The sequence below is a fragment of the Sphingopyxis fribergensis genome, assembly GCF_000803645.1.
In the GTDB taxonomy this organism is placed as follows: domain Bacteria; phylum Pseudomonadota; class Alphaproteobacteria; order Sphingomonadales; family Sphingomonadaceae; genus Sphingopyxis; species Sphingopyxis fribergensis.
The window spans coordinates 2935979-2990702 of record NZ_CP009122.1; the positions used below are offsets into that span (position 1 = coordinate 2935979).

The 54724-nt window shown below is 62.5% G+C and carries 58 protein-coding genes (1 of these 58 only partly in view); 41 read left to right on the forward strand and 17 right to left on the reverse strand.

Annotated features, from left to right (window positions below):
• The 17 genes from SKP52_RS13530 to SKP52_RS13605 all read left to right on the forward strand — a co-directional run.
• A protein-coding gene (locus SKP52_RS13530) for a DsbC family protein (RefSeq protein ID WP_081997359.1) crosses the window boundary here: on the forward strand, window positions 1-167 show its 3' end. Its footprint begins 670 nt before the window's first position; only the last 167 of its 837 coding nucleotides appear in the window; its start codon lies beyond the left edge, outside the window; the stop codon is at window positions 165-167.
• A 184-nt stretch (window positions 168-351) separates the two neighbouring features.
• Window positions 352-666 (forward strand): hypothetical protein, encoded by a 315-nt coding sequence (locus SKP52_RS13535; RefSeq protein WP_039575476.1) that lies wholly within the window; start codon window positions 352-354, stop codon window positions 664-666.
• A 137-nt stretch (window positions 667-803) separates the two neighbouring features.
• Entirely contained in the window at window positions 804-1070 is a 267-nt protein-coding gene (locus SKP52_RS13540) for a type IV conjugative transfer system protein TraL (RefSeq protein ID WP_039575478.1), read from the forward strand.
• A gap of 8 nt (window positions 1071-1078) precedes the next feature.
• Window positions 1079-1720, forward strand: a complete 642-nt coding sequence (locus SKP52_RS13545) for a TraE/TraK family type IV conjugative transfer system protein (RefSeq protein WP_039575480.1) — start codon at window positions 1079-1081, stop codon at window positions 1718-1720.
• The gene (locus SKP52_RS13550; protein ID WP_039575481.1) at window positions 1704-2468 is read left to right on the forward strand and encodes a type-F conjugative transfer system secretin TraK; all 765 of its coding nucleotides are present in this window, start codon (window positions 1704-1706) and stop codon (window positions 2466-2468) included. The genes SKP52_RS13545 and SKP52_RS13550 overlap by 17 nt, the downstream gene beginning before the upstream one ends.
• A complete protein-coding gene (locus tag SKP52_RS13555) occupies window positions 2465-3757 on the forward strand; it encodes a TraB/VirB10 family protein (protein WP_039575483.1) in 1293 nt (430 codons plus the stop codon). Before SKP52_RS13550 ends, SKP52_RS13555 begins: the two co-directional genes overlap by 4 nt.
• Window positions 3758-3786: 29 nt before the next feature.
• A complete protein-coding gene (locus tag SKP52_RS13560; RefSeq protein WP_039575484.1) occupies window positions 3787-4395 on the forward strand; it encodes a TraV family lipoprotein in 609 nt (202 codons plus the stop codon).
• The gene (locus SKP52_RS13565; protein ID WP_039575485.1) at window positions 4392-6920 is read left to right on the forward strand and encodes a TraC family protein; all 2529 of its coding nucleotides are present in this window, start codon (window positions 4392-4394) and stop codon (window positions 6918-6920) included. The genes SKP52_RS13560 and SKP52_RS13565 overlap by 4 nt, the downstream gene beginning before the upstream one ends.
• The gene (locus SKP52_RS13570) at window positions 6917-7249 is read left to right on the forward strand and encodes a hypothetical protein (RefSeq protein ID WP_039575486.1); all 333 of its coding nucleotides are present in this window, start codon (window positions 6917-6919) and stop codon (window positions 7247-7249) included. The genes SKP52_RS13565 and SKP52_RS13570 overlap by 4 nt, the downstream gene beginning before the upstream one ends.
• Entirely contained in the window at window positions 7246-7488 is a 243-nt protein-coding gene (locus SKP52_RS26135) for a hypothetical protein (protein ID WP_054724994.1), read from the forward strand. The genes SKP52_RS13570 and SKP52_RS26135 overlap by 4 nt, the downstream gene beginning before the upstream one ends.
• Before the next feature lie 46 nt (window positions 7489-7534).
• The gene (locus tag SKP52_RS13575) at window positions 7535-8161 is read left to right on the forward strand and encodes a conjugal transfer protein TraW (RefSeq protein ID WP_039581035.1); all 627 of its coding nucleotides are present in this window, start codon (window positions 7535-7537) and stop codon (window positions 8159-8161) included.
• Window positions 8162-8821: 660 nt separating this feature from the next.
• On the forward strand, window positions 8822-9775 hold the full coding sequence (locus SKP52_RS13580) for a TraU family protein (RefSeq protein WP_039581037.1): 954 nt from the start codon (window positions 8822-8824) through the stop codon (window positions 9773-9775).
• Window positions 9776-10102: 327 nt separating this feature from the next.
• Window positions 10103-12049 carry a hypothetical protein gene (locus SKP52_RS13585; RefSeq protein WP_321164053.1) on the forward strand — a complete coding sequence of 649 codons (1947 nt, stop codon included), beginning with the start codon at window positions 10103-10105 and terminating at the stop codon, window positions 12047-12049.
• On the forward strand, window positions 12046-13155 hold the full coding sequence (gene traN, locus SKP52_RS13590; protein WP_039575491.1) for a conjugal transfer protein TraN: 1110 nt from the start codon (window positions 12046-12048) through the stop codon (window positions 13153-13155). The genes SKP52_RS13585 and traN overlap by 4 nt, the downstream gene beginning before the upstream one ends.
• Window positions 13127-14020, forward strand: a complete 894-nt coding sequence (locus SKP52_RS13595; protein WP_039575495.1) for a type-F conjugative transfer system pilin assembly protein TrbC — start codon at window positions 13127-13129, stop codon at window positions 14018-14020. The genes traN and SKP52_RS13595 overlap by 29 nt, the downstream gene beginning before the upstream one ends.
• Entirely contained in the window at window positions 13992-14591 is a 600-nt protein-coding gene (locus tag SKP52_RS13600; protein WP_039575497.1) for a S26 family signal peptidase, read from the forward strand. The genes SKP52_RS13595 and SKP52_RS13600 overlap by 29 nt, the downstream gene beginning before the upstream one ends.
• On the forward strand, window positions 14588-15466 hold the full coding sequence (locus tag SKP52_RS13605) for a conjugal transfer protein TraF (protein WP_039575499.1): 879 nt from the start codon (window positions 14588-14590) through the stop codon (window positions 15464-15466). Before SKP52_RS13600 ends, SKP52_RS13605 begins: the two co-directional genes overlap by 4 nt.
• A gap of 35 nt (window positions 15467-15501) precedes the next feature.
• Here SKP52_RS13605 and SKP52_RS13610 read toward each other — a convergent pair whose 3' ends face one another.
• Window positions 15502-15912 (reverse strand): type II toxin-antitoxin system VapC family toxin, encoded by a 411-nt coding sequence (locus tag SKP52_RS13610; protein ID WP_039575502.1) that lies wholly within the window; start codon window positions 15910-15912, stop codon window positions 15502-15504.
• The gene (locus SKP52_RS13615; RefSeq protein WP_039575504.1) at window positions 15909-16160 is read right to left on the reverse strand and encodes an AbrB/MazE/SpoVT family DNA-binding domain-containing protein; all 252 of its coding nucleotides are present in this window, start codon (window positions 16158-16160) and stop codon (window positions 15909-15911) included. Before SKP52_RS13615 ends, SKP52_RS13610 begins: the two co-directional genes overlap by 4 nt.
• Before the next feature lie 94 nt (window positions 16161-16254).
• Between SKP52_RS13615 and SKP52_RS13620 the strand changes: the two genes are divergently transcribed.
• The 3 genes from SKP52_RS13620 (at window position 16255) to SKP52_RS13630 (ending at window position 17974) form a co-directional block, all read left to right on the forward strand.
• A complete protein-coding gene (locus SKP52_RS13620; RefSeq protein WP_052208289.1) occupies window positions 16255-16785 on the forward strand; it encodes a thioredoxin domain-containing protein in 531 nt (176 codons plus the stop codon).
• A gap of 192 nt (window positions 16786-16977) precedes the next feature.
• The gene (locus SKP52_RS13625; RefSeq protein ID WP_223181289.1) at window positions 16978-17253 is read left to right on the forward strand and encodes a hypothetical protein; all 276 of its coding nucleotides are present in this window, start codon (window positions 16978-16980) and stop codon (window positions 17251-17253) included.
• A gap of 4 nt (window positions 17254-17257) precedes the next feature.
• Window positions 17258-17974: a nucleotidyl transferase AbiEii/AbiGii toxin family protein gene (locus tag SKP52_RS13630; protein ID WP_052208291.1), complete on the forward strand. Its 717-nt coding sequence runs from the start codon at window positions 17258-17260 to the stop codon at window positions 17972-17974.
• Window positions 17975-18284: 310 nt separating this feature from the next.
• Here SKP52_RS13630 and vapC read toward each other — a convergent pair whose 3' ends face one another.
• Entirely contained in the window at window positions 18285-18689 is a 405-nt protein-coding gene (gene vapC, locus SKP52_RS13635) for a type II toxin-antitoxin system VapC family toxin (protein WP_039575509.1), read from the reverse strand.
• Complete coding sequence (locus tag SKP52_RS13640) at window positions 18686-18880, reverse strand: type II toxin-antitoxin system VapB family antitoxin (protein ID WP_039575512.1); 195 nt, start codon at window positions 18878-18880, stop codon at window positions 18686-18688. Before SKP52_RS13640 ends, vapC begins: the two co-directional genes overlap by 4 nt.
• Window positions 18881-19184: 304 nt before the next feature.
• Between SKP52_RS13640 and SKP52_RS13645 the strand changes: the two genes are divergently transcribed.
• Both SKP52_RS13645 and SKP52_RS13650 read left to right on the forward strand, forming a co-directional pair.
• Window positions 19185-20567 carry a conjugal transfer protein TraH gene (locus SKP52_RS13645; RefSeq protein WP_228383646.1) on the forward strand — a complete coding sequence of 461 codons (1383 nt, stop codon included), beginning with the start codon at window positions 19185-19187 and terminating at the stop codon, window positions 20565-20567.
• 5 nt (window positions 20568-20572) lie between these two features.
• A complete protein-coding gene (locus tag SKP52_RS13650) occupies window positions 20573-24313 on the forward strand; it encodes a conjugal transfer protein TraG N-terminal domain-containing protein (protein WP_039575519.1) in 3741 nt (1246 codons plus the stop codon).
• On the opposite strand, the gene SKP52_RS13655 is transcribed toward SKP52_RS13650, so the two are convergent.
• Window positions 24310-24831 carry a hypothetical protein gene (locus tag SKP52_RS13655; RefSeq protein ID WP_228383647.1) on the reverse strand — a complete coding sequence of 174 codons (522 nt, stop codon included), beginning with the start codon at window positions 24829-24831 and terminating at the stop codon, window positions 24310-24312. The genes SKP52_RS13650 and SKP52_RS13655 overlap by 4 nt on opposite strands.
• Before the next feature lie 154 nt (window positions 24832-24985).
• Complete coding sequence (locus SKP52_RS24665; protein ID WP_052208293.1) at window positions 24986-25375, reverse strand: MarR family winged helix-turn-helix transcriptional regulator; 390 nt, start codon at window positions 25373-25375, stop codon at window positions 24986-24988.
• Between the two features lie 223 nt (window positions 25376-25598).
• Between SKP52_RS24665 and SKP52_RS13665 the strand changes: the two genes are divergently transcribed.
• From SKP52_RS13665 to SKP52_RS13680, 3 genes are all read left to right on the forward strand, one after another.
• Complete coding sequence (locus SKP52_RS13665) at window positions 25599-25838, forward strand: ribbon-helix-helix domain-containing protein (protein WP_039575525.1); 240 nt, start codon at window positions 25599-25601, stop codon at window positions 25836-25838.
• A 3-nt stretch (window positions 25839-25841) separates the two neighbouring features.
• Window positions 25842-26270, forward strand: a complete 429-nt coding sequence (locus tag SKP52_RS13670) for a putative toxin-antitoxin system toxin component, PIN family (protein ID WP_039575528.1) — start codon at window positions 25842-25844, stop codon at window positions 26268-26270.
• A gap of 461 nt (window positions 26271-26731) precedes the next feature.
• Window positions 26732-27103 carry a PRC-barrel domain-containing protein gene (locus SKP52_RS13680; protein ID WP_052208294.1) on the forward strand — a complete coding sequence of 124 codons (372 nt, stop codon included), beginning with the start codon at window positions 26732-26734 and terminating at the stop codon, window positions 27101-27103.
• On the opposite strand, the gene SKP52_RS13685 is transcribed toward SKP52_RS13680, so the two are convergent.
• Together SKP52_RS13685 and SKP52_RS13690 are read right to left on the reverse strand one after the other, a co-directional pair.
• On the reverse strand, window positions 27087-27419 hold the full coding sequence (locus SKP52_RS13685; RefSeq protein ID WP_054724989.1) for a DUF6961 family protein: 333 nt from the start codon (window positions 27417-27419) through the stop codon (window positions 27087-27089). The two genes, SKP52_RS13680 and SKP52_RS13685, sit on opposite strands and share 17 nt — an antisense overlap.
• Before the next feature lie 84 nt (window positions 27420-27503).
• Window positions 27504-27767, reverse strand: a complete 264-nt coding sequence (locus tag SKP52_RS13690) for a DksA/TraR family C4-type zinc finger protein (protein WP_039581049.1) — start codon at window positions 27765-27767, stop codon at window positions 27504-27506.
• Window positions 27768-28072: 305 nt separating this feature from the next.
• On the opposite strand from SKP52_RS13690, the gene SKP52_RS13695 reads away from it, so the two are divergent.
• From SKP52_RS13695 to SKP52_RS13760, 13 genes are all read left to right on the forward strand, one after another.
• Window positions 28073-28591, forward strand: a complete 519-nt coding sequence (locus SKP52_RS13695; protein ID WP_039575534.1) for a sigma factor-like helix-turn-helix DNA-binding protein — start codon at window positions 28073-28075, stop codon at window positions 28589-28591.
• A gap of 58 nt (window positions 28592-28649) precedes the next feature.
• A complete protein-coding gene (locus tag SKP52_RS13700; RefSeq protein WP_039575537.1) occupies window positions 28650-28982 on the forward strand; it encodes a hypothetical protein in 333 nt (110 codons plus the stop codon).
• Between the two features lie 41 nt (window positions 28983-29023).
• Window positions 29024-29497: a hypothetical protein gene (locus SKP52_RS26520; RefSeq protein ID WP_039575541.1), complete on the forward strand. Its 474-nt coding sequence runs from the start codon at window positions 29024-29026 to the stop codon at window positions 29495-29497.
• Window positions 29404-30447, forward strand: coding sequence for a JAB domain-containing protein (locus SKP52_RS25460; RefSeq protein WP_158514392.1), 1044 nt, complete (start codon window positions 29404-29406; stop codon window positions 30445-30447). Before SKP52_RS26520 ends, SKP52_RS25460 begins: the two co-directional genes overlap by 94 nt.
• Window positions 30444-31469, forward strand: coding sequence for a LuxR family transcriptional regulator (locus SKP52_RS13720; RefSeq protein WP_228383648.1), 1026 nt, complete (start codon window positions 30444-30446; stop codon window positions 31467-31469). The genes SKP52_RS25460 and SKP52_RS13720 overlap by 4 nt, the downstream gene beginning before the upstream one ends.
• 108 nt (window positions 31470-31577) lie before the next feature.
• Window positions 31578-32201, forward strand: a complete 624-nt coding sequence (locus SKP52_RS13725; RefSeq protein WP_052208297.1) for an acyl-homoserine-lactone synthase — start codon at window positions 31578-31580, stop codon at window positions 32199-32201.
• On the forward strand, window positions 32198-33058 hold the full coding sequence (locus SKP52_RS13730) for a phytanoyl-CoA dioxygenase family protein (protein WP_039575544.1): 861 nt from the start codon (window positions 32198-32200) through the stop codon (window positions 33056-33058). Before SKP52_RS13725 ends, SKP52_RS13730 begins: the two co-directional genes overlap by 4 nt.
• A gap of 3 nt (window positions 33059-33061) precedes the next feature.
• Window positions 33062-33664, forward strand: coding sequence for a GntR family transcriptional regulator (locus SKP52_RS13735; RefSeq protein WP_039575548.1), 603 nt, complete (start codon window positions 33062-33064; stop codon window positions 33662-33664).
• Window positions 33665-33862: 198 nt separating this feature from the next.
• Window positions 33863-34795 (forward strand): HEPN domain-containing protein, encoded by a 933-nt coding sequence (locus SKP52_RS13740; RefSeq protein ID WP_039575551.1) that lies wholly within the window; start codon window positions 33863-33865, stop codon window positions 34793-34795.
• 390 nt (window positions 34796-35185) lie between these two features.
• Window positions 35186-35674 carry an RNA polymerase sigma factor gene (locus tag SKP52_RS13745; RefSeq protein WP_228383649.1) on the forward strand — a complete coding sequence of 163 codons (489 nt, stop codon included), beginning with the start codon at window positions 35186-35188 and terminating at the stop codon, window positions 35672-35674.
• Window positions 35671-36684, forward strand: coding sequence for a FecR family protein (locus SKP52_RS24670; RefSeq protein WP_052208299.1), 1014 nt, complete (start codon window positions 35671-35673; stop codon window positions 36682-36684). Before SKP52_RS13745 ends, SKP52_RS24670 begins: the two co-directional genes overlap by 4 nt.
• Before the next feature lie 101 nt (window positions 36685-36785).
• Window positions 36786-39323 (forward strand): TonB-dependent receptor domain-containing protein, encoded by a 2538-nt coding sequence (locus tag SKP52_RS13755; RefSeq protein ID WP_039575554.1) that lies wholly within the window; start codon window positions 36786-36788, stop codon window positions 39321-39323.
• Window positions 39323-41485 (forward strand): prolyl oligopeptidase family serine peptidase, encoded by a 2163-nt coding sequence (locus SKP52_RS13760; protein WP_081997362.1) that lies wholly within the window; start codon window positions 39323-39325, stop codon window positions 41483-41485. The genes SKP52_RS13755 and SKP52_RS13760 overlap by 1 nt, the downstream gene beginning before the upstream one ends.
• Here SKP52_RS13760 and SKP52_RS13765 read toward each other — a convergent pair.
• From SKP52_RS13765 to SKP52_RS13775, 4 genes are all read right to left on the reverse strand, one after another.
• The gene (locus tag SKP52_RS13765) at window positions 41482-43218 is read right to left on the reverse strand and encodes an asparagine synthase-related protein (protein WP_039575556.1); all 1737 of its coding nucleotides are present in this window, start codon (window positions 43216-43218) and stop codon (window positions 41482-41484) included. The genes SKP52_RS13760 and SKP52_RS13765 overlap by 4 nt on opposite strands.
• Window positions 43215-43838, reverse strand: a complete 624-nt coding sequence (locus SKP52_RS25465; RefSeq protein ID WP_160292415.1) for a lasso peptide biosynthesis B2 protein — start codon at window positions 43836-43838, stop codon at window positions 43215-43217. The genes SKP52_RS13765 and SKP52_RS25465 overlap by 4 nt, the downstream gene beginning before the upstream one ends.
• A gap of 53 nt (window positions 43839-43891) precedes the next feature.
• The gene (locus SKP52_RS27240) at window positions 43892-44026 is read right to left on the reverse strand and encodes a hypothetical protein (RefSeq protein WP_267127959.1); all 135 of its coding nucleotides are present in this window, start codon (window positions 44024-44026) and stop codon (window positions 43892-43894) included.
• A gap of 266 nt (window positions 44027-44292) precedes the next feature.
• Window positions 44293-45012, reverse strand: a complete 720-nt coding sequence (locus SKP52_RS13775; RefSeq protein ID WP_160292416.1) for an acyl-homoserine-lactone synthase — start codon at window positions 45010-45012, stop codon at window positions 44293-44295.
• Between the two features lie 226 nt (window positions 45013-45238).
• Between SKP52_RS13775 and SKP52_RS13780 the strand changes: the two genes are divergently transcribed.
• The gene (locus tag SKP52_RS13780) at window positions 45239-46021 is read left to right on the forward strand and encodes a DNA -binding domain-containing protein (RefSeq protein WP_148309127.1); all 783 of its coding nucleotides are present in this window, start codon (window positions 45239-45241) and stop codon (window positions 46019-46021) included.
• A 36-nt stretch (window positions 46022-46057) separates the two neighbouring features.
• Here the strand turns inward: SKP52_RS13780 and SKP52_RS13785 are convergent, their stop codons facing one another.
• From SKP52_RS13785 to SKP52_RS13800, 4 genes are read right to left on the reverse strand one after another with little or no spacing between them, the layout of a single operon-like run.
• The gene (locus SKP52_RS13785; protein WP_405053483.1) at window positions 46058-46621 is read right to left on the reverse strand and encodes a lytic transglycosylase domain-containing protein; all 564 of its coding nucleotides are present in this window, start codon (window positions 46619-46621) and stop codon (window positions 46058-46060) included.
• The gene (gene mobF, locus SKP52_RS13790) at window positions 46618-49563 is read right to left on the reverse strand and encodes a MobF family relaxase (RefSeq protein ID WP_039575562.1); all 2946 of its coding nucleotides are present in this window, start codon (window positions 49561-49563) and stop codon (window positions 46618-46620) included. Before mobF ends, SKP52_RS13785 begins: the two co-directional genes overlap by 4 nt.
• Entirely contained in the window at window positions 49560-51623 is a 2064-nt protein-coding gene (locus SKP52_RS13795; RefSeq protein ID WP_081997364.1) for a type IV secretion system DNA-binding domain-containing protein, read from the reverse strand. Before SKP52_RS13795 ends, mobF begins: the two co-directional genes overlap by 4 nt.
• A complete protein-coding gene (locus SKP52_RS13800) occupies window positions 51620-51943 on the reverse strand; it encodes a ribbon-helix-helix protein, CopG family (RefSeq protein WP_039575565.1) in 324 nt (107 codons plus the stop codon). Before SKP52_RS13800 ends, SKP52_RS13795 begins: the two co-directional genes overlap by 4 nt.
• Before the next feature lie 481 nt (window positions 51944-52424).
• Here SKP52_RS13800 and SKP52_RS13805 point away from each other — a divergent pair, with 481 nt between their 5' ends.
• On the forward strand, window positions 52425-52667 hold the full coding sequence (locus SKP52_RS13805) for a hypothetical protein (RefSeq protein ID WP_039575569.1): 243 nt from the start codon (window positions 52425-52427) through the stop codon (window positions 52665-52667).
• A gap of 186 nt (window positions 52668-52853) precedes the next feature.
• Here SKP52_RS13805 and SKP52_RS13810 read toward each other — a convergent pair whose 3' ends face one another.
• Window positions 52854-53822: a DUF2493 domain-containing protein gene (locus tag SKP52_RS13810; RefSeq protein ID WP_039581070.1), complete on the reverse strand. Its 969-nt coding sequence runs from the start codon at window positions 53820-53822 to the stop codon at window positions 52854-52856.
• 423 nt (window positions 53823-54245) lie between these two features.
• Here SKP52_RS13810 and SKP52_RS13815 point away from each other — a divergent pair, with 423 nt between their 5' ends.
• Window positions 54246-54692, forward strand: coding sequence for an SRPBCC domain-containing protein (locus tag SKP52_RS13815; RefSeq protein ID WP_160292417.1), 447 nt, complete (start codon window positions 54246-54248; stop codon window positions 54690-54692).
• The last annotated feature ends 32 nt before the right edge of the window (window positions 54693-54724 follow it).

The window sequence follows — 54724 nt, forward strand, 5'->3', positions numbered from 1 at the left end:
GCGCTGAAGGCCGCGGAAAGGTCGAAGCTCACGCCAAAGTGGTCAGCGCCGCTGGCGTCAGCGGGACGCCGACCTTGATCGTGGGGGGCAAGCTCATCTCAGGATTTCAGCAGGCCGAGATCGAGGCATTCCTATCCTCGGCGAAGACCAACCGTGTTTCTCGCTGAATTCCATCTCTTCATGGCGGCTGCTCGGACGCAGAGAGCATCATCGCTCTCGGTCCCAACGCACCGGAATGCCGGCGGCGACGCCCCTTCGGGCCGTCCAGCACCGCCGTCGGCCGACAACGATCACCATCGATGCCGGCAGGCAGAGTTCAGGGCGGCCCAATGCCCAAGAAAGCAATCATCCATGGTCAAAAAACTTACCAGAACCGTACTTTCGGCCGCCGATGTCGGCGTACCGGTCCTGCTTCTGTCGCTCCTCGCGGCAAGCGTCCACGCCTTTACCGCGCCCGTGGCGGGGGATCTCGGCTACGACATCTACGACATTGTCGTGAACCAGGGTGTCAAAGGCCCGCTCGGCTTCGTCGGGGGTGTCGCCGCCTTCCTGTTCGGCGTGTCGCGACTGTTCAGCAATATCATGATCGGCATCCCGACGATCGTCGCTGCCGTCTGCCTCATCAAGGCGGACAGCATCCTTCAGACCTTCGGCATGGTGATCTGACGGCATCGGAACGTGGGCAAGCATTCGGGTTCCACGCTCGCCCACGTTCCGGTCACCGGGAGGAAGTGCTCCCGGACCCTCGTCCTCGCTTTCGATTTGCTTCGCTGGTGAGGACCGTAGCAGGAGGAGAAGGGTCGATGGACGAACGCTTGCCCCAATATCTGCACAAGCCGGTTCAGATCCTGTGGTTCGGATCGGACGAGTTCGTGTTGGTGGTCACCACCATCTTCGTCGCCGTCATCGTCGGCGGACTGGTCGGTTGGGCGTTCATCGCGGCCCTTCTCCTTTTCCTGCCATGGAAGCGCGCGCAGCCGCGCGGTTTCCTCGCCCATCTCGCATGGCGCTGGGGGATGCTTCACTTTCGCCATTATCCGGGTCCGACCCAAACCCGATTTTACGAGTGAGGCCGCAGATGTTCTCGCGTCATCGCAAACCCCGAAGCGCGCCGGTCGACCCGCTGCTCGGTAAACCCGCCAGCTTCGGGATCCATCGTTACATTCAGGGCTCATCGAACCTCTTCGAAGAGAACCGGCTGCTCAAGTTCGCGATCGTCGGGCTGTTCGGCATTACCGCGGTGCTTGGCGCGGTGATTTACAGCTCGGACCAGAAAGAGCGCACGGTGGTCGTGCCGTTCGGTTCGGGCGGCGATCTCTATGTGACCGGCTCGAAGCCATCGGCCGCCTATATCCGCACGATGACGCGCAATATCGTCGCGCTCGCCGGGACCTATTCGGCCTACTCGGCCGACCGGCAGTTCCAGGAACTGCTCTCGATCGTCCACCCATCGGCGTACAACAGCATGCGCGACAGCCTGAACAGCATATTGGACGATCTCGCGAACAATCCGACGCTGTCAATCGCGACCTACATCCGCCCCGACCAGCCCGTGCAGTGGACCGACCGCGACATCCTGGTGCCAATCGAGAAGGTTCGCGTGATCGGCGGCGTCATCCGCAAGTTCCGCGGCGATCTTCGCATTCGCTACGCCGTCGAAAATGGCCGCTTCTGGCTCGTCGCGCTCACCGAGGAGAAATTCGATGTCCAGCCTCGCTAGGCTCGCGGCGGCGCTGCCCGTTGCCGCGCTGCTGTTGCCCGCGCCCGCATCGGCGCAAGCCATCACCGTCCTTCCCGACCAGATGAGCACGATCCGCCTCTCAAACCGCGACGTCAATCATATCGTCTGCGTCGGCGGCGAGATCGAGGATGTGAAATTCTCGGCCGAAAAGGCGATCGCGGTCGAGCGGGCGGGCTCCGACGCATGGGTCAAGTTCCTCGTCAAGGAGGTCGACGACATGGGAATGGTAACGCGCAGCTATGTGACGACGCCCTCGGAGTTCTTCATCAACTGCAACGGCGCCATCTATCCGCTCTATGCCGAACCCGCGGAGATTCCCGCGCAAACGGTCACGCTTACGCCCGGACGGCCGCAGCTCGCGCGGGCGAACGAGGAACTGCTTGGTCCGCTCGTCGAAGAAGAGCGGGCGGTGTCGGTCACGCTGGCAATGCTTCAGGACCGCGTGCCGGCGAGCTTCACCGAGATAGCGCCGCGGTCGGGGACGATCACGATTGCCGCCATCCCTTCGGCGCAGCTGGTCGAGCGGCGCCGTCTCGCGATTGAAGGCTCCGGCCTTTCCGTCTCCGAGTATCGTCTCGCCAGCGATAGCGACGCCGTTCTCGAGGAACGGCAGTTCTTAGACCGCGCCCTCGGCACCGACATCTTCGCGGTCACGCTCGACCGACTGAGCCTCAAGGCGGGCGAAGACGCGCGGCTGATCGTGATCCGCCGGGAAGACGGCGAATGAACGACACGCCCGAACAAGAGCCGCTCGATCTCGGCGAGGTCGGCAAACCGCTTCCGCCCGAGGCCACTCGCGGCCCCGCTCTTCTCGCATTCAAGGACCGCTGGGCGACGCTGAGTTCGAAACAGAAGCTGCGCGCCAAGCAGTTGGGTGTCGCGGGCGTCGTCGCGATGCTCGGAACCGGTCTCTACACGGCGAGTACAGGCGGAGATGAGAAGGCGCCCGAGGCGCCAGCGGCGACCAAGCTCGACATGGGCGCCGGTCTGCGCGGCGACAGCCTCGAGACCAAGCTGCGAGGCGACCTGAAGAAGATCCTCGATGGCCAGACCTTGCTCGGCGACCGCGTCACCGCGATCGAGGAGGGCAAGGTCGTGCCCGGCAGCAAGCCAGGCGCACCTCCCGACGGCGACCCCGGGCTTCCCCCGGCTCTGCCGGGCGCGATACCAGATTATCCACCCGCGCCCGGCGATGCCGAAATCGCGACAGGCGAGATCCCGCCACCTCCTTCACCACCGGCGGCGCCCCCTGCTCCTCCTGCGCCCCCGGTTGAAAAGGCCGTCGGCGGGATCGGCACCGCGGTGACCGCTCTCGGGACAAGCGCCGCAGCCGACGGCAAGAATGCACAGTCTGGCGCTAAAAAAAAGACCCGGACGATCTATTTGCCGCCTGGTTTCATGAAAGCGCGGCTGCTGACCGGGATCGACGCGCTCGCGAGCCGCGATGCTACCTCGAACCCCGAACCGCTGATTGCGCGCGTCCAGGCGCCCGCCGTGCTGCCGAATGACGTCAAGGCCAATCTCTCGGGCTGCTTCGTCATCGGCAATGCAACGGGCAGCCTCGCCAAGGAGCGGGTCGAGGTCCAGCTCGTGTCGCTGTCCTGCGTCGATTTCGACGAACGCTCGGTGGTCGACCAGCCGATCAAGGGTTTCTTCGTCGACACCGACGGCAAGAAGGGGCTGTCGGGCAAGGTGGTAACGCGCGCCGGCGCGAGTCTCGCGCGCGCCTTCATCGCCGGCACGATCAGCGGGATCAGCCAGACGGTCGAGAACACGGTCGGTGACGTGTCGACATCGGCCTTGGGTTCGGTGCGGACGCTCGATGTCGGCGACGCCGCCAAGGTGGGGATCGCCGGCGGCCTCTCGAAGTCGTCCGACAAGCTCACCGACTTCTATCTCGATCTCGCGCGGCAGGCGGGACCTATCGTCGAAGTGGGCGCCGCCAAGGACGTCGTCGTCGTCATCCAGGAAGGCGTCACGCTCGAGATCAAGCCGACCGCCGGGAGCAAGTTCTGATGCCCCCGCCCATCCTCGGAGGAATATCGATGACCGATATGTCAAACCGGCGCCGCGCGCGCCTCTGCTCAGCCGCACTCTTGCTTGCCGGCGTCTTGCCACTCTCAGGGTGCGCAACGCTCGGCTCAGCGATGTCGCCGTACAGCGAAAAGTTCAGCTGCAAGAACGACGATCACGGCCAGTGCATCCATCCCGAGAAAGCCTATGAGGATGCGGCGGAGGGCCGGGCTTCGCGTTCGGACCCGGCGGTGACACGCGACAAGATATTGCTCAAGGCGAACCAGCGCGGCACCGCGCGCCGAGGACGCAGCGATGCTGATGCCTATGGTGATTACCGCGACAGCGTCTACCGGGAGCTTCAGGGGCTGATCGAGGCGCCCGAGACGCCGATGCTGCGGCCGGCGCAGGCGGTGCGAACACTGATCCTGCCCTATGCCGATCGGAACCGGCCCGACCGGCTCTACATGTCGCGCTTCGTCTATTCGGTGCTCGAGACCCCCTCCTGGGTCGTCGGCGGCTATCTCGTGCCGCTGGTCTCAGCCGCGGCGCGCGTGCCGGTGCTCGAGCAGATCCGCGAGGTGCCCGGAAGCGAACTGACGCCGCCGGTTGTGCCCGCGCGCGCGGAGCCGCGGCCATGAAGGCGCCCGGAACCGGCGGTGGTCTTACCTTCTCCGACCTGCACCGCGCCGTTGCGCGCGACCGCTATTCGGATTTCCTCCCGCTCGTCGCCTGGGTCGAGGAAGAGGAAGCCTTTCTCTGCATCGATGATGGCTGGGGCTATGCTTGGGAGTTGACCCCTGCCGCCTATATGTTCGCGCATGTTCACCAGGCGCTGCTCGGCCTGTTCAACGTCCAGTTTCCCGAGAACAGCGTCGTCCAGCTTATCAGCTTCGCCGACCCGCTGATTGCGCCAGCGCTCGACGCCTATCTCGACCTCAAGACCCGGCCAGATCCGCTGATCCAGGCATCGGCGCGCCGGACGCACGCTTATCTGAACGAAGGCCGGGACGGGCTTGGCGCGCTCCACGGCATTCCGGTGCGTGATTTCCGGACCTTCCTCGCTGTCAAAACGCGCGCCCCCATGCACAGCGACCTGCGCCGCCAGATCGAAGAGCAGCTTGCCAAGCTCGGCATTCGCCGCGTCGAGCCGCACGAAATGATCTCCTTCTATCGCCGTATCTTCAACGGCGTCTTCGAGGACGCTCCTGGCGTATTCGCCAGCGGTGCAGCCGGGCACCCCGCCCCGCCGATCCGCAAGCAGATCGTCGATGCCGGACCCGATCTCGCTTTCGACGGACCCGAAGTGTTCCTCGGGGGCCAGGTCGCACGCTGCCTGACGCCGAAAGCGCCGGCGAGGCGGGTTACCGCGGAACGCATGAACCGGCTGATGGGCGGGATGCGCGGGAGCGCCGAGGACAGCGACCAGATTGGCGGCCCCTTCCTCTATTGCCTCAACATCCTCTTCGACCATTCGCAGTTCGAAATTCACAAGCGCGCCCAGATATTGTCGGCGCAGAAAGCGGCGGGCAGCTTTGCGGTCGAGGTCGGCAAACAGATCGAGGAAATCGGCTGGGTGCTCGACGAGGCCGGCAACAGCCGTTTCGTCTCGGTCATGCCGACCGTCTGGGTGTTCGGCCGCGATTCCCATCACGCCCGCGAGATGGCCGCGCGCGCCAAGCGCCTCTGGGAAAGTGAACCGCTGCCCTGGATGGTGCAGGAAGAATCCTACCTCAATCCGATCTTGCTGACCGCGAGCCTGCCGTTCGGCCTTTATCCCGAGCGCCGAACGATCAAGATGCTCGAGCGCGATTTCCGGATGCCGGTGAAGGCGGCAGCGCTGATGGTGCCGATCCAGACCGACTTTCGCGGAGGCGGCCGCCCTGCCCTGCTCTATGTGGGCCGCAAGGGTCAGCTCGTCACACTCGACCTCTTCGATCCGCGCATCAACAATTATAATTTTGTGGTCGCGGCCGAAAGCGGCGCGGGCAAGAGTTTCCTCCTCAACGATCTCTGCCGGCAATATTATGCCCAGAACGCCCTCATCCGCATCATCGACATTGGCGGTTCCTACCGCAAGCTCTGCACCCTCTGCTCGGGTCGTTATATCGACGTCGGCGAGGAACGGCTGGTTCTGAACCCGTTCGACCTCGGGCTCGCGCTCGACGGCGAGGACAAGCATTCGGCGATCGCGATGGCGGTCGCGATCGTTGCCGAGATGGCGAACGCGGCGACGCGCAAAGGCGTTTCGACCTCAGAATGGAATCTCATCAAGTCGGCCGTCCAGTGGACGATCGATGGGGGCTATGCCGATGAAGGCATCGACTGGGTCCGCGCCTGGCTCGGTGCCTATCCGCAATTTGCCGCAGCCGATCTCGACCGTGTCGAGCATCTGAAGCCGGTCGCGCGCGAGCTCGCGTTCAATCTCAGGGATTTCGGCTCGGATGGCGCTTACGGGCACTTCTTCAACGGGCCGTCGACCTTCGACATCTCCGCCGACGAGTTCGTCGTCCTCGAGCTCGAGCGGCTGAAAGCCATGCCTGACCTGTTCAACGTCATCGTCATGGTGGTGGTAAATGCGGTGACGCAGGAGCTCTACCTCTCGGCGCGCGACCGGCCCCGCTTCGTGCTTTGTGACGAAGCAGCGCAGTTCATGACGAAAAGCGATGGTCAGGATCTGTCGCGGCTGGCTGAAGCCTTCGCACAAGGCTACCGCCGTGCCCGCAAATATCAGGGCAGCTTCGGCATCGTCCTCCAGTCTATGAACGACCTCACGCTGTTCGGCGGCACAGGCCAAGTCATCCTCGAGAATGCGGCGACGCGGTTCCTCCTGCAAGGCTCCACCTATGATCGTGCTGTCGAGAGCAAAATTCTTGACTATTCCGGGTTCGTCCTCGACCTCCTGAAATCGGTCCGCAACAACAAGCCGAACTATAGCGAGGTCTTCATCGACTCTCCGCTCGGGCTCGGGGTCGCGCGGCTTGTCGTCGATCCCTTCAGCTACTGGATCAACACCAGCGCGCCCGGCGAAGTCGCGGCGTTCGAAGCACTGATCCGGGCCGGGCGATCGCCGCTCGAGGCTGTGTGCGAGCTCGCCGACGTCGATCCCCGCGAGATATTGGGCGATCGCCGCGACTTGCCGCGAGCATCGGAGCCAGCGGCATGAAGCGGCCTTCGCTCCATCCCGACGAGCTAGCGATGCAGCTCGACGCCATGTTGCCCGCCGATCGGGCGCTGTTCGACGCGGCCGTTGCGGCAGTGGCCGAGCGGCAGGCACTGGGTTGGCGGTTCCGGCTCGTCATGATCGAATCCGTCATGATGGCTGGCCTCGTTCTCATCGCCGGACTGCTGGTTGACCAGCCGACGTCGCTGTTTACGCAGGCGTCGGTGACGGTCGGAATCGCTTGCTTCGCAAGCGGGCTGCTCCTGATCTGGCTCTCGTCCGTGACGAGCGGTCTGATGCTCCGGTGGCGCGGTCATCGGCGGACACGATGAACGGCCTCCTCTCCCACGCTCCTTCGCCCATCGCGGTCAGGTTGGCCGTCGGTGGCCTGATGCTCGGCCAGGCGCAAGCCCTCATCCTCTTCGCCGCGCCCGGCCCAATCGCGAACTCGCCGCGATCGCTCATCGTCGTGCTGAGCCTTCTCTCGTTGGTTTCACTTGTCGGTGCGATCATCGGTGTTGGCAGCTCCGATCCGCGAGAAAGATGGAGGAGATATCGTCGTGGAACATGATCGCGGTAGCATTCGAGTGGCCGCCTGGCAGTTTGGCACCTCGTTGATGCTCGTGTTTGGGGCATTCGTCATCGCCGCCACGGCGCGTGGACAGACCGCGGCGGTCGGGCGCACCTGGGCGATCGCTGAACCCGATGCCCTTTCTGAAATCGAGGCGCGCGTTGCGCAGCAGCCGAAAAGCATCGCGGGTCGTTTCGGTCCGCGTGAGAAGTGGAGCGCAATGCAGTCAGCCGCACTCGGCGTTGCGCGCGCGAACAGGAAACGAAGCGTCGTGCCGTTCCACACGCTCGATTTTGAGGTCCGGTTGGACGACGGCAAACTGCTCTATCCCAAAGGCTACACCTTCAACCCCCTCACCTATGTGTCGATGCCGCAGCGCCTGATCGTGGTTCATTCGCGCGACCTGAACTGGGCGCTTGGCCACGCGCGGGCGAGCGACTGGATATTGCTCGCCGGGGGCGGCCCGGAGGTGACCGACCCGATCGCACTCGGAGAGAAGGTTGCGCGCCCGCTGTTCATTCTCGAAGAGCGCGTGAAGGAGCGGCTCGATCTTCGCGTTGCGCCGGTCATAGTCGCGCAGGTCGGACAAAAGCTCGAGGTCAGCGAGTTCGCGCTTGAACGAAAAGGCCCGGCTCCCGCGAGCCAAATCCTACGCTCGGCGAGCACGCCGTAATTTCGCCAGCTCTTTTTTGGCGCCTTCATCCAATCGCAAATCCGGTCATCCGCCTATTCGGACGCCGCGACCCAGGGGAGCTCTACTCGGAAACGAAGACAGAGTTCTTCATCTTGACGCCCGCCTGGCTTCGGCTGGACGGGCGTCTTTTTTTACTTCGATGAAGTTCGCAAGATTCCGCAGGGTCCCATTTGGCCCGATCGTCGACTTCGTTGATGCCTGGAGGAACTCGCTTCGCAAGAAGCGAGCTTTGGTGCCTTCCCTTCGCCATGGTCTGGTCCGCAAGGACGCGACGGGACCGCGAGCAGACATCTGATCGGCAAATCCAACCTCAGCGTCACGGAAGCCGGCCCCGCACCGCTGATAGCGGCAACGATGTGCCCATCCGCGGCATATCCTTTCCCATCTGGTTGCGACGAGCATGTCGGCGGGTCCATCTCCGCTTCGGGCAGGCCAATCGCCCATACAGAGCGCCGAAGCCTCATCCAACCTTTTCAGCGCCCTACCTGGCGGAACGGAGAAGTCATGCCAGCTTGCCGACACTTGCGCGCGACTTCCGCATCGGGGAGCAGCGGCGCCAGGCGCCAAGTCGAGCCGAAGAAGACGCGCCGGTCCTTTCGCTGGGCGGTACCCGTCGGGCTCGGCGCAGTTCTCGCTTTCATCCCCGCTCCAGCGCAAGCATCCAAATGTCCGAGCGACACGATCTTCAACCCGATCACCAAGGTGCGTTGGAACTGCATCTTCCCCATCACCATCGGCGGCGTGCGCGCCGGCAGCTACGACAAGCTCGACAAGGCGCTCGACGCACAATCGGCGTCGAAACCGCTGTGTGCGTGCCGCAAAGGTGCAACCTTCTGGTTCGGTGTCAAGGTCAGTTTCTGGACTCCGAACCGGATGATCGACGTGGTGACCGAACCCGGCTGCATGATGGCGCTCGGCACGGACATCATGGCGACCGGCGGCAAGCTCCAGGGCAGCCAGTCGTCGATTTCGGACGGCACGAACACGACGAAGTTGTTCGCGCAGATGCACTATTATGTCGCGCCGGTCTGGAAGATGCTCGACATGTTCAGCGATCTTCCGTGCCTCGAGGATGACGGTTTCGACGTCGCGCTGATGACCGAGGTGATGCCGACCTGGCAGTCGGGGACGCTGGGAGCGATCATCCAGCCCGAAGGCATCCTGTTCGGCAATCCCGCGGCCGGCCTTGCCTGCATGTCCGACAGCGCCGCGGCGGCAGCGGGCAAGGTCATCGACCCGCTCTTCTGGTGCATGGGCAGTTGGGGAAGCACCTATCCTGTCGCCGGCGACATTCACATGGGCGACCGCGTCGAAGCCTGGGCGGGGCTGGCAGCGCGCGGCACGTTCATGATGGGCCGGCTCGGCGCGCTGACCATCCATTCGGCGGACGGCTGCTCGTTCAAGCCGCAGCCGATCTGGACCAAGAGCCGATACAAACTCCAGCTCATGGAGCCGGTGAAGGGCGGCAAGTGCGTCAACATCGGCCGTCCCGGCGCGCTCTGGACCTCCGGCAAACACGCGCCGGGCAAGGACAACGCCCAGTTCATGCTCTTCGAGAAAGCGATCTGCTGTGCCGGCATTTCGACGCCCTGACCCGGCACTCCCCGATCGTCTCGTGCGCAGCCCGGAATCGGCCCGGTCTGCCCGCCACAGCCCCGGTGGCTGCCGGCAGGCGCGCGAGGCGGGAGCGGCGCCCTGCCCCCTCTCGGGCGCCGCTCCACCTGCAGACGATACGGGTAAATTGCCATCGCCACAAGCGAGACCGGCCCTGATCCCGCCGTGTCCTCGGGTAAAAGCGGTGCTCACGGTGTTCGACGGCCAGGCCGTCTATCGGCACCTCTCGCCCGGATCCGATGACTTCCGGGCGGGAGACCTGTTTCGGCTCGCGCATGGATCGCGCACTGTGGACGGTGATCGTTCGTGAAGCGCTCGGTTTCTCTCCTGTTGCTGCCGATGGCGGCAATGGCTTCCGCCAGCACACTGGCGCAGTCAGTCGAGGACCGCGCGCGCGCAGCCGCGGAAGCTTCTCGCGCGAAGTCCTCGACCAGCAAGGCGATCCAGGAGAATTACCTCACCCCCGGCCTCAGCGGACAGCCGATCGCGACGGTCGATCGCAGCCAGAGCTTTACGCCGAGTCTCGCCTGCCAGAAAACATCGAGCCTCCTCGAAATCCTGATCCAGCCTGACGGCACGGGCGACATCAACACCGTCCGCATCGCCCGCGACACCGATCTCGACGGCAGCTTCGACCGCGTGTCCACCTTGCCCGTGCCCGTCTCGGGCATCTGCGCCAACGGCGTCATCGCTTGCCAGCCCGGAAGCTGGAACGCGTGCAACTATCATCGTTGGAACGTCGATGTCTCGGGCGACCTGGGGCTCGCCGCCGCCGAAATGGCCGAACTCGCGGGCTGCTATTGCATCAACAATAGCTGCGGCGCGAATCTCGTGATGGACAATCTGCCGTCGGTGCTCAAGGATCTCGGCGGCGGCGCGATCGGCGCACTCACGAGCCACGATCCCCGCGTCGGCGTGGCCGAGGCGCGCATCAACGGCCCGCTGATCCAGTATGTCGGAGCGCAATCAACCGCCTGCACGGCTTTGCCGGACCTTCCGCAAACAGCCTATCGCGGCCGTCCGACTTCGATCCTCGGCGACGCCGCGGCGACCGCAGCCGGAAGCTCGCTGTTCCAGAGCCTCAAGGGATCGCCCGCCGGCATCGGCAAGGCCGAACAGGTCCGCGCCTGCACGATCGAACGCGACGTCACACTGCGGCCGCTCGCGTATGAGGATATCGTCTCCGCGACGGGCGTCATCTATTCGGTTCAGGGCTGCGGCGAAGGCTGCCGACGCTTTCGCATCATCGGAGATGGCAATTGCAGTAGCGCGCCGCCGATCTTCACCGCGCGCTTCGAAGTCAGCGACCCCGCGAAGCTCCTGTCGGCGCGGATCGTCGAGATGGGCGCCGACGACTGGGTCCAGGGCCGCATCAACGGCCGCGTCGTCGGCTCCGCGGGGCCGCGTCCGTGGCTGACGACAGGATTGCCTTCAGGCGACTGCCGCACCGATGGCGGCGCGGCGCGCAATTACACCTCCTATGATTTTACCACCGACCTGCGGGCGGGGCCGACGACGGTGTCGGCACGCGTGCGCGGCGGCGGCGGCGGTGCGCCTCTCACGACCGAATGGGGACTGGTCGACGTCGAGATTCGCGTTTCGGACGCATGCGAACCGAGCGACCGGCTCGTCGACCAGTGCGCAGATATTGGCGCCAATCAAAAGTGCCGCCTCGACAGCGAGAGCGTCGATGGCGTCCAGACGTTTCTGAACGGCGTCGGCACCGGCCTTCGCCCCCTCCCGCGGTCGCGCCAGTTCGGCACGGGCAGTTGCACCGCTACCCTTACCCGCGACTTTTTCCTGCGCCAGCGGACCTATAAATGCGCGATCGACACCGGCGCGATGCCCGAACCCGACCTGTCGCGCGGCGCCTATATCATCGATCGTTCGACCGAGACGCTGCTCGCCGACCGCGTTCGGACGGCCGACGGCGGCAGCGCCGCGTCTACGCGCGCCTTCGCGCTTCCCGATCGCGGCTCGGTTCCAGCTTGCGAGGCGGTCTGCAAGACGCGCTCTGCGAAAGCCAATACCGACGCGGCGCCTGCGGGCGTCGTCGGCGCGCAGCAGACCAGCCCGACCGGCTTCGACACCTTCTATCACGCCTGCTCACCGGGCAATGTCTGTCCCGCCGGTCCCGGCGAGACCATCGTCACGCCCTGCGGCTGCCTTGATACCTTTCCCGAGGCGGTGGTCATGATGCAAACGGTTAGGCTCGCTGGCGCCGATCTCGCCTGCACGGCGACAGCGCGATGATGGGCCGCTTTCTCTTCTGGCCGTCGCGCCTCGCGCTGATCCTGTTCGGCATCGTCGCCTTCGCGCTCGCCGTTTACGCGTCGGCAGCGCAGGCGCAGCAGATTTGCGCGGTCGACCTCAATGGCAATGGTGACGCCGACGACGCGGGCGAGACCGCTAGCTGCGTCGGGATGCAAGGTGGTAGCTGGCAGTGCCCGATCGAACGGGCATCGTGCGCGCCCGAGCCCGGCGGCGCGTCGTCCTGCCCGCTTGGTTCGCAATATGCGTGCGAGACGCTGGCGAGCGGCGGCGTGCCGAGTTGCTCGCCGAACGCCTGCATCGATACCGCGGCAAACCCGATCGAGGATGAACCCGTCGTCGACGATCCGGGCGCGCCCGCCGACGGCGAAGTCGACACCGACGGCAATTGTCTCGGGAACATCGAGATATTCGGCGGCCGCGCGCTGCGCTGCCGCCCAGCGGGCCTCAAGACAACCTTTTCCAACTGCTGCAAGGACAAGGGTAAGATCGTCAAGGACGGAATGGGCTCGTCGATCGCGTCGACGCAGACGAAGATCGCGATCGCCAAGGGCGTGTTCACCGGAGCCCAAGCCGCCTATGCCGCCTTCCAGGCGGGCGCGACGGCAAGCCAGGCGGCGAGCGCGGGCGCCAATGCGATCATTGTCGGCATCGATCCGACCTCGATCGCGATCAGCCTCGCGGTCAACGTCATGATCGAGTTCCTCCTCTCCTCCTGCGACCAGCAGGACATGGAGACGGGCATGCTACGCGGCTCGGGCATGTGCGTCGAGGTCGGCTCCTATTGCTCGTCGAAGATCCTCGGCATCTGCGTCCAGAAGTCGCGCAGCCATTGCTGCTTCAATACCAAGCTCGGCCGCATCATCCAGGAACAGGGCCGCCCGCAGCTGAAGTCGTTCGCGGATGGCTGGGGACCGGTGAAGACGCCGAACTGCCGCGGGTTCACGCCCGAAGAGTTCCAAGCGCTCGACTTCAGCCGAATGGACCTCTCCGAATATTATTCGGAAGTTCAGGCCCGCGCGCAGGCCGACATCCAGTCAGACATGAAGGATCGTATCGATGCCTATATGCAGGCCATCGGCCGCTAGGCGCCGCGCCGTACTCGCGGTGGCGCTCGCCGACGTAGCCGGCATCGCCGGCCTTGCCGCAGCGCAAATATCGCCGGGCATCGACGACAACCCGTCGGCGCGCGAGAAGGTAGAACGCGAGGGCGAAGCGGCGATGGACCGGCTGAAGGGCGCGGTGTCGCGCCGCAAAGCCCAACAGCAAAACGGCCCATCTGACCTGCCGAAGCCGAGCGAGGTCGAACGCCGGCGCGCCTTCGAGGCGATGCGCGACCGTGCCAAGTCGCCAGCGATGGAAGCCCGCGCCCGCGATGCGCTTGAGACCGGCAAAGACCGCTTCGCCGCAGAGCGCGAGGCGATGGCGAAGCGGCTCGGCCAGGCACTCGGGCTCGAAGCGCCCGAGATCAAGGCCGTCGCCGATGCCGGTCCGGCGCCGGCGGCGAAAGGCTGGGTGCCTGTGCTGTTCGTCTCCTCGTCGATGCCGACGTCAACGCTGCGCACCTATGCAGCGCAGCTCGAGAAGGCACGCGGTGTCCTCGCGTTCCGCGGCATGCCGGGCGGGATGGCCAAGGTCGCGCCGATGGCGAAGCTCACCGCCGAGATTCTCCGCCTCGATCCCGGCTGCGAGGGACCGGCATGCGTGATGCGCGACGTGCAGGTGATCGTCGACCCGCTGGTCTTTCGCCAGCACGGCGTCACCCGCGTGCCCGCGCTCGCCATGATCCCGGGCGATCCGGTGCTCCCCTATTGCGAGCGCGAAGACGAAAGCCCGCGCGCTGCGCACGTCGCCTATGGCGATGCCGCGCTTTCTGGCTTGCTCGAGGAAATTGCCCGCCTCGGCGGAAAAGAGGAGGTGCGCGATGCTCAGTCTCGCCTGGAAGGCCGGTAAGCATCTGGCGATCGGTTTGAAGGGACTGCCGCGGCGCGCAGCCGTTGCGCTCGGCAGTCCGGGGCTCGGCGAACCCGCACGCCCCGACCGGCTCTGGAAGGCGACGGCGCTCCTCGTGCCCCTCGCGCTGCTGACCTGGTGGGCGATCCCGCAAGCCATTCTCGTCATGTCACCGTCGATCGACGCCTTGGCGGTGCGCGCGGCGCCGGGGCCGATCGCCAAGGGCGACCTCGTCCTGTTCATGCTCTCACATCCGCTGGCCGGCTCCGAGCCCGTCAAGGTGACCAAGCGCGCGCTCTGCATGCCGGGCGAACGGATATCGCTGATCGAAAAGCCATCTTCGATGGAGCCCGATGCCATGGATGGCTGGTATTATTGCGACGGCGTGCTGCTCGGCGTGACCAAGCCTTATGGCCGGGGTGGCCAGCGGCTCGACTATTGGCGGCCCGATCACGGGCTGATCCCGCCGGGATTGATCTATGTCGGCTCGCTGCACCCGAGCGGGTTCGACAGCCGCTATTACGGACCGGTGCCGATCGCGCGCCTCACCCGCATGGAGAAGCTGCTGTGATCCGCCCTGCCCTCCTCGCGGCGCTCATCACGGCCTTCCCCGCCGCCGCGCAGCCGACCTCACCCACCCGCGAACCGAAGCAGGGCTATTGGTGGTATCAGGCACCGCCGCCGGTCGAAGATGCGGATGCCGAGCCCGACGCGCTGATGAAGCCGGCGATACCGCCGATGGCGGAACTGGCGACATGGACGCCGCCCAAAATCCGCAAGCTGATCGAGCAGCAACGCGACTATGCCGCGACCGTGCTCACCGTCGACGCGGTCGCGGACTTCTGGCGGCTGCAGGACTTCGCGCGGCGCAAGGCACGTGCGTTCGCAGGCGTGACTCAGATCGCCTTGCTCCAGAACCCCGAACTCAATGCCAAGTCCGCCAACCCGATCGTCGGCGACGCGCGCGCGGCGATGGGTGCCGAGAAGGAAGCGGTTCGCCGCCGGTATCTCCGCGCCCACGCAGGCCAGTTCGCGCTCGTCATGTTCTCGCGGAATTCCTGTGGCTATTGCCGGGTGCAATGGCCGATCCTCGAACGGTTCCGCGAGGAGACGGGCTGGCAGGTCACACAGATGGATCTCGAGCGCCGTCCCGAACTCGGCCAGCGCTTCGGCGTCGAGATCACGCCGACGACGATGGTGATCCGCCGCGACAGCTCGGCAAGGATGGTGATCGCGTCGGGTGTCGAATCCTATCCCAATCTCGCGCAGACCACATACCAGGCCGTGCGGCTGATGCTCGGCGACATCCGCCCCGAGCAGTTCCTGACCGGCGCGGGCGAGGAAGATGGTTTCTTCGATGCGCTCGGCAACGGGCCGGTATCGGCGACCGATCCGCGCGCACTCGGCGGCGATTTGGTGGGCGCAAGCATGGAGCCGCGTCGATGACAGCGTCTATTGCCGCGCAGCGCCGCGCAGTCGGATCAAGCTTTCGATTGATCGGGGTTCATCGCAGCTTGCCCATGCTTTGCCAGAAGGCCAACAGCGCCTCGATCGAAGCTCACGAAGGTCTCGCCTCCCAGCCATTGGCCATCGTGGGCGATGACCCCATCAGCGAAGTCTCCACCTTGCTCCAGTATTGCAAGCCCCGCTTCAACAGCCTGTCGGTCCGCTGCGACATTGCCGGCGTCGATAAGCAATCTGACCGATGCAGCGACCCTTGCCGCCTCATAGCGATACACTTTCCTGAGCACCCAGCAGAACTCGCACAAGGCCGGAAGCGTCACAGCAATAAGTTCTGCTTCCTTCAGGAGCTTTTTTGCCAAGGGGCTTTGAACGGGATCGTCCAGCGTTGCGGATCGGACGAGGATATTGGTGTCGGCAGTAATTTTCACAGCTGTCCGGCCCAGCCCTTTTCAATGGCCTCATTCATCTCCTCGATCGAGATGGGCCGCTGGCCTTCCCGCTTGAGTGACCCGAAGAAATCCTCAATCTTTCCGGAAGGCCTGATGGCCCGAATCTTGATTTCACCGCCGGGGAGTTTGTCAAAGCTGATCTTGTCGCCTGGATGGACGCCGAGATGCCTGAGCAATTCCTTCCGCAGCGTGACCTGCCCTTTCGCGGTAATGGTAACAGCGTTCATGTGGCGAGTCCTTTCAATAGCACAAGGTAAGAGCAAATCCCCTTACCTGCAAGGCGAGTTCAGTATGTTGGCGCGATGTGCAAGCGCGCTGAGCATGAGCATCCTAGTCATTTCGCCCGGCATGGCGCAGACTGTCAGCCGCGAGGATGCAGCGCGCGCCGCGATCCATCCGGTCGGAACAACTGCGGCGATGAACCACTGGCTCTCGCGCGTTCCGGTGACGCGCGCTTTCCCGCCGGACTTTACCGAGGAACTGCGCGGACGCAGTTCGGCCTTCGTCGTCGAGATGAGCACCGCGCCCGGCTGCGTTCCCTGCGCCGATCTCTGGACCAAGCTCGGAAGTCTGGGAAGGCGATATGGCTGGCAGGTCCGCGCCATTTCCGCGCAGGAAGCGATGCTGCGATCGGGCCGGCTCGGCTTGCCCTGGATCGGGCATCCGGTCGCATGGGTGCGTCCGATGAACGATACGAACCGGATCATTCCAATCGCCGTCGGGACCGATCATGCGCCCAATTTAGCGCGCAACCTCTATCTCGCCGCGAAGATGCTGACGGGCGTTCGCCCAGCGGTAGGCGTCCGCGCACTCTCGAAATTCACTGGAATCGTTGGGGGCCCGTCGCGATAAGCCGGACGGAACTTTCTTAGCTCTGGCGCGGAATCTGCTTGAAACATCAAAGCCATGATGCATGCTTCATAAGCTGAATCTGGTCTTGTCATTATTGCCTCGCGTCGGGCGTAGGACGCGACCTGAGCGAGATTCTTGTTTTGATAACCGCTCGCGACTATATGAAAACAACGATCCAAACAGGATCGTGTTATGAGTGGAATGATGGCAAACGCTGTAACTCAAGTGCTGACGACGGTGAACGCCCCTTATGGGGCGGCCGTTTCCGCACATCAGCTTGCTGCCATGATCGTCGACTTGAAGAGCGCGATTGACTGCAACGCGCCGGTTTTCGCTTTCTTCTCCGAAGTGCCGCTGAACGTCCAGGAACAGTTCATGGCAGCGATGGGCGTAGACGCAAGTCAAGCGAGCCAAGTCGCCGATAAAATCTCCGAACTTTCGGGCTACACGCTACCGCTGGCGGCCTGACGCCGTGTCTGCAAAGCGGCCGAGCGAATGGCCGGTCCTTTTCAATCTCGCCGTAGATATTCTTGACCATTTCAGGAAGGCGAACGGCTTCGCGCCTCAGTGGAGCTTCGGCGGCGGAACCGCACTGATGCTGCAGATCGATCATCGTGAAAGTCACGACATCGACCTGTTTCTGGACGATCCACAAATCCTCCCATTTCTCAATCCGGAAACGCAAGGCATCAAACTCGATCACGCTCCTGACAGCTATCAGGCAGGCACCGATATGCTGAAGCTTGCTTATCACGATCTGGGCGAAATTGATTTCATCTGCTGCGACAGCATCATTCCAGATCCAACACGAGCGCACGACGTTCAAGGTCACGCCATCGCGCTTGAAACGCCAGCGGAAATCATCGCTAAAAAGGTCTTCTATCGCGGTTGGAGTTTCCAGCCGCGCGATATGTTCGACCTTGCAGCGGTCGCCGAGCATTTTGGACCCGACTATGTAGTCGGGGCTATTGAGCATTGCGGCCGCGCGAGGTGCGAAACGGCTCTGGCAGTCATCAACAAAACGAATCCCGCCTATGTTGAAGGGATTATTGGCCAGCTCATGCTTCGCGAAAAGACGCGCAATCTCGTTGCCCACTCCCGAGAAATCAGTCGAGACCTGATCGGACGAGCTTCAGCGAAACAGCCTATCCTGAATCCGGATACCCGGCCGCATGAGTCCGACCGGTGAACGATACGAACCGGATCATTCCGATTGCCGTTGGCACCGAATCATGCGCCCAATATCGCGCGCAATTTATATCTCGCCGTAAAGATACTGACCGGCATGCGCCCTGCAAGCCGGGGTCCGGGCGTTTTCGAAATTCACGGGAATTGTTGCTCAGGGGCCGGGCATCTCATTGCAGCGCCGAACGAAGCCATAATTTCGATCGAATGCCGGTTCGAGACTCCCTTCAAGGCGACGAGGCCAAGTTGGCCGATCACTTATCCTTGCAAATCTGGAGCCACGGTCCAGATTTGCAAGGATAAGTGATCACACATCAACGTGCGCTCGACATGGCCGACGCCAGTCCGAGATGCTCCACAAAGGGTTCAAAATCGCGATCACTATAGAGCAGTGACAATCCATCCTCGATGCATCGCGTGGCGATCAGCGTATCGATTGTCTTGCGAACGGTAATCCTCTTTCCGCGCAGGGTCTGAAAGTTTCGGGCCGCCTGGATTGCGACGTCACGACCTCCGATATCGATCTGGTCGAGAGACCCCATCAATCTTAGCGCGACGTTGAAGGCGCGATCGCTGGTAAAACCTTGCAGAACCTCGGCCAGAATGATGTCGCCGGTCAGCAGCGGTTCCGCGCCAAGCAACGCGTCCAACCTCTCCGTCTGCGGTGTGGCATCGCCCCGGAAGTAATTGATCCAGACGCTGGAATCGACGAGGATCACCCGTCGGTTCTCATGGCGTCAAGATCGCCCGCCCAGGTGAGCTTGCCCCGGAACCTTCGAATCTCGTCCTGTTTGCGAAGCCGAAGCAACGTCCGCAAGCCGAGTTCAACGGCCTCGCGCTTCGTCTTGAGACCCGTCGCGCGAAGAGCTTCGTTCATAAGATTATCATCGATGACGATGTTGGTCCGCATGATGTGTATCCTTTTCTTAGATCATACACATACGATCCTTTGAAAGCGTTTGCAATCCATCACGGCATCTTGCCGACCCTGAAACATGGGACGAGGCGATGATCGACATGGCAGTGGCCCATTTCGCGTGGGACATATTAGCGGAAGGACCTTGCCTCTGAGAGGCGCGTACGTGCCTCTGTCCTTGTCGCGAGAGGTCAACACAAGCGACCATGAGTGGGTTCAGCCTGCCACATCCCGCCCCTGAGAAAGAACGCTGATGTCCTCGCTTGGCGGCCGCCGCGCCATTATGATCGCCCTCATCATGTCAACCTGCGGAGCCGGCGCGCCGGGAGCCTATGCCCAAAGCTGGGCCGAACACTGGTTCGACAATGTGACCTACACGTCGCCCGGTAGTTTCGAGGACCAGGCGCGCGGTTATGTGACCGCGGGCGGCTTCTCGGGCCGCGTCGACGTCCACCACGACTATCTGACGAGCGTGACGCTGCCCAAGGTGCGCGCGGGCTGCGGTGGCATCGACATGTTCCTCGGCGGCATGTCGTTTCTCGATCCCGACTATCTCGTCCAGAAGCTCGAGAGCATCCTGCAGGCCGCGCCCGCCGTCGCCTTCCAGTATCTCCTCGAAACCCTTGACGAGAAGATGGGCAACATCATCTCGAAAATGGAAGCCGCGACCAACTTCCTGAACTCGATCCAGGTCAACGACTGCCGTCTCGCGAACCGCATGGTGCAGATTGCGAAGGGCGACGACAATATGTCGGGGATCATCGAGGAGATGACCGGCTACCGCTCGATCAAGCAGGGCTATGCCAAAAGCTATCAGCAGAGCCGCGAGAAGATCGAGGCGAACAACAACAACCCGACCGAGGATCTGAAGGAGGCGCTCGCCAACTGCCCGCGCGAGGTCACCGACATCTTCCGCACCGGCTCACTGCTCGCGCATGCCGCGGCGCGCGTCGGTGCAGGCGAATGGACCAACGTCATGCGCGCGCGGGTCGGCGATGTTTACATGCGCTGGGATCAGGCCGACAAGGTGCCGCTCTTCTCGGCCATCCCTGCCTGCCCGCGCCAGGATACCGAGGCCGTCGAGGATTTCCTGACCGGGCGGGTACCGGCCCGATCGCTCAACCTGCCGCCGACGGGCGCGGACTGCAGGGTCGACGGGCCGGGCCGCGGCGCGCTCGTCCTCGCGCGCGAACGGATGCAGGCGATCGCCACCAAGATCCGCACCCGCACCGCACTGACGGCCGAAGAACGGCAGTTCGTTGCCAATGTGAAGACCCTCCCCATCTACCGCATGCTCGAATGGGGCGTGCGCGAAGGCGTCGAGGACGCGGTGATTGGCGATACCGACGAGCTGGTCGCGCTGACCCTCGCCTACCAGATGCTCAACGACCTCACCCGCAGCATCGACTTCGCGCTGTCCAATGCCGAACGCGGAACGTCGGTCGCCGGTGCCGCCGACGCCGGCAACGCAAATATCTGTCAGACGCGCATCCTTACCAAAGGCATCGAGCAGCTCCGCGATCTCCGCGAAGAAGTGCTGCGGCAGCGCGCGCAGATGCGCCAGTCCTATATGGCGTCGCTGAACCAGGCGAACCTATCGGCAAATTACGCCGGGCTCGTTCGCCAGCGCGACCGCGACGCGCGCGACGCCGCCGGCGCCGCCGCCAACCGCAATCGCTGACGGCCATGCGTGTCAGTTCGCTTTCCGCGCTCGCCGCCGCCTTGGTCGCGCTGCTGCCCGCTCCCGCGCTCGCACTCGAGACCAGCTTCCACACCTATGACGGGTTCAACGAGACCGTCGATGCGTTCCGGCTCGTCTCGATGATCTTTGCCGATCCGCGCTACGAAACGCTGGTGCTCATCGTCGCGGTCGCCGGGATCGCGCTCGGCGCGCTACTCGCGAGCGTGCGCGGCAACGGCATGGGGATCGTCGCTTTCGGCTTTCAGACGCTCGTCGGCATCGGGCTCTTCGTCGGCATGGTCGCGACCACGGGCACCGTCCATGTCTACGACCGGGTCCGCAACGCCTATCAGCCCGTTGGCGACGTCCCGAACCTGATCGTGCTGGTCGCGGGCGTCACCAACATGATGGAGCGCGCGATCGCTGAGACGATTGACGACAATACCATCGATCCCAATGCCAAGCTCGAGTTCGGCGCCGGCGGCCACAGCTTCGACCTGTTCCTGAACGCTGTTAGCCCGCGAGGGCCGATGACTGACAGCTTCCTCGATGCAACGATCAAGGATTATGTCCGGCAATGCTATCCCGTCGCGCGCGTCTCTCCCGCCTATGGCATCGACGACGATCAGCTCTTCCGCACCAGCAACGATCTTCCAGCGGCTTTCGCCGCGATGGCGGGCCCTGCAACCTTCAGCACCGTCTTTACCGCGACCGACAAGGGCGGAACGACGGTGAGCTGTACCGAGGCCTGGACGCATATCTCGGGCCGGCTTTCGGATCCGGCGCTGTTCGACGATTACAGCCGTCAGGTCTGCGAGCGTACCGGCTATGATGTCTCGAACGCCGCCCAGCTTCAACGCTGCAGGTCCAATCTTGGCGCGCTCGGCGACAAGATGCTGGCGACGCCGCTGACGCTCCAGCAGCTGATGACCAACATCAACCTCGGCAATGCTGTCGGCGACGTGCTGTTCGAAGACAGCCCCGCGACCGCCGCGCGCGTCATGGCCAACCGCGCCGTCGTCTCGAGCGGTCTCGCGACCATGTCGACCGCGAACGAATGGATGCCGACGATCCGAGCCACCGTCTTCGGGATCATGCTGTTCATGATGCCGATCGCGCTGCTCTTCATCCTGACCCCGATCAACCTGCGCGTCGCGAGCTTCGCGCTCGGCCTCTTCGTCTTCGTCGCCATGTGGGGCGTGATCGATGCCGGCATCTACCAGCTCACGCTCGGCCGCGCGATGGATGTGCTTGCCGAGATGCGCTCGAACCATGTCGCCGCCAATGCCTGGATGCTCGCACCGGGGTCGGCGATGAAGGCGCTGGCCATCTTCGGGAGTTTTCGCACCGCCGCCGCCGGGCTCGCCGGCGCCTTCGTATTCACCGTGTTCCGCTTCTCGGGCAACGTGTTCACCTCCTTCACCAGCGGCGCGCTCGGCGTGCAGGGCCAGGGCACCGCGGCCGCGACGCCGATCATGACGCACGAAGGCCGCGCTCAGGCGCTCGAGGCGCAGGCCTCGGCGACCGGCACGACGGCGCGCCGCAGCGCGGCATCGAGCTTCGGGGATTTTGGGGTGCGGTCCGCCATGGGCGCCAATCGTGCTTTCGGCGCGGCCGGCGGATATCTCGCCGACCGGACGCCGGGCATCGCGGGAACGACGGGTTTTGCGCTCGGAGCGACCGATGCCGCGCGCGAACTTGGCGGCCTCGCTCCTGCTCTTGTCGGCCGCGACTTAACCCATCCCGCGACGGCCGCGGCCGTGCGCGCCAATGCGACGACGTCAGCGATCCACAATTTCGCCGAGAAGGACGCGCTGCGGAACTTGGGGACGAACTATTTCGGGCCGGGTCAGGCGGGCGAGCGGGCTTTCGCCGGTTTCGCGCAGAACATGGTGCAGTGGAAAGCGTTCGGTGACACGCGGGCCTACGACATGATGATGCAGGGCGCGCAGCGGCATTTCGAGCGCAATGGCTATGACCAGAAGGATGCCGCGCTCAAGGCCTCGACCGTGATCGCACAGGCTTCGGCCGACCCGACCTTCGCCAAGCTGATCGCCAACACCTACGACCAGGAGGCGATGCTGCGGAACGATCTCACCACCGCGCAGGTCAATGTCGGCGCGATGGAAGGCCGGCGCGACTATGCGGGCGACAATGTCGCCGGGATCGAACGGCGCAACGTCGCAACCGAGCAGGCGTGGCGCACCGGGAATAACGAGGGCCAGCGCAACGCCGCGTCGATGCTCGGCCTGTCCGTCGACGAAACCTCGCGCCGCATGGGCTTCATCAACACCCTCTCGGGCGAGGCCCGCTCGTCGGCGATCACCTCGCTCTCCCGCGCGACGGGCCGCAACGAGGCGCAGGTCATGCGCGCGCTGGAAACCTATAACGCCTCGGTCCAGCTCGGCACCGCCGACGGCGCGACAGCCGAGGCCGGGCGTGAGGGAAAGAGCGTCTATGGCCGCACCCGCGAGGTGGCTGGCTATGACTTTGCCGAACGCTCGGGCAAGCTCGATGCCCAGCGCGAGGTCGGGCATGACGGCGTGCGTGGCGCCGCGCGCATCGGCGAGCAGCGGCGGCAGAGCGACAATTTCGGGTTCGCGGAAGGCGCAGCCGCCGCCGGCGTCTCCACGCGCGAGGCGGCGCGGCTCGACAGCTTCATCCAGGCACTCAGCCGCACGGCGGGCAACCAGGTCGACATGGCCGAGGGCGGCGCGGCCGGGATTGCCGATCGCGCGCGCAATGAGCGGCTGACGCGCATCGTCGACAACGAGCGGCTCACACGCATGCAGGGTCTGCTGCGCAGCGAGGGCATCAACATGACCAAGCGCGAGCTCGCCATGGCGCAGAATGGCGATCTCAATCTCAATGTCTCGCCCGATGTCGCGCGACAGCTCCGCGCCGCCGGCCTCATCAACGACAGCCAATATGGCGCGATCGCCGAGGGGGGCCGCGCGCGCTTCAGTTTCGCGGACAATGATCTGCTCGTATCGAGCAGCACCGGGTTCACGCAGTCCGCGCGCAGCGATACCAGCACCAAATATGAAGCCGGCAAGCAGGCCGGCCCCGACACTGTCGAGCATATGCTGAGCAGCGGCCCCGAGGGTCAGGCGATGATGGCCAACTGGCTCCGTGGAGGGTTCGAAATGGACCGCAACGGCGAGTGGCGGCTCAATCCGCAGGTCGCCGATACGCTTCAGCGCGACGTGTCCGCGATCATGGCCCAGACCGGGTGGCAGCGGGCTATATCTCGCTCGGCGCAAGACCAAATCTCAATGGGAACGACGGTTGGCGGCAATGTCGGCGCAAGTGCCCAAAGCGGTGATTATGCGTCGCGTGGTGGTTCGGTCAAGGGTAAGGAACGATCACAGACAGCAACGTCAGGGAGCGTCGGCGGCAGCTTGGGATATAGCAGCAGCGACATGGGCACGAGTAACGAGACCGCTCGGGCTTCGCTCGATATCGTAAACTATGATGTACGCGAGGCGATATCCGCCGCAGAGCGGGCGGCTGCGCGCTCTGTAAACCCTGAAACGACATTTACGAGCGAGTTGAACCGTCAGGTGCTTGGCCCCGAGGGGCTGCGAAATCGCTACCTTGGGCAAGCCGATTCCGCACGTGGAACCGCCGATATTACTGGGCCGATGACGTCGCTTGAACAATCCTCGATCTTGAGCAGTGGCCGATTTTCTACCGACCTAGCAAATGGTCCATTCGACGGAGATAGCAGCTACAAGAAGCGCTAATCTCGACGTCCAGGGTGCTGAGGGCTGAGTGGGTTGCCTATATAGAGTCCGCCGGAGCGCGGATCATAGATGTCGACCGACCAATGAGGTCGCCCAAGACGCTCCCAGTGCTCGTCCTCCATCCTCATCTGTTCGAGTTCGTCGATTTCCTCGTCCGAGAGAGGTTCGCCAGACAGCGGCCTGTTCAACCAAGCTCGGATGAATCCAAAACCAAGCACCAGCAGCGTCGTCAGCGGGAAGAAGAGCATGTTGAGATAGCCCGCCAGAGCGCTGGTATAAAACTCCGCCAGAGCCGGGAGTTTCAGCGAGGCCGCCGCGCCTGCCCAGTAGACCGGAATCGCTGCCCACCAAAGCTTCGCGTACCACGGCTTCCAGAGCCAATCGCGCGCGACGGGCTCCCGAACGGTATCGGCTGTTGATGCGTCGGAAAGGTGGCTCGCCTGCATGTGTTTTCTCGGTCGGCAGCCTATCAGAAGATGCCGATTGAAGGAATCAAAAGAGCTTCCGGAAATGGACATTTTGCTTTCCCTGATCCGATGATTTTCCAATTTCCTTTTGTAGTTACATCAACTTCGGCTTCCCTCTTTCTCCCTTGAACCTTGAAGCCAGATTCTTCGTCTCTCGTTTAGGCATGACAGATTTCGTTCTGGACGATCGAGGAAGCGGCAGCCATCAGGCATTCGCCCGGGACTTCGCATAGTCGTCTAGAATGCACCTGAGGATGGCTCGACCGCGAGCGGTCAGGGCGATGTTCGTTCGACGCCCGTCGTGAGGATCGCGCTCGCGAACCACAAATTTGCAGGATTCCATTTCAATGGTCTGCCGCGTCGCAGTCGGAATCGAAACGCCACTCGCATATCCCAGGCTCGAAACCGGCAGCCTTTTATCGACCGTATCCGCGACATAGAGTTCCAGTAGCATGATCCAGCCCGCATGGCTCCAGTCTTGCTTCTTGAGGTACCGCGCAATGATCTGCCGTTCGACAAGCAGCTCACGGCATAGGCGAAGCCGTCGAGCTTCGACATCGAACGGTGGATCATCTTGTTCGATCCGCGTCGCCATGCGTCCGTTTGCGCCTCGCGTCAGTTTGACGTGGAGAGCCGGAACATCCGGCGCCGAGGTGGATGCTGCGATCTATTGTGTTCCGTGCAGAGGCTCGAAAATCGGGGTAAGCTAAATCGAGCCCCCCTGTGGCAAGTCGATCCAGCGCATATGTCGCAATTGAAGATTGGCGTAAAAGATGATAAGCGCTTATCCGCTTAAACGTCCATGAGGAGTCTAGATTATGGGAGATGCGACGCGTTGGACCGTCAATGTCGCGACCGAAACCGACATTGATGTCCGCACATATCTAGCTCAGCGCGGAATGAAAAAGGGCGATCTATCGCGCTTCATTGAAGAGTCCGTGAAATGGCGCCTGCTCGATCTTACGCTCGCCGAGGCCCGTGCCGGTTTCGATGACGTCTCGCCGGAAGAAATGAGCGAGTTGATCGACGAAGCGATTGCGGATGCGCGTCGGAACTGATCAATGCGCGTTGTCATCGACACCAATGTGCTTGTCAGCGCACTCCTGCACGGGCGGTCGCTTCCCTTTCAGCTGATTGCCTTGTGGCGCCAAGGCAAGGTCACCTTAATCACCTCTGCGGAGCAGCTAGAGGAAATTCGGCGCGTTACACGCTATCCCAAACTGCGAGCCCGCTTGAATCCAGCCGTTGCCGGCAGACTCGTCAATGAACTCAAGGGCAGCGCCATTGTCATAGAGAATCTGCCCGACGTGTCCGTCAGCCCGGATCCCTGGGACAACTATCTTCTGGCGACGATCGAGGCCGGGATGGCCGAACTTTTGATCACCGGCGATAAGGCCGACTTGTTAAGTCTCGGGCGCCATGGCGGGGCGCGCATTATCACCGTTCGAGAATGCCTGAGGCTGATTATGGGAACCGAGCCTGATATTTAGCGCCTCATCGGCACCAGAACCGGCGCCCCTTCAGCCGAGACGGCTCGATATCATTGGCCAACCTCTCAGAGCGCGGCGAAGCGCCGCCTTGAATCCATTGCAGCCCGTGACCAGGCCGAGTTCGCTAGCGCTCGCGTCGTCGACTCGGCGTCCCAGGAAACCCCGCGCGAGCAGCAGCGCGGGGCGATTGCGAACCGCCGGGCCGAACGCGACCGCAGCTGGCGCATGCTTGAAGCCGATCAGGCTCATGAAAAAGAGCGGCCGAAAGGCAAGGTCAGTGCGGCGCGCTAAATACGATCGCGCCATGCGCGGGTGGTGCGCGGACTGAGCTGGCGTTCGGCTCGTCACACGAGTCCGACGTCTCAGCGAATATTGCCGGATGCTCGATTGAAGCAGGGAAAGATTGCGGGATGCAAAGCGTAGCGTGAGGAGAGAGGGGAGACGCAGAAAGGAAACATGTCATGGCTGACACGGACATCGCCACGGACGAAACCAGCCGCCTGATCGCCTCGAACAAGGTGGAAGGCACCGCCGTCTACAACCGCGACCGCGAGAAGCTCGGATCGATCTACAATTTCATGGTCACGAAGCGCGAAGGTCGCGTCGAATATGCGGCCCTCCAGTTCGGCGGTCTATTCGGTCTTGGCAGCGATTATTATCCGCTGCCCTGGGACGTCCTGACTTACGACACCGAACAGGGCGGCTATGTCGTTGATCTCGACAAGAAGGTTCTCGAACAGGCGCCGCGTTATGGCGCCGATAGCGAGCCGACCTTTGATCGCGACTATGGCCGCGAGGTCTACGGCTACTATGGGATCAATTATCCGTTCTAGTTTCCGGCGCCGGATTCGGACGCGAGGCAGCCGCATCGGGGTGCTGTCTCGTCGGCCCGGACTGTCCCTGCGCGGCGGCACGGGCGGCAATCCGCCGACCGTCTGCCGCCGGCGATGCTATGCTGCCGACGTAGCGGATTTCATGGAGATCCGTCAGGCAAACGGCTACCTTCGTCCAGAACGCGGCGCCCGAGTGATCACCCGAGCGGCGCAAATCGTCGATCATTGTCGTGATAACCTCGGGTCCGCGATCGCCATATTGAGATTCGATGGCGAGCGCTTGGCCCCAAAGGTCGTTGTCGGCCTTGGCACCCATGATTGCGACTCCGATTTTCTTTTGGTCGATCCTAACCATGAATGAGCAAGCCGGCAAAACAGATCGCCGCGCGCAAAAGCCGCTTCAGCGCAACTGGCTGTCCTTGCTGCCGCGGCGATTGGAGCCCGCTGGCCGGATCGACGCATCGCGTTTGTCCTGACAGGAAACGCAGGTCCGGCTCGATGGCATCGCCTTGCGGCGCGCGGCGGGAATTTCCATGCCGCAGTCCTCGCAGAAGCGCGTCCCTTCGCCCGACGCGATGCGTGAACGCGCGATCTTGACCGCATCGGCAACTGTATCCTCGATCTGTTCCTGCACAGCACCGTCATGTGCCCAGCCGTCCGCCATCATCGACCCTTTCAAGGTATAACGCCGGGATCCTCGTGATCCGGCATGGGCGCCGCGCGGGCGCACATTGCCCTCACCGCCGTTCGGGACAACCGCCGAACAAGATGAAATCCTGCGCATACGCAGCCATGATTTTCACTGATCACCTACCTCGCGGCGCTCAATTTCGAGAAACTCCGCAAAGCACCCGGCGCCACTGACTGCAAAAAACTGTAATATCGACTCGACCTCCGGGCCTTCCGCGTGAAATATCTCTAACTCCGAAGGAAAATCTGGCCACCAGGGGTCACAGTGGCAGCGGCGCTATGGACGAATTGGGATCGCGAGAATCGGATGATGCCGAACGCTGGTCTCGGCTGACCGAGAAGCAGCGTGCTTGCCTCGATCTGCTCGTCGAGCGCAAAACGTCAAAACAAATCGCCCGCGAACTCGGCATTGCGAAGGTGACCGTCGATCAGCGCATCAGGGCGGCCCGCAATATTCTCAGCGCTTCCGACCGCGATGAAACGGCGATCATCTATTCCCGGCTAAAGCCGATATATGATCGGGTGATATATGATCCGGTAGACCTTCCCCAACCCCAGAACAGCGTGCCAAGCATCGACACGAACGGAAGTGCATTCAAGGCCATCGCACTGAGCGAGCACATGACGTCAGTGGTTGAGCCGCCGAGGCGCCCATCACCGTTCAAGGATCTATGGAGGCATGATCATGCCACGAAGAGCAGGTTACTGATCACCGTGACCATAGCGGTCTCTGCGGCGATCATAGCACTCGTCGGGCTTGCGATTGCATTGGTGCTTACGCAGCTGATTTCCGTCTGATCCCACATTGTCGCAACCACAAAGTCGGAGCCGCCGCGGCTTCCGGCAAGGAGAAGCCATGCATACCGAAGTCGAACCCATCGTAACCCGCCTGCAGCAGGACGTGCCGGCGGCAGAGGCTCGCATCGATGACGCGATGATCGCCCTTCTGTCGCTCACCACCAGTGTCGTGGCGGCCCGCCGGGACACTGCCGGAGTACCGGCTGCGAAAGGCCATGCGATGATCCAGCGTCTCGCCAAGGCGCAAATGTCGCTGGTCGATATCAGCGGCGAGGTATTCCGCGTTCACGGTGATCTGGTGACCATCGGTCGAGAAACCGCGGGCTACGACATCCACGAAGACTGCCCGCTCCAGGAATCGGCGGTCGTGCCGCTCCACGCCGTTGCCTGACACGGTTTGACTGGGGGCCATTACTATGAATATGGATCGCAATGCGCGTCGCGGCATTCTTCCTGCTTCTTTTGGTGGCTCTCGGTTACGCCGCACGGCGCGGTGGAGGTCCCGAACGGGTGATGGCGGGGGTTGCGATCGTGATGGTCGCATCCGATCCGATACTCCATCGATTCGTTCCGCTTGGCTATGCTTCACTCGATTTCGGTCATCTTGTTATCGATGGATTCGGCGCTACCTCGACATTGGTCCTAGCGCTGATCGCACACCGATTCTGGCCGATGATAGCCGCTGCGCTTCACCTGCTCCCATTGATGGCACACCTCAGCCGGGCGTCCGATTTGTCGATGCACCCGGCTGCCTACATGATCATGCAGGTCGCCTGGTCATGGCTGGTGCCTCCCCTTCTGATCTTTGCAACATGGCGTCATCAGCAACGCTTACAGCAGAACGGCAGCGATCCGTCCTGGCGAAATTCATCGCGATCGTCGCCCCTGAGCAAAGCCAGCAATTAGCAAGCGCGCTCCTCGCAGAGTTTCACACCCTCAATCGAATCTGTTCGCAGTCGAAGGAAAGTCTGGCCCGGATTTGCGGGAAAAGCAGCGCGGTGCCTGGACTCCTGTTAGGCGCGCGCGCCTTAATGCTCGAAGGGTCGCGCGGGGAACTGGGAAAGCGAATAATCGATCCAGGCGACCAGAAGCTGTTGCGGCATCTGATTGCCACGATGGGCTCGCTCCAGGATGAAACCCTCCGTATCCTCTTTCTGGATGGCATTGGCCGGCTGATTGCCGATGAGCAAGTGCAACGCGGAACGGTGCACCAGCTCGTAATTTATCCTCGGCCAATCTTTCGCCGGGCGATGGAACATAACGCCGCGAGCCTCATCCTCGTTCACAATCACCCCAGTGGGGATGCGACGCCCAGCGAGGAGGACCTGATTGCAACACGCGCGCTGGTACAGATTTCCCGATCGCTCGACATAGAAATCGTCGAACACATCGTTGTCACGAACTCCGAGTGCCGGCGAATAATGAAGTCGCGCCCGCGACCGAATACAACCGCCAAATCGGCAGGCCAGCACTTGAGAGACAGCGCTTCCGATCGATCGAGCTCGGAGCAAGCGCGAACGGATCAAGCGCTTGCTAACGCCCGACGCGCTGTCCGACGGCGCCTGTTAAGGCAGCAGTTATTCGGCTCGCCAGAAATTCTCGGCGAACCAGCATGGGATATGCTGGTTGAGCTCTTCATCCATGAGTGCGAGGACAAACCGATATCGACCGGATCGCTATGCGGGGCGGTCGAGCGTCCTCTGAGCAGCGCGATGCGGGTCCTGCAAAAGCTGTGCGACGCCGAACTCATTTATCGCGCCGAAGATCCCAGCGACGGCAGGCGACAATTTGTACGGCTCGCGCCCTCGGTCGCGCACCGACTGCATGCCTATTTCTCCGAAGGCGGCGAGACATGACGAGGCTCGCCCCGACCAAGGCACACCACATTCGCATCAATGTCTATGCCGAGACTTATCACCGCTGGCGGAACGACCCACGCCTTCGTCGGGGCGCAGCAAAGGAGAGAAGCCACCGAGCTATTCAGCATCTATTTCAACCGCTCGGTATCGAGCATTCATGTTCAGCGATCGTCGATGAAGGAAAGGAACCGAATTCGATGACATTAGGAGCGACCTGCGGGATGGCGGGTTGGGAACGCGCCCTCGGTCGATCAATGATCATGCGATTGCATTTGATGGAAGATCTGGTTTCAGAAATTTGTTCCGTAGATGACGAAGATGAACTTCATGCAGCGCTGATGACCGCAGCGCGTCGAATGTGTTTCGATCATTTTGCCTTGGTCTATGATCGGCGAGCCGGCGACGAAGCCGAAGCCAATTTGCTGATCCATGACTATCCGGACGCTTGGGCGAATGTCTATGTCGACTTCGACCTCGGGGGCGCCGATCCGGTGCGCCGGGCAGGAGAACGATCGCTAGTCGGCTTCGAGTGGCAGCATCTGCCTGATCTCGTCCCCATGACCGAAGGCGATCGGCATATGCTGGCGGTGGGACGCGAAAACGGCGTCGGCGACGGCTTCACGGTCCCCCGGCATTTGCCGGGCGAGGCCAGTGGATCGTGCTCTTTCGCCGTTCGTCCGAACCGGGAGATCCCTCGCGAAATGCTTCATGTCGCCGAAATTGTCGGCGCCTTTGCATTGGCCAGCGCGCGGCGGATCGTCGGGGTCGCGCCCGTGCGCGAGCGTCCAGTCCTGAGCAAGCGCCAGCGAGAATGCGTCCTCTGGTCTGCTCGCGGCAAGTCCCAGGCCGAAATTGCCGCCATCCTTGGAATAAGCGAGGAGACAGTCAATCAGCATCTTAGAACGGCGCGCGATCGATATGCGGTGCATTGTCGGCAGGCGCTCATCCTTTGCGCGCTGTTCGACGGATTGATCGGCTTCGGCGACATCATCCGGTGGGCGCGGCCCGCCGTTCACTGACTGACACTGGATCAGGATGGCTCGGTGGGAAGCCATCCCCCTTTCATGCTATAGGCAGATCGGCAAAATCATGATGAGACTCCGGGAACAGACAGCCCAGGAGCCAATATGCCTACCCCTACCACGCGGACGCCAGAGGTGTCCGAGAACGATGTGCTGCGCGCCATGTTCGCGGCCCGCAAAGAGGTGTTCGTCGACCTGCTAAAATGGGACTTACCCGTTCTGGACGGCCGGTTCGAGATCGACCAGTTCGATACTCCGGCGGCCCATTATCTGATTCTGGCCGACGAATGGGGTCGCCACCGCGCATCCGCGCGGCTGCTGCCAACCGACAGCTCGCATCTGCTCGGCGACCTGTATCCCTTTCTCTGCGACGGGCCCGTCCCCGCAGGGCCGAATGTCAGGGAGATCACTCGCTTTTGCCTCGACCGGAATCAGACAGCCGGCGAGAGGCGCATGGCGCGAAACCAACTCGTAACCGCGCTTGCCGAGCATGCCTTGGCGACCGGCATCACGGATTACACTGGGGTCGCCGAAATCGGCTGGCTCCAACAAATTCTTCAATTCGGATGGCTGTGCCGGCCGCTCGGAAGGCCCTTACGCCAGGACGGGAGAACGCTCGCTGCCCTCCATATTCAGATCGACGAGCGCACGATCGATGGCCTGAAGCGCGGCGGCGTCTTCGAACCGCTGACATTCGCACTGTTCGGCCAGCAGGAGTTGGTGGAATGACATATATGTCTTCCGAAGAACTGACCGCCCGGCTGGTCGAATGCGGCTATTGCATCGTCCCGGACGTTTTGCCGACCGCGACGATCGATGCATTCAATGCCGACCTCGATCCCGTCTTCGCGGCGACGCCTTTCGGCCAGGGGCGCTTCTACGGCTACCGCACCAAGCGGTTCGGCGGGCTCTTGAAGCGATCTGCCCATGCTGAAACGCTCGCCCTGGAGCCGACGACCCTCGGCGCCGTTCAAGCCATACTCGGCAGCGCGTGCGACCGGATTCAGCTCAATGTGGCGCAAGCGATCGAAATCCATCCCGGTGAGACGCGGCAGTTTCCCCATCGCGATCATGACATGTGGAATGGCGCCAAGGGCGAGCATGAATATCTGATCAACGTCATCTGGCCGCTTACTCCATTCACGGCTGATAACGGCGCGACCCAAATCTATCCCTATAGCCACGGCCGCGACGGGATGGAGAAGGAGGATGTCGGCGACCCGATTGCCGCGATCTGCGATCCGGGTTCAGCAATTTGCTTCCTTGGCTCGACCGCGCACGGCGCCGGGCCCAATTTGACCCAATCGGTACGCCGCGGGGTGGTCATCGGCTACAGTCTCGGATGGCTCAAGCCCTATGAGAATCTGTGGCTTTCCTATCCGCCGAATATCGCCCGCAAATTCTCACCCGAACTCGCCGCGCTCGCGGGATATGCGCAGCACCGCCCCAACCTCGGCAATTATGAAGGGCAATGCCCATCGATATTGCTGGACGACAATGTTCCCGACCATATCGGTGCGATCGATGCGTTGCGCCCCGATCAGGAGGCGATGCTTGCCGATTATTTCCGGGCGTCGGCGGGCTGAGCAATGAGTCCCGCCCATGTGCATGAGCCGACCTATTCCGCGACCAAGCATCGGCTGATGACCGGCGCCTGGTCTGCTGGCGTTCGGATCGAAGCAGCGCGGCTCGCGGACGAGATCGGCGTCAGCATCACACCAGTACGCGATGCCCTCAATCGGCTTGCCGGGGAACGCATGGTGGATTTCATCGCGGGGGAAGGATTTCGCGTTCCGCTGTATAGCGAGGCCGAGCTACGCGATCTCTTTGGACTCAATCGCCTGCTGCTGCTCGCGGCCGTCGGCAAGGCTGGGCTTCCACGCGACGGCAACCAGAATATGGGTGATATCGCGGACCGCTCGAGCCGCCTCTTCCTTCGGCTGGCGAGTTACTCGGCAAATGGAGAAATCGTCGCCGCGGTGGGCGCACTCAACGACCGATTGCATCGGACGCGTATGCTCGAACTCGAGGTATTCGCCGACGCGGCGGACGAACTTTCCGAGCTTGAGACGATGGCCAGCGAGAGACACGACCGCCGCATCTTTCGGGACCTCCTGGGACGCTATCACGAACGACGCAGACATGAAGCGGGCACCTTTGCGCGTTTGCTCAGCAGCACCGTTTCGCGATAGGAATCGGGCAGCAGAGAGATGATTATGACTGCGGATGAAAGCTTCAATGGGCAGCACCTTGGTCGTCCGCGGCGACCAGGGCTCGCTGCGAGGGTCGTCGGCAAGAAAACCAATGGGCGCGCGCCGACCCGCCGCTTTAGTCAAAGATGGACCCGAAGAATGGGTGCATCGTGGGCACAGTGTTGCTAGGCTGTTCTCATGCGGACGAACATTGACCACATCCCTCCCCAGAAGCGTCGAGACCTTGAGCGGGTCGTCCAGATTATCTTCGAAGAATTCGAGGATGCGCTGGCACTGGCAACGCAGCAATGGAAGAAACGCGGTCGTATCGAGAAAATTATTCTCTATGGCAGCTATGCCCGCGGCGACTGGGTGGACGAGCCGCACACGGCCAAGGGCTATCGGTCGGACTTCGACCTGCTGATCATCGTCAACGATAAAAGGCTGACGGATCGCGTCGATTATTGGTTGAAGGCCGACGATCGCTTGACGCGAGAACTGGCAATCACCCAGACGATCAAGACACCGGTGAACTTCATCGTGCACACAATCCAGGAGGTGAATGACGGCTTGGCGCATGGCCGCTATTTCTTCATGGACGTCCGGCGCGACGGCATCGCGCTCTATCAGACAGTCGACGATGAACTCCACGAACCGAAGCCAAAGACGCCGGAATCGGCGCTGGCGATGGCGGAGGAGTATTTCGAAGACTGGTTTCCTGGCGCGATGCAAAAATACGAAGGTGCAAAGTTTCATATCGAAAAGCGGCACTTAAAGCCGGCTGCATTTGACCTGCATCAGACCGCTGAGATGCTTTACCATTGCATACTTCTGGTCGAGACTTTCTACACGCCGCATGTCCATAATCTGATTTTCCTCCGCAAGCAGGCCGAGCGGATTGATCGTCGCCTTGTCGATGCTTGGCCGCGCGAGACGCGTGCTGACCGGGCGCGGTTCGAGAAGCTGAAGGACGCCTATGTGAAGGCGCGCTATTCGAAGCACTATCGTATCACGGTGGAGGAGCTCGAGTGGCTCGCCGCGCGGATCGAAGTGCTCGGGCAGTTGGTCCATGAGATTTGCACCGAAAGGCTGACCAAGTTGCGTGAAGATCTGGGCAAGCCGGCGAATTGATCTTCGTTGTCGTCGAGGTCGATTTCCGAGAGCCAGCTCTGACTTGCCAATTCATCGGAGATTCGCCATGAATATTGGGCGCGCATCGCAACTGGCAGCGGGCGCGTGGATCTTCCGCCAGGCATTATGAACACCGGTCCGCAAGGGACAGGTGGCCGAACCGGGCAAGTCTGTCAGACTGGCAGTCAACGGCGGCGTAGCACTGGATACCATTTGCCCGGCCTCGTCGGAGCATCTGGCTTGCCATATTCAGGCTGACGCGTGCCCTTCCATTCCTTCAAGCGCTTCACTGGCGAGCAGCACCCACGTTCCCGTTCGCCTGCGTGTCACATCACCGCAGCGACCGTGCCCGATACGTCGTGCTCGACCGGAGTAGCGCCGGAAGGCACGATGAGCCTCGATGAGATGTTCCGCGTCCACGGCCCCAACCTGCTTGGTTATCTACGCCGTCATGCCGGCGACGACGCCGCGGCCGATCTGATGCAGGATGTGTTCGTGCGGGCGGCCGGAAGCCGCCAGCGGAACAGCCTCGTGAACCCCGGAGGATTCCTGCGCCGCGTCGCGAAAAATCTGCTTATCGATCGCGCACGCAAGCGCAAGCGCGACAATGTCGTGCTGCTCCCCCTTCAAGAAGAATGGGATGCCATGAGCGCTCCCGAACAGGAACATGGGTTGCACGTGACTGACGCGCTGAAAGAATATGAGCAGGCCATTAGAACCATGCCCGAGAAGACCCGCCGCGTTTTTCTGATGCGCCGCGTCGATGGACTGAGCTATCGCGAGATTCATGAACAGTTGGGAATCAGCATCTCGACTGTAGAATATCATATGGTGCGGGCGCTTGGTCATCTCTCGGACGCTATGGAAATCTATCGATGAACGACAATAAACGGGGCGAAGACGAACATGTGTCCATCAATCAGCAAGCCCGCGAATGGGTTGTACGATTGGATCGGGACAAGAGCCCCGAAACCCGTGCCGAGTTTGACGAATGGTTCGACGCATCGCCGGAGCACCGCCGTGAGTTCGAATGGATCGAAAAGATTTATGCCGTCGGTGAGCACCTGAAGGATTCCGATGAGTTCGGGCTGAAACGCGAAGCTGACGCACCGCGTCCCGCTCGCTCTAGACATTGGCTGATGTGGGGAACAGCCGCCGCCGCTGCGGTGGCAGTCCTGATGATAGCGTTCGGCGCGGGCGGCGCTCCCCTCCCCGGGCAGTCCATGTCGGCGCTAGCCGCCGAGCCGCTCGTGACCCAGCGCGGCGAGATCCGCAGTTTCCGACTCTCCGACGGCACAAATGCCACTCTCGATACCGACAGCCGGGTCGAGGTGTCGATGACCGCGACCGAGCGCAGTTTGCATCTCTCGCAAGGGCGAGCGCGCTTTGAAGTCGCGTCAGACGCTCGACCATTCCGGGTGCGGGCCGGCGCCGGCGAAGTCACAGCCTCTCAAGGCGTGCTCGATGTTGCCTATGGCGACGATCAGAACATTACCGTCCGCGTCATCAGCGGCGAGGCCAAGGTCGGTCCCATAGCCCCGGGACCGCAAGCGGCGCCAGCGCGGCCAGCGGATCAGAGTGAAGTGCTTGGCTACAGCGTAACCGACGGTCGTGCTGTGTCGGTGCCACCAGTTGTCGGCGCAAACGCGCGCCAAGATTGGCCGAGCGGCTGGGTCCAGCATCGATCGATCCGCCTCGACCAGTTGGTGGCCCAAGCCAATCGCTATTCCGGGAAGCCCATCATCCTTGACGATAACGCCACGGCCGCGTTGATCGCCTCGGGGCGCTTCCAGATCAACAAGACCGATGTCTTCGTAGAGCGGATCGCTGAGTCTCTTAAGCTCCGTATCTCGTACCGCGACGACGGCATTCATCTTCGAAAGCGATAATTTTTTCGGCGACCCACTGCGGGTTGCGAAATCCCTTCGTCAGGCATCCCAGCGACCCGCGCTCAACACGCGCGGGCGGATCACGGATGGGGACAATGGCTATGAGGAATTCACGGCCCGCTTTGGCATTGCTGACTGGAATCGCGGCCTGCGCTGTGCCGACAAGCGCCTATGCACAGGAAGCTGAGAGCTATAACTTTGACCTTCCGGCGCAGGATCTCGGTGATGCACTCTTATCGGTCGCAGCCAAAGCCGGGTGGGAGCTCTATGCTCCGGCGGAAGACCTGGCGGGCGTCTCGTCCCCACAACTTCGCGGCAATTATACGGTCAAGCAAGCTATCGAGCGGCTTCTGCGAGGGACTAATCTCGTCGCTCGATTTGACGACAGAGCCGTTATCATCCGCGGGCGATCAATCGCAGCAACGGCCTCTGAGCAGCAGTCGAGTGACGCTATCGTCGTGACGGGCACTCGGATCGAAGGCGCGCCACCCGCTGCGCCGGTGATCAGAATTTCGAGTGAGGACATTCGGAACGCGGGTCAATCCGATCTCGGCGAGGTCGCGCGCAGCCTGCCGCAGAGCTTCGGAGGCGGACAAAATCCGGGCATCGGAAACAGTCAGGGCGCTCCCAATGAGAACGCTAACGTCAATGGCGCCTCGACCTTCAATTTGCGCGGCATCGGTTCGAACGCCACCCTGACGCTGCTCAACGGCAACCGCTTCGCTTATACCGGTGCCTCGTCGGTTATGGACGTGAGTTCGATCCCCGTCGCTGCGGTCGAACGGATCGAGATTATTCCGGATGGAGCATCGGCAATTTATGGCGCCGACGCGGTTGCGGGTGTCGTCAATATTTTGCTCAAGCGAGACTTTGAGGGTGTCGCAGCGATGGCGCGCCTCGGGGCATCGACCGAAGGTGGAAATGTCCAGCAGCAATATGGGATCCTCGGCGGCAAAACCTGGTCCTCGGGCAACTTGTTGGCGGCTTATGATTACAGCCGGTCATCGGCGATCCTCGCAGGGGACCGCAGTTATGCGATCGCCAATAACCCCGAGACAACGCTAGTGCCTAAAACCTGGCGACACTCGATACTGATAAGCGGACATCAAACCATCGGCCCCGACATTTCGCTTGCGGTCGACCTGCTCTACAAGAAGAGCCGTATTCATTCGGTCACCGGCTATGATCTGGTGCTTGCGCCCGAGGCTATTGGCCTAGAGAACGTCAGTAGCTCCGAAATATTCGGCATCGCGTCGAGCCTTACGGCCGAACTCGGGGATGATTGGCGGCTCAAGGCGAGTGGATTCTTCGGGACTGACCGTACCGGTGGATATTCCGATCTCTATCTGGGCGGCGCGCTAGCGATCCATAACGACAAGGATGTCTTCAATCGAAACCTCGCGCTCGAAGCGGGCGTGGAAGGCCCATTGGCCGAACTTCCGGCCGGTGCGCTCAGCGTGGCATTCGGAGCAGGTGTTCGGCGCCACGATTTCTTTGCAACCTTGCCCTTCAATGACATAGACCGGCGCCGGGATAACCTCTTTGCCTATGGCGAGCTTTTGGTGCCGCTGGCCTCTCCTGCGCAAGCGATAGGCGGCCTGCACCGTTTGTCGCTGACCGGAGCACTGCGCTTCGAGGATTATTCAGATTCCGCAAGCATCGTGACCCCGAAGCTTGGCATTATCTGGGAGCCGGTCGCCATCTTGCGCCTGGGTGCCTCGTGGGGCCGTTCGTTCAAAATGCCGACGCTCTATCAGCAATATGGTGGCTATTACTCGGCGCTCGCGCGAGCCGCGCGTTATGGCACCGGCTACCCAGCTAGCGCGACCGTTCTTATTGCATCCGGGCCCGACAGTCGTCTTGGCCCCGAGCGTTCCGAAAATCTAACCTTGAGCGCCCAGTTGACGCCGGCACGGGGCCTCGAATTCACAGCCGCTTGGTTCGGGATCGACTATAGCGACCGTGTCGCGGCTCCCGCCGCCTCGCTTGTCGGGGTGCTCGATAATCCGCTCTATGCCGATCTAGTGACGCTCGATCCGGACCCCGCCGGCCTCACGGCGACGATCAATGGATCAGTGCTGGGACTCGAAAACAGCACGGGGCTTCCATACGATCCGGCAAACGTCGTGGCCTTCATCGACTCGCGCACCCGCAATGTCGCGCGTCAGCGCTTTTCGGGCCTCGACCTGTCGATCCGCTACCGGATTACCATCGGCGGCGACCGGGAGCTGTCGCTCTCGGCGACCGGCACTTTTCTCAAGAGCCGTCAGCAGCTTATTTCGGGAGCGCCCTGGACTCGCCTCGCGGCGACGCTCTTCCACCCGCCGCATTTTCGTGGGCGTGCTGGGCTGACCTACGGCGGCGATCGCTACAGCTTTTCCGCCTTCGTGAACCACATGAGCGCCCTCGATGACGATCGCCAGACCGTGACCTCGCGTATCTCAGCCTACACGACCGTCGATCTCACCGCGCGCGTCCAGATCGGCCAAGGATTTGACGTATCGATCGCAGCGCTCAATCTCTTCGATAGAAAGCCGACAGCTATCCTCACTGCGTCGCCATTCGACACCCCTTTCGATACGACCAACTATTCGGCGGTCGGGCGCTTCGTCGGTCTTACACTTCGACAAAAGTGGTGATGATAGTTAAGCCGATTAGTGCCGCCGTGACGGCCGCGCTGACAGTCGCGACCCCCGCCGCAACGCAGCAAGCCCGCCATTGGACATTGGAGGATCAGCTTAGCATTCCCGAAGTCGGTGGACTTTCCATTTCCGCCGACGGCCATAGCGCATTCTATGTTGTGCGCGTTGCCGACGTGGCGAGCCGTCGCATGGTGGCCGTGCTACGCCGCGTCGAACTCGAAAGCGGAGCGACGCGCGACATCCTGCGCGCACAATGGATCGACCAGCTCCACCGTATCCCGGGCGAGGATGCCTGGAGCGCCCGCATCGACAAGGGTGATGGCGTGCAGCTCTATCGCATTGAAATGGACGACTCGATTACACCCCTGATTGTTCATCCCGCAACGGCGATTTTCGGGGACACGGAAGGCGCGGTCTATCCGGGATACGGGCATGCGCCGCTCGCTACCGGCGTGAGAGCGCATGACTGGTCGCCCGATGGAAAGCGGCTATTCTATGTCGTGCTCGATGCGGCACCGCAAGCGACCGGGGTACGTCATGGTGAGGATGTCGTCATCGAGCGTGCGCGGCGGCGCGCGCCGGGGACTGCCACCGCTTCAATCTATTTGCGATCCGAGGGGCGAGACACGCTTATCGCCACGCGGCCTAACAATGATATCACTACATTTTTCGAGCGCAATTTCGTCCGGTGGACGTCTGATGCCGTCCTCTTTAATGTGACCGATGTCGATCCCGAAGGTCGATCACGTGTGGTCACGATGGCATGGTCCTTCGCGGCCAAGACGGCCCGGGTCCTCGATACTCTGGCGGAAAGCGCGCAAGCAATTGGCCCGCTAGGTGGGCAACTCTCATCGGAGGGCTATGGAGACCGCCGCGAGCTTGTCGAAGCCATGACGGGAGGCGCGCGGCACAGCTATGGTCATTTACCCTTTGCTCTCGATGGCCGGGCTGCGAGCGGGGTCCGTTCGGCGGACGGCAAGCGATCGATCGTGGGTGTCCGTATGCTCGACAACCCTCGCTTCGGTCTTATTGTGCTGGAACCGGGCCGACTTCGAACGATCGGCGGCGCGTTCAGTCTCAACGACTGCGACTTCACAATATCGCTGAGCAAAGGCGCTTGCATCGCGCAGAGCCAGACGCAGCCTCCGGCGATCGCTGAGATCGACGTCGTGTCTGGGCGGATCAGACCAGTTGCATCAGTATCGCCGCGGCATGAGCGGCTCAGCTCGCTACGGGTCGAACCGCGTACCTGGACTAACCGCCATGGTAATAAGGCGACGGGCTACATCATCTGGCCGCGCCGCTATGTGGCGGGCCAGCGCTATCCCGCTATAGTTATCACGCACGGAACCGATGCAGACGAGCGGTTCGCCAATCGCGAGAACCAGTGGGAATATCCTGCCCAATTATTCGCGGAGCGGGGCTATGTCGTTTTGCTCATCAACGAGCCGAGCGCGCGTGAAAATGCCGAGGTGTGGGCCGCCCGCCTCGCCTGGCGGAACGAAACGAAGGCGGTCGCCCCGGAGACCATGCGCCAGTTGATTTGGCTCAACGGAGTGGCGAGCTATGAAGACGCGGTCATGGAGCTTGTCGGTACTGGCGTCATCGATCAAGCGCGGGTCGGGATCGCGGGGTACAGTCGAGGCTCGCAGATGGTCAATGTCACCATCACCAACTCGTCTCTGTTTCGCGCAGCGTCGAGCGGTGACGGCGGCTATCTCGAACCGGCCTTCTACCCCGATGTCTCTGGTTCTTATGACGCCGTTTTCGGAGGTCCCCCGACTGATCCGGTGGCTCTTATGCATTATCGCCGGCTGTCGCCGTCGCTTCGAGCCGACAAGGTTTGCGGAGCGGTGCTGCAACAAGTTGCCGCCCCGCTTGTTCCATCGATCGATTTTCACACGGCGCTTCGGAAGGCCGGCGTCCCCGCGGAGCTAAGCCTCTATCCTGGCGACGACGCCGCGTCGGATGAAACACATATCTTCCATATACCTTCGAACCGTCTCGGGGCGATGCAGGAGAATATCGCCTGGTTCGACTATTGGCTCCTCGGCGAGCGGGACCCGAACTCGCCCTATGCCGATCGCTATACGGTGTGGGACAAGATGCGCGATGAGGCGCCGCGGCACTGTGGCACGCCACTGCCACTCAAGAACTAGGCCGGCAGCGTACTGCCTTCTTCCCACCAGCGCACCCAAGCTTCGGCCGCGGCGAAAGCTAGGAGACGTATGTCCCGGCCATCGTCTCTCCAGCTTTCGGATCGGACGCGCCGTAGCCACTCTGGGTCCAATACGCCTGCGGCGATCAGTCTGCCGTCGACCAACATCCGGATGGCGTCGTCCGCCCGCGCATTGAAGACTCGCCGAAGGAAGCCCGTCGGCCCTCCCTTTGTCCTCCGTTGGGCAATGAGGGCCGGGAGAAGATCGGCGACCGCAGCGCGCGCGACGGCACGATCACGGCCACCGCGTACCCATTGCCAAGTTGGAATCGACAGGCAGAGTTCGACGATTGGTTGCGACAGCAACGGAGTAATTTGGGGGGCCGCTGTGGATCGAGGATAAAGCTCGATGCTCTTTTGGGCGCGGGCGAGCAGCGCAATATGCGCTGCTTTTCCAGGCAGTGTGCGTCGAGGCGCGCAAAGCCATGGATGTTGATCACCGCCGGATAGCGCCGCGGCTCGGCCGACAGGGCCGAGGCCAGTGAGGTCATATTGAATCCGGTGGCCAGCCTTTCGCCGGTTTATTCGATCCCAGCCTTTTCGGATGACTTCGGCCAAGCCGGCCCCGGTAAGATCGGCGAGGTCCAGCGCAGTGCGAAAAGCGCTGGGCCCAACGCCTCGCGTGAGAACCACGTCTGCGAGCGGCGCCGCGCTGCGCAGGCTGCAGAATACATTGTCTCCCCCGTTGCCAGAGAAATACGCATCGACGGGCCACGCGGCATTGATCCGTGAATGCTCGGCGGAGACCGCGTGAAAATAGTGTGCTGCAAAGGGCAAAGGAAGATGAGGGAGGACCGGTCGGCAGACGTCAACAGCACTCAGGTCGTATAGCGGGGCATCGAGGCGTGTGCCGAGCTTCGTGACCAGCGCCTCGGCGTATCGCCTCTCATCTCCCGTCGTGCCGGGCTCAACCATCGTGAGGCAGCGCATGGCTGGCGAGCGCGGGCCGAGTGCGGCCGCGACGATTGAACTGTCGAGGCCTCCCGAGGCGCCAACTAGAATATGGTCGAAGCAAGTCGACCAAGCTCCGATGCTGTCCTTTAGCGTTTCGCGAAGAGCTTGTGCTGCATTGTCGAAGCTGAACCCCTTCCCCGATTGGACATAATCCCACGGCGACCAGCCTTGCTCGACATGGGGCCCGGCGGCGCTCACGACAAGACGCTCTCCCGGAAGCAGTTCCTCGACGCCTACGATGCCGGTACAGCGTCCGAGCAGGTCGATCCCGGCGAACATGCGAGCGAGCGGCCCATAATCGATTGCGGTGCGACCCGGAACTGCGAGGGTGGTCAGCTCGCTCGCCAAGGTCACGTGGTCGGCATTGCGCCTCATGTAGCATGTCATCATGCCCGATGGATCGCGCAGAACAGTGACTGAGCCGTCCGGCCGGCTGAGGACTGCAATATAGGCACCCCAATAGTCAGACAGCAACGCGCGCCCATCTGTTTCGATGATGCGCTTTCGCTCCGCATTCTCAAGGTTGGTGATGCGAACTGCCGGTATTTGGCGCCGGAAAAGAAGACCGACGAGACAGCCACCTTCGCCGAGTTCGATAGTGGGAGCGAGGCTCGTAAGGCGCGCGGCCGCAGAGATGTACGCGCAATCCGCCTCGTCAGCCGCGACTTCCTGGCCGGCCCATCCTGATGTTGCGATTTCAAGGCGGAAGGCGAGCCTCATCGCACCGTCAGCAAAGGTTGGTAATTCACCACCAGATCGAGCGGGTCGCTCAGCACCGCCGCACCCACCTGAATCCAGCAATGTGCCGAAAATGGCAGCATGACACCTATGACTAGGTCAGATCCCAGACCGCGGCGCGCCAACATCGCGCGCATTGCAATGCTGCGCACGAGGCATTGGTCCGTCGCATTGCGATAGCGCCAAGCCCGCACAAATGCTGCCGCCGTTGATTGGCACCTATCGAGATCACCGCGGGACAGCGAGCTCGGTTTCAGGATCGCTCCGAGCGATTGCCGCGCAAGACTCCTGCGCGCGCGCCACTGTTCCGCCAGCGCCTCTACTAATGTCCATGGAGACGCCGACCCGAGACAATTATCAAAAGCGCTCGTCTCGGGCCGTGGAGCGAGCCGCGGTGCAGGAACAGGTGGGCCAGCTTCAACGAGATTGTTTTCGACGAGCCAGCGCAATTGCCCGCAGGTCGCCGTGCCCAAAGTCGCCGCTTTGAAGGCTTCGGCAGCTGCGCCTTGAAGGAGAAAATAGCGACTGGTCGTGAGATCAAGGCAGACGACGTCCGCGCCAATAATGCTGTACCGAAGGTCCGTGCGAGGGCGGCTCATCATCGTGGGAGAACTGCGCTGGCGTGCGGCACTCGGGGCGCCGCACGCCCTTTGCATCAGTCGTCGGTCTCGATGCCGCCCGCGACGTAGCGCTGGAACGTCTGGAGGTCGATGTCGCCGTTGCCTCCCGACCCGCGGGTTTCGATGCGCGCATCGCCCAGGTCGACGATGCCGTTTTCATGCTTGTCCATGGTTCGTCCTTTCCATCGATTGCGACCGAAATTGAGTCGCATTCAAAAGCTAAGCTCGATGAAGGGGACGATCCATTTTATAATCCAATTATAATCGGATTATAATCGGAACAGGATCGACAAGAAAAAATGTGACCGAGCTATTGGAAACGCGCGTTGGGATCGCGCACCGGAGCCTTTAGCCAAAGCCTGAACATTCGCACCGGAACCCGGTCACGCGCTTTTGAAAAAAGCGCGACAATATAGTGATAAATCTATCTGGTCTTTCAAGGAGAACTGTAACCGGAATCGGTTATTTTTCGACTCAGCGTCCTCCTGAACGCCGCTCCATGATGTCGATGATTGGCTGACGAAATGCGCGCCACATGGGCCGCCGCGCGCGTTTCGGGCTGGAAGAGGCGAGACCCGCCGGCGATACCGCCGGCCATAAAGTTCGCGCGGATCGCGGGATCAATCTCGATCCCGAGCGCCGTAAATACCTGCCCACCCTGATACTGTGCCGGGCCCAGTCGCTTGCACTTCCAGCCGACACTGGCAAACCATGATGAGTGTTCGGGGTCCGCGATGATCGTGTAAGTTCGAACGCCGGCTTCGACGGCGAACTTCGCCAGTCCGTTAAGCAGCATATCATGAACTTCCCAAACTCGGTCGCTACCCTCAGGGAACAACGAACATATTCGGGTAATCTCCCAAACATCGCGCCCCTTCGGAACAATCCCTTCGACAAAGGGCGGACAAGCGGACTCGATCGGGGACGGCCTGATCGTGTGGAGCAGGCGCGCTGAGGCTAGATGCCGATCGTCTTGATCGACAACGATGAGGTAGGTTGCGTGCCCATCATCGAACTGATCGACTTCGTAGAGACCGGCCAAGACAGGCAAATCCCACCCCAACTCATCGACAAAGAAGCGTTTGCGCGCCTCAAACATGGAACGGAGCGCAACGTGCTCACGCGTTCGATTGAACCGGTCGACCACCTTAAGCATGGGCTGCCTCCCTGGCGAAGAAAGGCCTTCCAATTGAACCGAAAAATCGAAGCGCGCCATAGCAGGAAAGGGGGTGTCGGACGCCGCGCCGCGCATAGATAGTTCGCCGTGCGCGCGCTTCGCTGCCTTGCACCGTTTGTTTCAGAACGCATTCGGCTGACAACGCGGACGGGCGTGCCTATCCATTTTGCATGGGGTCGCTAAAGCAAGATCACGAACTGTCAGAGTGAACGGGCTGGGCGGCGATCCCGGACCGGCACCTCAAGTGCCGGATTGGCTGCTGGCCAGCGAATATGCCGTGTTGCTGTTTGCCGATCGGCGCAGTTTCGCATGGGAATGGCTCCGGCGCAGCGCGCCCTATCGCGCGGCATGGCGGGATCGGGAAGTTGGTGAGATTGTCCCCTCTGACTTTGGACTGATGAAACTAGAGGACCCGGATCTTGCGACGCCATATGCTCGACCAATATGGACGCCGGCGCTTGATCCGAGGGTTCTCCGCAGCACCGCGGCGGACGATCAATCGGCATCGAGCGCCAACCTGCTCGATATCCGGAACTTTGCCGAATTCGTGTCAGTCGCCGTCGACGAAACCAACGCCGAACACTGGCTGCTATCCGACGGACATTGGGTGATCAGGCTCGATCTCCATGACGGGACGCTGCTCGGCGGCCCACTGTTTCTGGATTATCAGATCGGAGGTCTAGCGGACACGGGGCCGAAAATCTCCGCGCTGCAGCAGCTCGTCGCACTGGCTACCGACGGCGAACTGCCTACGTCCCTTAAGCCGCGCGAGACCCGGGCGCCGCGATGGATATTGGAACTGAGAACAGCGGACGCGATCGCCACGGGAGCGACCCAGCACGAGATCGCTCAGGCCTTCTTCGGTTCCGCTGTCGCGTCGGAGCGGTGGCGCAAAGAAAGCTCACCTTACCGGTCGCGGGTGCAGCGCCTGGTCAAGGCCGCCCAGCGCCGCCTTGCCGACCCCTTATGCGGGCCATGGTTTTCATGATGTCCGGCGCGGCCCCGTGCGGAGCTTCGGCTGTGATCAGAATATCGCCTTCCCATATCTCTTTTGGAGATGCGCTGCGACGCTCGTCGCATAGCGCGCCTGCCGCCAAGCGGTAGGACTATGATAAACGCCGATCGCTTTCCAATAGTCACCCGTGACCGCCAGACCCGAGAGAAAAATCCAGCGCGCCGCCTCGGCATTGAAACAGGCATCGTTCTGGAGCCAATGCCGGACATGGGTTTCGGATCGCCGGACAAGCGCCGCAATTTTGGGTACCCACCAACTGTTGATTTGCAGCGGCCCGAGATCATGAGTGCCATTGCTGTTGACGACAGCGGCGCCGATCCAGCCGCCTTCCTGATCGCGCAAACCCCAAAGCGTACGTTCGAGCCACGGCTTGCCATGGGCTGCGCTGCGAATGCAGCGCGCGATCTCAGCATTGGCCGTCGCGACTGGCGCGCGAGCCATCGCCGGCAGCGAGAGGCCGAACGCCAAGGTGAAGATGGCCGCCGCCGCGCCGAACCGCAAACTTTGCGGAACGCGGCCCCTGATATGCGACCTGACGGCTTCGGCTGTCCGTGGAAATCGGAATATGTTCATCGATCATGTCCTTGCTGTCGGGAATGCGGTTGTTCGGCGGGCTCGGGAGCGGTCGGTGCATGCGCGCGCTGGTCCTTCGTCGAGCCGGCGAGAATGCCGTTCAGATAGGCATCGAGCTTCGACATGCCGTCTCTCGCGCGGCCCGCGAGCATTTCTGCAAGCGATGGCGGGCGCAGAATCTCGTTCCATTCCCGCTCCCGCTCGGCCCTTCGCTCGGCGCGATCCGCACGCGTGCTCAGCATCTGCTTTCGCGCCCAGTCGAGACTTTCAGCGAGCCGGGCGCCGCGGATGCGATGGCTGTCTCGCCAGAGCCGCCCGAGGCCTTCGAGCGAGGACGTCTTTTCGCCGGAATACCGCTCGAGCTTTTGCACAAGGCGCTCGAGATCTTCGGTCCAGAGTTTCACGCCATAGCGAGCGCGCGTGATGGCGGTGTAGTAATTCTGGCCATTGACGAGGCCCGATCCGACCGGGGCAAGGACATAGACTCGGTCATAGGTCTTCGACTGCGCCGAATAGACCGTCTCGGCATAGCCATGGTCCCAAGTCCGATGAACGGCGAGATCGATCTTCTGCGGCTCGGCGCTCCGGTCCCAGCGAATGGTCGCGACGGTCCCGTCGAGACACTCGATCGTCCCGCGCTCGGCATTTTTTAGGTCGAGTTCCTTCGTCGCCAGCCGCCACTGAATGCGATCGCCCGCGGCAATATCTCGCTTGTCCCCGATGAACACATTGACCTGCGACGCGCGGCCAAGACGGGGATTCCAGAGGATGGTCCGGCCCTTTTCGTCCACAAGACGCACGATCTGGCGGCCGCGCGCATCCCGCGCGAGGCCACTGACGCGATACTCTGCCCCGGCGGCGATCCCGAGTCCCGCGTTGTCGCGCGCGAACATCACTACCTGGCCGCCCGAGTAAAAGCGGGCAAAATGCTTCTCCTGGTCGGTCATGCCCGACGGAGCGAGAATATCGATCCGCGCATCTTCGGCGGCGATAGCGCCTTCCCGTTTCAGCACCTCTCGGATCTGGGTATTCACGATCAGCCTGGTCGCGTTGTCGAGAACGAGGATATTGGTCTTGTCACGGTTCTCGGGCTTGAGCCGCGTCCATTCCGCGACGAGGTTGGCCGCGAGCTTGTCGGCTCCCTCCCCGCTGATGATCTTGTCGAGCGATTGCAGCGACGCGGCATAATCCCCGCTGCGCGCGGTCGCGACCGCGGTCTTCATCGCGCGGGTTTGCTGCCGGACCGCCTCGGTGAGCTCAGCCGTCGGAAGGCCGAGCTTCTGCATCAGCCAGAAGGGTTTGCCCTGCTCGATCGCCCCCGTCTGCTTGTTGTCGCCAAGAAGAAGCACGCGCGCGCCGGTGTCGTGGCTGATCTGCAAGATCCGCTGCGCTTGCCGGCTCCCGAGCTGGCCCGCCTCGTCGACGACCAGGACATGACGATCGGTGATATCATGCCCGCCGCCGCCCAGCAGCGCGGCGACAGTACGAGAGTCGATGGCAGCGTCCTGGCCCAGCTTCGCGGTCGCAGATGAGGTCGGTGCCAGACCGATGAAGGTCCAACCGGCATCGGCCGCGGCCTTCAATTCCTTGATGAGCGTGGATTTGCCCGAGCCGGCGACGCCATGAACACCCATGACGCGGTCACTGGACAGCGCGATCTCGGCGAGCACCTTTCGCTGGTCATCGTTGAGAATGCTACCGCGCAGCGACGTGTCGACCTGTTCCGGCAATGCCAGCGGAACCCCATCGCCAAGGCTCAGCGAAATATGCGTCGATAGCGCGATCTCTAGCCGCGCGGCGCGGCGCGAGGTCCTGCCGCGCGTGAGAATCTGGTCGCCGGTCAGCTCCCTCGTCTTCAGCAGCTTGAGCCGCGCTTCATGTTCCTCAAACAGAGGCCGGACGTCGCGGAGGCGGACGTCGCCGACATGCGAAGCGAGCCCAGTTCGAATGAGCCGGCCGAGATTGTTGACCGCTTCGCGCGTCTCCGATTGGCGAAGTCCGAACAGCGCTGCGCGGCGCGCGGTCGCGGGATCGGCGTCCAGATGCTTCTCCCCACGCGCATCGGCGGCGGCGCGGACAGCTTCGAGCGCGGGAATGTGTGCCTTCGATCTCTCTGCCCACTGGGCATGGAGCGTATCGAGATCAACTTTCTGCTTGGGGGGCCGGGTCGCGAAGAAGGAAATCGATCGTTCGGCCTGCCCCTGGAGACCATGCTCCTTCGCATGCGCATCGATCTGCTCAGCGCGGCGCGACATCGCGTATATAAGATCATTTGGAACATCGCGGATTTCGAACAGTCCCCTTCGCGGGTCGAACTCGATCTCGTAGCCAAGTTCGCGCAGGTCGTGGGCGAGTTCGTTGCGATAGATTTGTCCCGCAGTCATCTGCTCGGCGAACATGGCGCGGGTTTCGAGGCTCGCCATCTGCTCGTCGCCGGCATGCCGAGTCATGTTGAGGATCACGACGTGGGTATGGAGATGCGGGTCGAGTTCGCGCGAGGCATGTTCAGTGAAGCGCGCATAGAGCAGCTGGCCTGTCGTTTCATGCCGAATATTGCCGTCCATACGTCGGCGAAGCTCGGCATGCTCTTCGATCCAGCCGATGGCGGTGCCGACTGCCCGCTCATGCGCGGCGACGATCCGTTCATCGCCCGTCACCAGCGCCATGATCGATACCGATTTCGGGGCGTTGACCGCAAAATCCCACCCCGGATGATGCTGAACCTCGCCGTGGCGGATGCGCCCGAGTTGCTGCTCCTCGACCTTGCCGGCGAGCAACGCCTCGAACGCCCTGCGGTCGATCGGGCCCGAAAGCCCGAGCCCGGCCGCAATTTTCCCGCCCCACTCCGAGGGTTCGTTCCCGCCCTTGGTGTAATAATCGCCGATCGTATAATAGCGGGCGATATTGCCGGGCTTGCCTCCGAGGCGCCGCGGATGGATCATGCCGGTCTCGCCGGACGGCGACGACCACCCGGACGCCCATGCTGTCGCAGGGTGCGGTCCCAGTGCGGAGCGATAATTTCGAGAGGCGTCGCGGGACGGTCGGGCGAACCATCGGTAGGCGTGACAGGTGCGGCTGAGACCTCCCCGTTCTTGTTGTCACGCGATTTTCCGGATGCGCCCGCCGGGTGATCGAGCTTCAACGCGGGCGCATTGACGTCCGGTCCGCGTCTGCCAGTCCGCTTGCGCGCTGGCGCGTCATTCTTCTCCGGTTTCGCCGATCTTGATGCCTCTTCGGACGTACCGGATGACGACGGCAACGACGGTGGTGGTGCTATATGTCGAGGCGGACGGCTGCGCTCGGCGAAGGCCTCAACGATGGATGGCACGTCATTATATTTATCCGCGAACCGAACGACGGGCAGGTCGCGACCGAAGCGCAGATAGCCCGACAGGTTCGGCAGGTTGGTGACCTCCGTGTGCATCACAAGAGGTCTTGTCACCTGGATGCGCGAGAGGTTGACCCCGTCACGCATGTCGTTGACGCCATAGCTCATCCCCTCGTTCGCCTCGACCTGCTCGACTTGCCCGAGATTCTCGCTGACATGCTTGGCGGTGGGGGTATCGTTGGCGCGGAGCGCGACCCAGGTGGAGCAATAGCCGGTGATCGCCGCGGCATCCTGGATGCCATAGGTCGCCTCGAGCTGCGGGTAGGACTGGAAGCCGAGGATGCCGCAGCCGCCATATTTGCGGGCGCGAGCGAGAAAGTCAGAGAGCGACGGCAGTTTCTGGAGCGAGGGAAGCTCGTCGATCACGCAATAGAGACGGCGCTGCTGATCGGGTTTCAGGCTCATGATCGCGCTGATCGCGATATCGAGCCACACGGTGATCAGGGGACGGAGCGAAGGAAGCTGGTCGGCCTTCACGGTAACGAAGAGCCAGCTGTCGTCCCCCTCGGTCGCGACCCAGTCGCGGATCGAAAGCCCGTCGTCGGTATCGTCAAGATAGGCGAAGCTGCGCATGACCGACGCGAGCTCAGCCTGGACGCCCGCCGACGTCCGTTCGCCTTCCATCGAGATGAATGCCGCCGCATCGGTGCCCGCGGCGAAGGCGGACAGATCCTTCAGCGGAGAGCGGACGATGGTGTGGAGGAGGATCGATACATAGGTCCGTCCCTGCGCTGCGAGCTTGCGCAGAACGGCGACCAGAGTACCGCGCGCGGCCTTCGGCCAGAAGGGATCGCCATGCTTGTCGGGGATCGTCGATTCCGCGATCTGGTCGTAATGATAATCGTGCGGGACATCGACCCAGGGCGACCAGACGGCCGAACGCTCGTCGAGGGGGTTGAGCAGGATGTCCTTCCCCTCGCGGTAGAATTTTTCGACGAAGGTGCCGGCGGTATCATAGACGATCGCGCGCTTGCCCTTGGCGCGGATGCCTTCGAGCATCTTGACGATCATGTTGGTCTTCCCCGTTCCGGGTGCACCGCAGATCAGGACATGCTCGGTCTCGAAGGCATGGGGGACGTTGATGCCGCCGATCGAGAAGCTTCCTTTCGTCTCCCTGCGCAGCGCCCGGCGGACCTGCCGAACGGTACCGAAATGCGCCCCGCGCAGGTACTCGTTGGAGCCGAGCCCCTTCCCCGTCCGGGTGAAATAGAACCAGGCGAAGACGAGCGCGGCGAGCGCAAACACCCCGGACAGGATCGCCCCGCTGATGAGGTCGCTCTCGAGTTTTTCGAGCGCCTGTTTCGCGATCGCGGAGTCGACCAGCCAGTCGGCCGAGGTCCAATATTCGCGGCCCTCCGGCGTACGGAACAGGACCGGGTCGTTGGTTCCCGGCGCCGCATCGGCCTTGAAGGTTGCCTCAACGAGCTTGGTGAGGACGAAGCGCTGGTAGGCATCGGACTTTTCGAAGGCGTACCAGATCGCGCCGATGACCCAGATGCTAAGCCCGGCGAGGGTCGTCTGGAAGAAGACCTGGGTGGTCATCCGCACATTGTGGACGATGGCTTGGCCGCCCCGCGTCCAGCTGCCGAGTGTGTCGTTGCGGAAGATGCTCATGACGACGCCCCTTCCCCCAGAGCTGGCAGGTCGCCCGCGCCGATCAGCCCCCGGTCGAGGAGAAGACGGCGGGTATCCTCCATCCCCTTGGCGAGAGATTTGGGCGCGCGCGCGCCGACGTCGGACGCAAGGATCGCAAGCACCTGGATGACGGTCGAGTGGAGTTCGTCGAATCGGGCATGGAAGCCGAAGGGGTCGGCGCCGTTCAGCTGTTCGAGGGCATCGCGAACGAAGGCCGCGGTGGGGACGCCCGCCGCATCGGCATCGGCCGCGAGGCGGTCGTATAGTTCGTCGGGAAGACGAATAGTCAGTCTTGCCATGGCAAGCTCCTGGTCTGGAGCTTCGGCAAGTGAGGACACGTAGCCCCACTGTTATAGCCGAGACCTGCCGTTTTTCCAATAGCTTAGCGCGGCAGCCACGGCTGCCCAAAGATGCCAAGGATTATCAGGGCATTGGCGCGGATGGCAGCCAAGTGCCGCCGCATCTGGCTGCCACGGCGGCCAAATGACGCCGCCTGCGCCAGCGTTCGACTTTAGGGTTAGGCTATTGATTTGCAGGGAGGTTTGGCCCCGCAGAACCCGTGCGTAGGGTGCATTACAAACGCCAACGGCGTGCGTCCGCCCAACGCAGCGACGTGTCGCTGCGACACCTCGTGCCGGAAGGCGCGGGGGTTCCCCCCGTCCGGGGGGATTTCTTCACCTGCCGGCGGCACGCCGGCCATGATAATTGCCGTTTGATCATGGCGCACTCCCTCGGGTAGAATTGGAAGCCGGCGGGCAGACCATTTGAAGGATGATGGTTATGCCCAAGAAGAGTGAACGCGAACGCCTCGCCGACCTCGAAGCGCGTCAGCGCAAGGTTGCGGAGGAGGTCGAGATTGCCCGCCGCGCCGTGCGCGGCCGCTATGCGTCGATCATCGGCGAGCTGGCCGTCGAGGAATTGACCGAGCGGGAATTTCGGGAGCTTGTCGACCTCGCTATCTGGTGTGGCGGCGCAGCGGCGGTGGGAGCACTCAAGTCCCTGCCGATACGGCCCCACAAATAAAGCCATCCCGAAGGGATGCCCCTGCGACGAGCACGGCGAAGCCGCGCGCAGGAGGCCGATGGCATCGCCATCGCATCGGTCGCGCGACGGGCCCCGCCAGGGGTCCCTGAGTGCGGACGACCTTTCCCCTGACGAAAAGAAAAAGGGACGGCCCGGCAATCCGGACCGTCCCATTGCACCACCCGATCAGGCGGCGATACGCTGGTCGATGAAGCGGAAGAAATGCGCGGGCACACCCTTCGCGCGCACCAGCCGAGCGAGATGGGACTGAAGCCCCGAGCCTTCGCAGACCAGCGCTTCTACCGGGTTCAGTCCGAGCAGTTGCTCGTTACGCAGAAATCCTGCGCGTTGTCCGAACTTGCTGTTGAGGGTGAAGGCGACGAGTGGTGTTCCGGTCCGTGCCGCCCATGCGGCGGCGATCGCGTCGCACCCCTTGGACTGCGCCGTCGTCGCCAGCACCATCGCCGGGATACGCGCCTTGATCTGATCGAGCCGCTCGGTGAGGAGCGCGTGATCTTCCCATTGCTGCCCGCCGGAGAATATGACCACCGGCCCTTGCGGGGCGTGGGCATCGATCCCGCGCTGGCGCCGCGCGGCGAGGAAGTCGGTCGCGGCCACCACCGCAGCGGTGCGCTTGCTCGATACCAGCGAGCCCCGCGGCGCCGACCATGGACGCCCGGTTTCGGCGGCGAAGGTCTGGGCGGCATAGTCGCGCATGCAGGCCACCGCGTCGCGCGCTTCGTCGAGGGAGTGGCAGAAGGTCTGCGCCTCCTCCAACTCAGCGGTCAGGATCTCGCTGCCGTCGGCGTCGCGGATCAGATCCTTGACCTTCAGCGCGGCCTTGTCGGCTTCAGCATCGAGCTGGTCCGCGACCTTGTGGAAGCTATGGACGATGCCCCACGCGATGCGGTCCGCGATCCCTTCAAGGCGGGTGTCTCGGAACAGGTCGAAGAAGGTGCGGACCGCCATTTCGGTGGCAAGTTCCGCCGCGCGCGGAAGCGGCATGTCGGCGTCGGTGGGCTCGTCGGCATAGCCCATCCGGAACCCGCCTATGGTTTCGGTGAAGGCGTTTTCGAAGGCGGGCGACACAGTTTCCTCGGCGATAAGGTCGGCGATTTCGTCTGCGGTGCGGAAGGATTGTGTAAGCTTCGTCATGAGAACCTCCTTGAAAAAGAGGTCTCTTTCCCTGCACGGGCTCTGAGCGACGGGGTCAAGGATCGGGCGCAGCCCGACCGCGAAGCGGCGATGGGGGTCACGATTTTCTTTGGCGGCCACCCGTCGCCCGACTGGATGTGCGGCGCTCGCCCCGCCAAGGAAAATGGTGGGGCCCCGTCGTTCTTGAGGCCGACGCTGCCCCCGTGCCACACTAAAAAGAGTTGAGAGAGAAGAAGAGGCTTGCGAAGCGGGGGCTCGATGCCCCCGATTCGCAAATGGTTGCCGCAAAGCACGGTCCCATGTGCTCTATTCCTTGAAACGGATCAGGCCGCAGCGAGGATAAAGCGGGGACGTCCGGCCGTAGCGGTTGGCGCAGATTCTGGAGGTTGAACGATCTTGAACGGGTGCGAAAAGAATGAGCGCGTGGACAGCGCGTCGCGGGTCATTCTCGCGACGCCGCGGCAACTGTTCCGCACCTATTTCGACGCCGAGACGCTGAAGGGCTGGCGCGTGCCGGATGGCGCGACAGGCACCTATTCGGTGCTCGAGCCGCAGCCGGGCGGCCGCTTCTGTCTTAACCTTCTCTATTCGGACCGAACGGAGACCGATGGCCCCGCGGCCGCTATCGAGATCATCACCGGCGAGTTCGCCGAGTTCGTGCCCGATGAGCGCATCGTCGAGGAAATCCATTATACCAACACCGACCCCGCCTATGCTGGCATGATGAGGCTGACCTTCACGATCGAGCCGGCGAAAGCCGGCTCCAAAGTCTCGCTCCACGCGACCGGCATGCCCCAGGCGCTGGAGGTCACCGCACATCGCGCGGCACTCGCCGCAGCGCTGCGGCGGCTGGCGCTGCTGACCGAATGAACAAGAAGAGCGGCCGCCTCGCAAAGGAGGCG

Bases quoted from the DNA above. Each gene is read 5' to 3' on its own strand.
- SKP52_RS13620 (WP_052208289.1), top strand. From the start codon at position 16,255: ATGAGCATCCTAGTCATTTCGCCCGGCATGGCGCAGACTGTCAGCCGC.
- traN (WP_039575491.1), top strand. From the start codon at position 12,046: ATGATGGGCCGCTTTCTCTTCTGGCCGTCGCGCCTCGCGCTGATCCTG.
- SKP52_RS13535 (WP_039575476.1), top strand. From the start codon at position 352: ATGGTCAAAAAACTTACCAGAACCGTACTTTCGGCCGCCGATGTCGGC.
- SKP52_RS13805 (WP_039575569.1), top strand. From the start codon at position 52,425: ATGCCCAAGAAGAGTGAACGCGAACGCCTCGCCGACCTCGAAGCGCGT.
- SKP52_RS13760 (WP_081997362.1), top strand. From the start codon at position 39,323: ATGATAGTTAAGCCGATTAGTGCCGCCGTGACGGCCGCGCTGACAGTC.
- SKP52_RS13670 (WP_039575528.1), top strand. From the start codon at position 25,842: ATGCGCGTTGTCATCGACACCAATGTGCTTGTCAGCGCACTCCTGCAC.
- SKP52_RS13640 (WP_039575512.1), bottom strand. From the start codon at position 18,880: ATGCGGACCAACATCGTCATCGATGATAATCTTATGAACGAAGCTCTT.
- SKP52_RS27240 (WP_267127959.1), bottom strand. From the start codon at position 44,026: ATGGACAAGCATGAAAACGGCATCGTCGACCTGGGCGATGCGCGCATC.
- SKP52_RS13810 (WP_039581070.1), bottom strand. From the start codon at position 53,822: ATGACGAAGCTTACACAATCCTTCCGCACCGCAGACGAAATCGCCGAC.
- SKP52_RS13740 (WP_039575551.1), top strand. From the start codon at position 33,863: ATGCGGACGAACATTGACCACATCCCTCCCCAGAAGCGTCGAGACCTT.
- SKP52_RS13775 (WP_160292416.1), bottom strand. From the start codon at position 45,012: ATGCTTAAGGTGGTCGACCGGTTCAATCGAACGCGTGAGCACGTTGCG.
- SKP52_RS13665 (WP_039575525.1), top strand. From the start codon at position 25,599: ATGGGAGATGCGACGCGTTGGACCGTCAATGTCGCGACCGAAACCGAC.
- SKP52_RS13565 (WP_039575485.1), top strand. From the start codon at position 4,392: ATGAAGGCGCCCGGAACCGGCGGTGGTCTTACCTTCTCCGACCTGCAC.
- mobF (WP_039575562.1), bottom strand. From the start codon at position 49,563: ATGATCCATCCGCGGCGCCTCGGAGGCAAGCCCGGCAATATCGCCCGC.
- SKP52_RS13575 (WP_039581035.1), top strand. From the start codon at position 7,535: ATGCTCGTGTTTGGGGCATTCGTCATCGCCGCCACGGCGCGTGGACAG.
- SKP52_RS13550 (WP_039575481.1), top strand. From the start codon at position 1,704: ATGTCCAGCCTCGCTAGGCTCGCGGCGGCGCTGCCCGTTGCCGCGCTG.
- SKP52_RS13690 (WP_039581049.1), bottom strand. From the start codon at position 27,767: ATGGCGGACGGCTGGGCACATGACGGTGCTGTGCAGGAACAGATCGAG.
- SKP52_RS13695 (WP_039575534.1), top strand. From the start codon at position 28,073: ATGGACGAATTGGGATCGCGAGAATCGGATGATGCCGAACGCTGGTCT.
- SKP52_RS13800 (WP_039575565.1), bottom strand. From the start codon at position 51,943: ATGGCAAGACTGACTATTCGTCTTCCCGACGAACTATACGACCGCCTC.
- SKP52_RS13625 (WP_223181289.1), top strand. From the start codon at position 16,978: ATGAGTGGAATGATGGCAAACGCTGTAACTCAAGTGCTGACGACGGTG.
- SKP52_RS13600 (WP_039575497.1), top strand. From the start codon at position 13,992: ATGCTCAGTCTCGCCTGGAAGGCCGGTAAGCATCTGGCGATCGGTTTG.
- SKP52_RS13795 (WP_081997364.1), bottom strand. From the start codon at position 51,623: ATGAGCATCTTCCGCAACGACACACTCGGCAGCTGGACGCGGGGCGGC.
- SKP52_RS13765 (WP_039575556.1), bottom strand. From the start codon at position 43,218: ATGAGGCTCGCCTTCCGCCTTGAAATCGCAACATCAGGATGGGCCGGC.
- SKP52_RS24665 (WP_052208293.1), bottom strand. From the start codon at position 25,375: ATGGCGACGCGGATCGAACAAGATGATCCACCGTTCGATGTCGAAGCT.
- SKP52_RS26520 (WP_039575541.1), top strand. From the start codon at position 29,024: ATGCGCGTCGCGGCATTCTTCCTGCTTCTTTTGGTGGCTCTCGGTTAC.
- SKP52_RS13720 (WP_228383648.1), top strand. From the start codon at position 30,444: ATGACGAGGCTCGCCCCGACCAAGGCACACCACATTCGCATCAATGTC.
- SKP52_RS13555 (WP_039575483.1), top strand. From the start codon at position 2,465: ATGAACGACACGCCCGAACAAGAGCCGCTCGATCTCGGCGAGGTCGGC.
- SKP52_RS13735 (WP_039575548.1), top strand. From the start codon at position 33,062: ATGAGTCCCGCCCATGTGCATGAGCCGACCTATTCCGCGACCAAGCAT.
- SKP52_RS13680 (WP_052208294.1), top strand. From the start codon at position 26,732: ATGGCTGACACGGACATCGCCACGGACGAAACCAGCCGCCTGATCGCC.
- SKP52_RS26135 (WP_054724994.1), top strand. From the start codon at position 7,246: ATGAACGGCCTCCTCTCCCACGCTCCTTCGCCCATCGCGGTCAGGTTG.
- SKP52_RS25465 (WP_160292415.1), bottom strand. From the start codon at position 43,838: ATGATGAGCCGCCCTCGCACGGACCTTCGGTACAGCATTATTGGCGCG.
- SKP52_RS13540 (WP_039575478.1), top strand. From the start codon at position 804: ATGGACGAACGCTTGCCCCAATATCTGCACAAGCCGGTTCAGATCCTG.
- SKP52_RS13745 (WP_228383649.1), top strand. From the start codon at position 35,186: ATGAGCCTCGATGAGATGTTCCGCGTCCACGGCCCCAACCTGCTTGGT.
- SKP52_RS13655 (WP_228383647.1), bottom strand. From the start codon at position 24,831: ATGTCCATTTCCGGAAGCTCTTTTGATTCCTTCAATCGGCATCTTCTG.
- SKP52_RS13650 (WP_039575519.1), top strand. From the start codon at position 20,573: ATGCGTGTCAGTTCGCTTTCCGCGCTCGCCGCCGCCTTGGTCGCGCTG.
- SKP52_RS13785 (WP_405053483.1), bottom strand. From the start codon at position 46,621: ATGAACATATTCCGATTTCCACGGACAGCCGAAGCCGTCAGGTCGCAT.
- SKP52_RS13685 (WP_054724989.1), bottom strand. From the start codon at position 27,419: ATGGGTGCCAAGGCCGACAACGACCTTTGGGGCCAAGCGCTCGCCATC.
- SKP52_RS25460 (WP_158514392.1), top strand. From the start codon at position 29,404: ATGGCGTCATCAGCAACGCTTACAGCAGAACGGCAGCGATCCGTCCTG.
- SKP52_RS13595 (WP_039575495.1), top strand. From the start codon at position 13,127: ATGCCTATATGCAGGCCATCGGCCGCTAGGCGCCGCGCCGTACTCGCG.
- SKP52_RS13615 (WP_039575504.1), bottom strand. From the start codon at position 16,160: ATGAACGCTGTTACCATTACCGCGAAAGGGCAGGTCACGCTGCGGAAG.
- SKP52_RS13560 (WP_039575484.1), top strand. From the start codon at position 3,787: ATGACCGATATGTCAAACCGGCGCCGCGCGCGCCTCTGCTCAGCCGCA.
- SKP52_RS24670 (WP_052208299.1), top strand. From the start codon at position 35,671: ATGAACGACAATAAACGGGGCGAAGACGAACATGTGTCCATCAATCAG.
- SKP52_RS13545 (WP_039575480.1), top strand. From the start codon at position 1,079: ATGTTCTCGCGTCATCGCAAACCCCGAAGCGCGCCGGTCGACCCGCTG.
- SKP52_RS13725 (WP_052208297.1), top strand. From the start codon at position 31,578: ATGCCTACCCCTACCACGCGGACGCCAGAGGTGTCCGAGAACGATGTG.
- SKP52_RS13700 (WP_039575537.1), top strand. From the start codon at position 28,650: ATGCATACCGAAGTCGAACCCATCGTAACCCGCCTGCAGCAGGACGTG.
- SKP52_RS13570 (WP_039575486.1), top strand. From the start codon at position 6,917: ATGAAGCGGCCTTCGCTCCATCCCGACGAGCTAGCGATGCAGCTCGAC.
- SKP52_RS13645 (WP_228383646.1), top strand. From the start codon at position 19,185: ATGTCAACCTGCGGAGCCGGCGCGCCGGGAGCCTATGCCCAAAGCTGG.
- SKP52_RS13730 (WP_039575544.1), top strand. From the start codon at position 32,198: ATGACATATATGTCTTCCGAAGAACTGACCGCCCGGCTGGTCGAATGC.
- SKP52_RS13755 (WP_039575554.1), top strand. From the start codon at position 36,786: ATGAGGAATTCACGGCCCGCTTTGGCATTGCTGACTGGAATCGCGGCC.